The organism is Streptomyces sp. NPDC012508 (assembly GCF_042902595.1).
GTDB lineage: Bacteria > Actinomycetota > Actinomycetes > Streptomycetales > Streptomycetaceae > Streptomyces.
This window is the reverse complement of sequence record NZ_JBIBEO010000001.1, coordinates 1102910-1158809: the sequence shown is the minus strand read 5'-3', so window position 1 is coordinate 1158809 and position 55900 is coordinate 1102910. Positions and strand designations below refer to the sequence as shown.

Annotated in this window: 52 protein-coding genes and 2 pseudogenes (2 of these 54 cut by a window edge); 35 read left to right on the top strand and 19 right to left on the bottom strand. The window is 71.4% G+C overall.

Annotation, left to right across the window (positions count from 1 at the left end; all coding sequences use genetic code 11):
* A protein-coding gene (locus ACFY8U_RS05010) for a cytochrome P450 (protein ID WP_389565691.1) crosses the window boundary here: on the top strand, nucleotides 1-923 show its 3' portion. Its footprint begins 256 nt before the window's first position; only the last 923 of its 1179 coding nucleotides appear in the window; the start codon falls outside the window, past its left edge; it ends in the stop codon at nucleotides 921-923.
* Nucleotides 924-927: 4 nt separating this feature from the next.
* Nucleotides 928-1356 carry a PaaI family thioesterase gene (locus tag ACFY8U_RS05005; protein ID WP_389565688.1) on the top strand — a complete coding sequence of 143 codons (429 nt, stop codon included), beginning with the start codon at nucleotides 928-930 and terminating at the stop codon, nucleotides 1354-1356.
* Nucleotides 1357-1440: 84 nt separating this feature from the next.
* Here ACFY8U_RS05005 and ACFY8U_RS05000 read toward each other — a convergent pair whose 3' ends face one another.
* Nucleotides 1441-2445 (bottom strand): Gfo/Idh/MocA family oxidoreductase, encoded by a 1005-nt coding sequence (locus tag ACFY8U_RS05000; RefSeq protein ID WP_389565685.1) that lies wholly within the window; start codon nucleotides 2443-2445, stop codon nucleotides 1441-1443.
* 146 nt (nucleotides 2446-2591) lie between these two features.
* Between ACFY8U_RS05000 and ACFY8U_RS04995 the strand changes: the two genes are divergently transcribed.
* The 6 genes from ACFY8U_RS04995 to ACFY8U_RS04970 all read left to right on the top strand — a co-directional run bounded on the left by ACFY8U_RS04995 (nucleotide 2592) and on the right by ACFY8U_RS04970 (nucleotide 8063).
* Nucleotides 2592-3311 carry a GntR family transcriptional regulator gene (locus tag ACFY8U_RS04995; protein WP_389566178.1) on the top strand — a complete coding sequence of 240 codons (720 nt, stop codon included), beginning with the start codon at nucleotides 2592-2594 and terminating at the stop codon, nucleotides 3309-3311.
* Nucleotides 3312-3386: 75 nt separating this feature from the next.
* Entirely contained in the window at nucleotides 3387-4406 is a 1020-nt protein-coding gene (locus tag ACFY8U_RS04990; protein WP_389565683.1) for a sugar ABC transporter substrate-binding protein, read from the top strand.
* Nucleotides 4403-5458 carry an ABC transporter permease gene (locus ACFY8U_RS04985; RefSeq protein WP_361646343.1) on the top strand — a complete coding sequence of 352 codons (1056 nt, stop codon included), beginning with the start codon at nucleotides 4403-4405 and terminating at the stop codon, nucleotides 5456-5458. Before ACFY8U_RS04990 ends, ACFY8U_RS04985 begins: the two co-directional genes overlap by 4 nt.
* Nucleotides 5455-6276, top strand: a complete 822-nt coding sequence (locus tag ACFY8U_RS04980; protein ID WP_389565680.1) for an ATP-binding cassette domain-containing protein — start codon at nucleotides 5455-5457, stop codon at nucleotides 6274-6276. Before ACFY8U_RS04985 ends, ACFY8U_RS04980 begins: the two co-directional genes overlap by 4 nt.
* A gap of 36 nt (nucleotides 6277-6312) precedes the next feature.
* Complete coding sequence (locus ACFY8U_RS04975; protein WP_389565678.1) at nucleotides 6313-7491, top strand: ROK family glucokinase; 1179 nt, start codon at nucleotides 6313-6315, stop codon at nucleotides 7489-7491.
* Nucleotides 7488-8063: a hypothetical protein gene (locus ACFY8U_RS04970; protein ID WP_389565676.1), complete on the top strand. Its 576-nt coding sequence runs from the start codon at nucleotides 7488-7490 to the stop codon at nucleotides 8061-8063. The genes ACFY8U_RS04975 and ACFY8U_RS04970 overlap by 4 nt, the downstream gene beginning before the upstream one ends.
* A gap of 186 nt (nucleotides 8064-8249) precedes the next feature.
* On the opposite strand, the gene ACFY8U_RS04965 is transcribed toward ACFY8U_RS04970, so the two are convergent.
* The 3 genes from ACFY8U_RS04965 to ACFY8U_RS04955 form a co-directional block, all read right to left on the bottom strand.
* Nucleotides 8250-8465 carry a ferredoxin gene (locus ACFY8U_RS04965; RefSeq protein WP_361594401.1) on the bottom strand — a complete coding sequence of 72 codons (216 nt, stop codon included), beginning with the start codon at nucleotides 8463-8465 and terminating at the stop codon, nucleotides 8250-8252.
* 4 nt (nucleotides 8466-8469) lie between these two features.
* On the bottom strand, nucleotides 8470-9687 hold the full coding sequence (locus ACFY8U_RS04960) for a cytochrome P450 (RefSeq protein WP_389565674.1): 1218 nt from the start codon (nucleotides 9685-9687) through the stop codon (nucleotides 8470-8472).
* A gap of 392 nt (nucleotides 9688-10079) precedes the next feature.
* The gene (locus ACFY8U_RS04955; protein WP_389565671.1) at nucleotides 10080-10643 is read right to left on the bottom strand and encodes a hypothetical protein; all 564 of its coding nucleotides are present in this window, start codon (nucleotides 10641-10643) and stop codon (nucleotides 10080-10082) included.
* Between the two features lie 222 nt (nucleotides 10644-10865).
* Here ACFY8U_RS04955 and ACFY8U_RS04950 point away from each other — a divergent pair, with 222 nt between their 5' ends.
* The gene (locus ACFY8U_RS04950; RefSeq protein WP_389565668.1) at nucleotides 10866-11120 is read left to right on the top strand and encodes a DUF6479 family protein; all 255 of its coding nucleotides are present in this window, start codon (nucleotides 10866-10868) and stop codon (nucleotides 11118-11120) included.
* Between the two features lie 174 nt (nucleotides 11121-11294).
* Nucleotides 11295-11405: pseudogene (locus tag ACFY8U_RS04945) on the top strand (DUF6766 family protein); the annotation flags it as partial.
* A gap of 37 nt (nucleotides 11406-11442) precedes the next feature.
* On the opposite strand, the gene ACFY8U_RS04940 reads toward ACFY8U_RS04945, so the two are convergent.
* Nucleotides 11443-12006: a hemerythrin domain-containing protein gene (locus ACFY8U_RS04940; RefSeq protein WP_389565665.1), complete on the bottom strand. Its 564-nt coding sequence runs from the start codon at nucleotides 12004-12006 to the stop codon at nucleotides 11443-11445.
* Between the two features lie 317 nt (nucleotides 12007-12323).
* Between ACFY8U_RS04940 and ACFY8U_RS04935 the strand changes: the two genes are divergently transcribed.
* Together ACFY8U_RS04935 and ACFY8U_RS04930 are read left to right on the top strand one after the other, a co-directional pair.
* Nucleotides 12324-12638 (top strand): hypothetical protein, encoded by a 315-nt coding sequence (locus tag ACFY8U_RS04935; RefSeq protein WP_361443272.1) that lies wholly within the window; start codon nucleotides 12324-12326, stop codon nucleotides 12636-12638.
* A 599-nt stretch (nucleotides 12639-13237) separates the two neighbouring features.
* On the top strand, nucleotides 13238-14323 hold the full coding sequence (locus ACFY8U_RS04930) for a hypothetical protein (protein ID WP_389565663.1): 1086 nt from the start codon (nucleotides 13238-13240) through the stop codon (nucleotides 14321-14323).
* A gap of 109 nt (nucleotides 14324-14432) precedes the next feature.
* Here ACFY8U_RS04930 and ACFY8U_RS04925 read toward each other — a convergent pair whose 3' ends face one another.
* Genes ACFY8U_RS04925 through ACFY8U_RS04905 form a run of 5 tightly spaced genes read right to left on the bottom strand, consistent with a single transcriptional unit; the run spans nucleotide 14433 to nucleotide 18705 of the window.
* Nucleotides 14433-15863 carry a cytochrome P450 gene (locus ACFY8U_RS04925; protein ID WP_389565661.1) on the bottom strand — a complete coding sequence of 477 codons (1431 nt, stop codon included), beginning with the start codon at nucleotides 15861-15863 and terminating at the stop codon, nucleotides 14433-14435.
* Complete coding sequence (locus ACFY8U_RS04920) at nucleotides 15860-16483, bottom strand: ATP/GTP-binding protein (RefSeq protein ID WP_389565659.1); 624 nt, start codon at nucleotides 16481-16483, stop codon at nucleotides 15860-15862. The genes ACFY8U_RS04925 and ACFY8U_RS04920 overlap by 4 nt, the downstream gene beginning before the upstream one ends.
* Nucleotides 16464-16820 (bottom strand): DUF742 domain-containing protein, encoded by a 357-nt coding sequence (locus tag ACFY8U_RS04915; protein ID WP_361443260.1) that lies wholly within the window; start codon nucleotides 16818-16820, stop codon nucleotides 16464-16466. The genes ACFY8U_RS04920 and ACFY8U_RS04915 overlap by 20 nt, the downstream gene beginning before the upstream one ends.
* Nucleotides 16817-17206 (bottom strand): roadblock/LC7 domain-containing protein, encoded by a 390-nt coding sequence (locus tag ACFY8U_RS04910; protein ID WP_260230769.1) that lies wholly within the window; start codon nucleotides 17204-17206, stop codon nucleotides 16817-16819. The genes ACFY8U_RS04915 and ACFY8U_RS04910 overlap by 4 nt, the downstream gene beginning before the upstream one ends.
* Before the next feature lie 20 nt (nucleotides 17207-17226).
* A complete protein-coding gene (locus ACFY8U_RS04905) occupies nucleotides 17227-18705 on the bottom strand; it encodes a sensor histidine kinase (RefSeq protein WP_389565657.1) in 1479 nt (492 codons plus the stop codon).
* Between the two features lie 833 nt (nucleotides 18706-19538).
* Here ACFY8U_RS04905 and ACFY8U_RS04900 point away from each other — a divergent pair.
* From ACFY8U_RS04900 to ACFY8U_RS04870, 7 genes are all read left to right on the top strand, one after another.
* Nucleotides 19539-21215: an FAD-dependent oxidoreductase gene (locus ACFY8U_RS04900; RefSeq protein ID WP_389565655.1), complete on the top strand. Its 1677-nt coding sequence runs from the start codon at nucleotides 19539-19541 to the stop codon at nucleotides 21213-21215.
* A gap of 16 nt (nucleotides 21216-21231) precedes the next feature.
* A complete protein-coding gene (locus ACFY8U_RS04895) occupies nucleotides 21232-22776 on the top strand; it encodes an ATP-binding protein (RefSeq protein ID WP_389565652.1) in 1545 nt (514 codons plus the stop codon).
* Nucleotides 22773-23126 carry a UBP-type zinc finger domain-containing protein gene (locus tag ACFY8U_RS04890; protein ID WP_389565649.1) on the top strand — a complete coding sequence of 118 codons (354 nt, stop codon included), beginning with the start codon at nucleotides 22773-22775 and terminating at the stop codon, nucleotides 23124-23126. Before ACFY8U_RS04895 ends, ACFY8U_RS04890 begins: the two co-directional genes overlap by 4 nt.
* Before the next feature lie 413 nt (nucleotides 23127-23539).
* On the top strand, nucleotides 23540-24907 hold the full coding sequence (locus tag ACFY8U_RS04885) for a ricin-type beta-trefoil lectin domain protein (protein ID WP_389565646.1): 1368 nt from the start codon (nucleotides 23540-23542) through the stop codon (nucleotides 24905-24907).
* Between the two features lie 56 nt (nucleotides 24908-24963).
* Nucleotides 24964-27261: an RICIN domain-containing protein gene (locus ACFY8U_RS04880; RefSeq protein ID WP_389565644.1), complete on the top strand. Its 2298-nt coding sequence runs from the start codon at nucleotides 24964-24966 to the stop codon at nucleotides 27259-27261.
* Nucleotides 27262-27290: 29 nt separating this feature from the next.
* On the top strand, nucleotides 27291-28532 hold the full coding sequence (locus ACFY8U_RS04875) for a ThuA domain-containing protein (RefSeq protein WP_389566175.1): 1242 nt from the start codon (nucleotides 27291-27293) through the stop codon (nucleotides 28530-28532).
* Nucleotides 28533-28678: 146 nt separating this feature from the next.
* Nucleotides 28679-31474: a BTAD domain-containing putative transcriptional regulator gene (locus ACFY8U_RS04870; protein WP_389565641.1), complete on the top strand. Its 2796-nt coding sequence runs from the start codon at nucleotides 28679-28681 to the stop codon at nucleotides 31472-31474.
* 114 nt (nucleotides 31475-31588) lie between these two features.
* On the opposite strand, the gene ACFY8U_RS04865 is transcribed toward ACFY8U_RS04870, so the two are convergent.
* Nucleotides 31589-31927: a hypothetical protein gene (locus ACFY8U_RS04865; protein ID WP_361594444.1), complete on the bottom strand. Its 339-nt coding sequence runs from the start codon at nucleotides 31925-31927 to the stop codon at nucleotides 31589-31591.
* A 139-nt stretch (nucleotides 31928-32066) separates the two neighbouring features.
* On the bottom strand, nucleotides 32067-32783 hold the full coding sequence (locus ACFY8U_RS04860; protein WP_389565638.1) for a hypothetical protein: 717 nt from the start codon (nucleotides 32781-32783) through the stop codon (nucleotides 32067-32069).
* A gap of 150 nt (nucleotides 32784-32933) precedes the next feature.
* Between ACFY8U_RS04860 and ACFY8U_RS04855 the strand changes: the two genes are divergently transcribed.
* The 5 genes and pseudogenes from ACFY8U_RS04855 to ACFY8U_RS04835 all read left to right on the top strand — a co-directional run.
* On the top strand, nucleotides 32934-34202 hold the full coding sequence (locus ACFY8U_RS04855) for an alpha/beta fold hydrolase (protein ID WP_389565636.1): 1269 nt from the start codon (nucleotides 32934-32936) through the stop codon (nucleotides 34200-34202).
* Between the two features lie 55 nt (nucleotides 34203-34257).
* Complete coding sequence (locus ACFY8U_RS04850) at nucleotides 34258-34875, top strand: MBL fold metallo-hydrolase (RefSeq protein WP_361595028.1); 618 nt, start codon at nucleotides 34258-34260, stop codon at nucleotides 34873-34875.
* Nucleotides 34876-34941: 66 nt separating this feature from the next.
* On the top strand, nucleotides 34942-35721 hold the full coding sequence (locus ACFY8U_RS04845) for an exodeoxyribonuclease III (RefSeq protein ID WP_361594450.1): 780 nt from the start codon (nucleotides 34942-34944) through the stop codon (nucleotides 35719-35721).
* A gap of 207 nt (nucleotides 35722-35928) precedes the next feature.
* Nucleotides 35929-36363, top strand: coding sequence for a DUF6278 family protein (locus tag ACFY8U_RS04840; protein WP_361594452.1), 435 nt, complete (start codon nucleotides 35929-35931; stop codon nucleotides 36361-36363).
* Nucleotides 36364-36565: 202 nt separating this feature from the next.
* Nucleotides 36566-36820: pseudogene (locus tag ACFY8U_RS04835) on the top strand (ABC transporter substrate-binding protein); the annotation flags it as partial.
* Nucleotides 36821-36944: 124 nt separating this feature from the next.
* Here the strand turns inward: ACFY8U_RS04835 and ACFY8U_RS04830 are convergent.
* Nucleotides 36945-38498, bottom strand: a complete 1554-nt coding sequence (locus ACFY8U_RS04830) for an alpha/beta fold hydrolase (protein WP_389565632.1) — start codon at nucleotides 38496-38498, stop codon at nucleotides 36945-36947.
* Nucleotides 38499-38621: 123 nt separating this feature from the next.
* Nucleotides 38622-39794, bottom strand: a complete 1173-nt coding sequence (locus tag ACFY8U_RS04825) for an Ig-like domain-containing protein (protein ID WP_389565629.1) — start codon at nucleotides 39792-39794, stop codon at nucleotides 38622-38624.
* A 184-nt stretch (nucleotides 39795-39978) separates the two neighbouring features.
* Here ACFY8U_RS04825 and ACFY8U_RS04820 point away from each other — a divergent pair, with 184 nt between their 5' ends.
* Nucleotides 39979-40596 carry a hypothetical protein gene (locus tag ACFY8U_RS04820; RefSeq protein ID WP_389565627.1) on the top strand — a complete coding sequence of 206 codons (618 nt, stop codon included), beginning with the start codon at nucleotides 39979-39981 and terminating at the stop codon, nucleotides 40594-40596.
* Nucleotides 40597-40645: 49 nt separating this feature from the next.
* Nucleotides 40646-41881, top strand: a complete 1236-nt coding sequence (locus tag ACFY8U_RS04815) for a cytochrome P450 (protein ID WP_389565624.1) — start codon at nucleotides 40646-40648, stop codon at nucleotides 41879-41881.
* On the opposite strand, the gene ACFY8U_RS04810 is transcribed toward ACFY8U_RS04815, so the two are convergent.
* Nucleotides 41853-42593 (bottom strand): hypothetical protein, encoded by a 741-nt coding sequence (locus tag ACFY8U_RS04810; RefSeq protein ID WP_389565622.1) that lies wholly within the window; start codon nucleotides 42591-42593, stop codon nucleotides 41853-41855. The two genes, ACFY8U_RS04815 and ACFY8U_RS04810, sit on opposite strands and share 29 nt — an antisense overlap.
* A 104-nt stretch (nucleotides 42594-42697) precedes the next feature.
* Here ACFY8U_RS04810 and ggt point away from each other — a divergent pair, with 104 nt between their 5' ends.
* A complete protein-coding gene (gene ggt, locus ACFY8U_RS04805) occupies nucleotides 42698-44503 on the top strand; it encodes a gamma-glutamyltransferase (RefSeq protein ID WP_389565620.1) in 1806 nt (601 codons plus the stop codon).
* Between the two features lie 112 nt (nucleotides 44504-44615).
* Here the strand turns inward: ggt and map are convergent, their stop codons facing one another.
* Complete coding sequence (gene map, locus ACFY8U_RS04800; protein WP_389566173.1) at nucleotides 44616-45395, bottom strand: type I methionyl aminopeptidase; 780 nt, start codon at nucleotides 45393-45395, stop codon at nucleotides 44616-44618.
* A gap of 20 nt (nucleotides 45396-45415) precedes the next feature.
* Between map and ACFY8U_RS04795 the strand changes: the two genes are divergently transcribed.
* Entirely contained in the window at nucleotides 45416-45667 is a 252-nt protein-coding gene (locus ACFY8U_RS04795) for a helix-turn-helix transcriptional regulator (protein WP_361594468.1), read from the top strand.
* Between the two features lie 22 nt (nucleotides 45668-45689).
* Here the strand turns inward: ACFY8U_RS04795 and ACFY8U_RS04790 are convergent, their stop codons facing one another.
* Complete coding sequence (locus ACFY8U_RS04790) at nucleotides 45690-46346, bottom strand: NAD(P)-dependent oxidoreductase (RefSeq protein ID WP_389565618.1); 657 nt, start codon at nucleotides 46344-46346, stop codon at nucleotides 45690-45692.
* A 61-nt stretch (nucleotides 46347-46407) separates the two neighbouring features.
* On the opposite strand from ACFY8U_RS04790, the gene ACFY8U_RS04785 reads away from it, so the two are divergent.
* From ACFY8U_RS04785 to ACFY8U_RS04755, 7 genes are all read left to right on the top strand, one after another.
* A complete protein-coding gene (locus tag ACFY8U_RS04785; protein WP_389565615.1) occupies nucleotides 46408-46845 on the top strand; it encodes a winged helix-turn-helix transcriptional regulator in 438 nt (145 codons plus the stop codon).
* A gap of 10 nt (nucleotides 46846-46855) precedes the next feature.
* Complete coding sequence (locus ACFY8U_RS04780) at nucleotides 46856-47236, top strand: PPOX class F420-dependent oxidoreductase (RefSeq protein ID WP_361757556.1); 381 nt, start codon at nucleotides 46856-46858, stop codon at nucleotides 47234-47236.
* Nucleotides 47237-47357: 121 nt separating this feature from the next.
* Nucleotides 47358-48695, top strand: a complete 1338-nt coding sequence (locus ACFY8U_RS04775) for a UL36 very large tegument protein (protein WP_389565613.1) — start codon at nucleotides 47358-47360, stop codon at nucleotides 48693-48695.
* A gap of 221 nt (nucleotides 48696-48916) precedes the next feature.
* Nucleotides 48917-49759, top strand: a complete 843-nt coding sequence (locus tag ACFY8U_RS04770) for a nitrilase-related carbon-nitrogen hydrolase (protein ID WP_361594476.1) — start codon at nucleotides 48917-48919, stop codon at nucleotides 49757-49759.
* Nucleotides 49756-51036, top strand: coding sequence for an aspartate aminotransferase family protein (locus tag ACFY8U_RS04765; RefSeq protein WP_389565611.1), 1281 nt, complete (start codon nucleotides 49756-49758; stop codon nucleotides 51034-51036). The genes ACFY8U_RS04770 and ACFY8U_RS04765 overlap by 4 nt, the downstream gene beginning before the upstream one ends.
* A 28-nt stretch (nucleotides 51037-51064) precedes the next feature.
* Entirely contained in the window at nucleotides 51065-52468 is a 1404-nt protein-coding gene (gene hydA, locus ACFY8U_RS04760; RefSeq protein ID WP_389565608.1) for a dihydropyrimidinase, read from the top strand.
* Nucleotides 52469-52525: 57 nt separating this feature from the next.
* A complete protein-coding gene (locus tag ACFY8U_RS04755; RefSeq protein ID WP_389565605.1) occupies nucleotides 52526-53542 on the top strand; it encodes a TIGR03842 family LLM class F420-dependent oxidoreductase in 1017 nt (338 codons plus the stop codon).
* 70 nt (nucleotides 53543-53612) lie between these two features.
* Here ACFY8U_RS04755 and ACFY8U_RS04750 read toward each other — a convergent pair whose 3' ends face one another.
* Together ACFY8U_RS04750 and ACFY8U_RS04745 are read right to left on the bottom strand one after the other, a co-directional pair.
* Nucleotides 53613-55286, bottom strand: a complete 1674-nt coding sequence (locus tag ACFY8U_RS04750) for an acyl-CoA dehydrogenase family protein (protein ID WP_389565602.1) — start codon at nucleotides 55284-55286, stop codon at nucleotides 53613-53615.
* A gap of 138 nt (nucleotides 55287-55424) precedes the next feature.
* Nucleotides 55425-55900, bottom strand: partial view of a TetR/AcrR family transcriptional regulator gene (locus tag ACFY8U_RS04745; RefSeq protein WP_389565599.1) — the 3' portion only. The gene runs 142 nt beyond the window's last position; only the last 476 of its 618 coding nucleotides appear in the window; its start codon lies off the right edge, out of view — the gene reads right to left on this strand; the stop codon is at nucleotides 55425-55427.

Sequence of the window (55900 nt, the reverse complement as noted above, 5' to 3'; positions counted from 1 at the left end):
CGGACCACACCCGGCTGCGCAAGCTCGTGACCCGCGAGTTCACCGGCCGGCGGGTCGAGGCCCTGCGTCCCCGAGTCCAGGAGATCGCCGACGAGCTCGCCGACGCGATGGCACCGGCCGGCCGCGCGGACCTCGTGGACTCCTTCGCGTTCCCGCTGCCCATCACCGTCATCTGCGAGCTCCTCGGTGTCCCGGCCGCCGACCGCGACTCCTTCCGCCGCTGGTCGAACGAGCTGGTCGCGCCGACCGGGGGGACGCCCGAGCGGGAGGTCGTCGAGGGCTTCGGCGCCTACCTGGACGCGCTCATCGAGGACAAGCGCGCCTCACGGCCCTCGGACGACCTGCTGTCCGCCCTGATCACCACCCGCGCCGAGGACGGCGACGCGCTGTCACTGCGTGAACTGCGTGGCATGGCCTATCTGTTGCTCGTCGCCGGGCACGAGACGACCGTCGGTCTGATCACCAACACGATCCGGGCGCTGTTCGCCCACCCCGGCCAACTCGCCGATCTCCGCGCCGACTTCGGGCTGCTCGACGGCGCGGTCGAGGAAGGGCTGCGCTACGACGGGCCGGTGGAGTCCTCCACCTTCCGGATCGCCAAGGAGGCGATCACGGTGGGGGACACCGCCATCCCCGCCCTCTCGCCCGTCTTCGTCTCCCTCGCGGCCGCCGACCGCGACCCGCAGCGCTTCCCGGAACCGGACCGCTTCGACATCCGCCGCGAGCCGCGCGGCCATCTGGCCTTCGGACACGGCATCCACTACTGTCTCGGCGCGCCCCTCGCCCGCCTGGAAGGCACCATCGCGATCCGGACACTCCTGGAGCGCTTCCCGCGGCTGGAACTCGACCCCGAGGGCTCTCCGTGGGAGTGGATGCCGGGCCTGCTCGTCCGCGGTGTACGGCACCTTCCGGTCCGGTGGTGACCCGATGACCGCATCCTCCCCCCACCTCGACCTGGATCAGGCGCGGAAGGTCCTGGACGGCCAGCCGTTCAGCCGGCTCGTCGGCGCCCGGATCACCGCCTTCGGCGACGGCGGCGCCACCCTGGAGGTGGACCTCCGCGAGGAGCTCCAGCAGCAGAACGGGTTCGCCCATGGCGGGGTGCTCTCGTACGCCGCCGACAACGCGCTCACCTTCGCGGCCGGGACCGCGCTCGGGCCCGCCGTTCTGACCGCGGGCTTCTCCATCCAGTACGTCCGCCCCGCGCGCGGCCGCACGCTCGTCGCCCGAGCGAGCGTGGTCCACGCGGGGCGACGGCAGGCGGTGGTGCGATGCGATCTGCTGACCGTGGACGGCGAGGGCGCCGAGACCCTGTGCGCGGTGGCGCAGGGGACGGTGCTCTCGGCGGCCGGCTGAGGGCCCGGCGGGCTCGCTCCAGGACGGGAAGGCCCTACGACGGGATCCCGCCGGGGGCCCTGCGGCGAGATCCCGCCGAGGGCCCTACGACGGGATCTCGGCCAGGGCAACCGGCCGGTGTTCCCGCCGGGAGCGCTCGCACGCCTCGGCGATCCGGAGCGCCTCCAAGGCCTCCCGGCCGTCACAGGGGTTGGCCGCCTCGCCGCGCACCAGCCTTACGAACGCGTCCAGTTCGGCCTCGTACGCCGGCGCGAACCGGTCGATGAAGCCGGGCCACGGCTTGACCGGGGCGGGCGGCCCCCCGGCCTCCACTGAGGTGAGCGGGGTCCGGTCGTCCAGGCCCACCGCGATCTGGTCCCGCTCGCCCGCCAGCTCCATCCGTACGTCGTAACCGGCGCCGTTGCACCGGGTCGCCGTGGCCGTCGCCAGCGTGCCGTCGTCCAGGGTGAGCAGCGCGGCCGCCGTGTCGACGTCGCCCGCCTCCCGGAACATCGCCGGGCCCGCGTCCGAGCCGGTGGCGTACACCTCGACGACCTCGCGCCCGGTCACCCAGCGCAGTATGTCGAAGTCGTGCACCAGACAGTCCCGGTAGAGGCCGCCGGAGAGCGGCAGATACGCGGCGGGCGGCGGGGCCGGATCGGAGGTCGCCGCCCGTACGGTGTGCAGCCGGCCGAGCCGCCCTGTCCGTACCGCCTCACGGGCCGCCGCGTACCCGGCGTCGAAGCGGCGCATGAACCCGAGCTGGAGCTCCGTGCCCGCGGACTCGACCGCCCGCAGCGCGCCGAGCGTGCCCGGCACGTCCAGCGCGATGGGCTTCTCGCAGAAGGCCGGGAGCCCGGCGCCGGCCGCGCGGGTGATCAGCTCGGCGTGGGCGGCCGTGGCGGAGGTGATGACGACGGCGTCGAGGGCGTGGTGGTCCAGGAGGGCGTCGACGGTCGGCGCCATGTCCGCGCCGAGCGCCCCGCCGACCCGCGCCGCCCGGTCGGGGTCCGCGTCCGCCACGACCAGCGACTCGACCTCCGGGTGACGGGCGAGCACGCCCGCGTGGAAGGCCCCGATACGACCCGTTCCGATCAGTCCGATACGCATGGCCCCAAGGTGGTGCCGGACGGTCACCCTGTCAAGGATTTGTCAGGACAATCGGACTTCACCACTTCCTGTCATCATCTCCTCGGGCTACGCTCCCGTCCGTGTCCAAGCCGTCGTCGTCGTCCGCCGCCACGCCACCGCTCTCCGTGGACCGCACCAGCCCGGTACCGCTCTACTACCAGCTCGCCCGGCAGCTGGAAGCGGCCATCGAGAACGGAGCCCTGGCCCCCGGCAGCCTGCTCGGCAACGAGATCGACCTCGCCACCCGGCTCGGACTGTCCCGCCCCACGGTCCGGCAGGCCATCCAGTCCCTGGTCGACAAGGGACTCCTGGTCCGCCGGCGCGGCGTCGGCACGCAGGTCGTGCACAGCCAGGTCAGGCGCCCGCTGGAGCTCAGCAGCCTCTACGACGACCTGGAGGCCGCGGGCCAGCGCCCCGCCACCCGCGTCCTCGTCGACCGCGTCGAACCCGCCTCCGCCCGGGTCGCCGCCGCCCTCGGCGTACCGGAGGGCAGCGACGTCCGCTACGTGGAGCGGCTGCGCACGGCGCACGACGAGCCCATGGCGTACCTGCGCAACCACCTCCCGCCCGGGCTGCTCGACGTGGACTCGGAGAGTCTGGCGACGACCGGCCTCTACCGGCTGATGCGCGGCGCCGGTATCACTCTGCACAGCGCCCGGCAGACCGTCGGCGCCCGCGCCGCCACGTCCGCCGAGGCGGAGCTGCTCGCCGAGGAGGAGGGAGCACCGCTGCTCACGATGGAACGCACCACTTTCGACGACACGGGGCGGGCTGTCGAGTTCGGCTCCCACCTCTACCGGGCCTCGCGGTACTCCTTCGAGTTCCAGCTGCTGGTCCGCCCCTGACCCACTGACGACCGCGCGATCCCCATGACCGATACTGCAATGCACGCAGAAGGACACAAAGGAGGGCACGGCCTCGTGACCAGGCTTCGGACAGGAGGGGTACGCGCCGCAGTCGGCGCCGTGCTCGCGGTGGCGCTCACCGCCGCACTCGCGGGGTGCAGCAGCACCGGCGGGAAGCGCGCGGAGGACGCCCGCAAGGCGGCCGCCGCCCAGGGGAAAGCGGCCGTGAACACCCCCCGGTGGACCTTCGCCATGGTGACCCACTCGGGCGACGGCGACACCTTCTGGGACATCGTCCAGAACGGCGCCGAGCAGGCCGCCGTCAAGGACAACATCAACTTCCTCTACGCCCATAGCGACGAGGCGCAGCAGCAGGCCCAGCTCATCGACTCGTACATCGCCAAGGGCGTCGACGGCCTCATCGTCACCCTCGCGAAGCCCGACGCGATGAAGACCGCCGTCGACAAGGCGGTCAAGGCCGGCATCCCGGTGATCACCGTCAACTCCGGCTCCGAGCAGTCCAAGGCCTTCGGCGCACTCACGCACATCGGCCAGGACGAGACCGTCGCCGGCGAGGCCGTCGGCGAGGAGCTCGACAAGCGCGGGAAGAAGAAGGCCCTGTGCGTCCTGCACGAGCAGGGCAACGTCGGCCACGAGCAGCGCTGCGCCGGAGCGAAGAAGACCTTCGGCGGCGATCTGCAGAACCTGTACGTCGACGGCACCAACATGCCCGACGTCCAGGCCTCCATCGAGGCCAAGCTCCAGTCCGACCCGGCCATCGACTCGGTCGTCACCCTCGGCGCGCCGTTCGCGGACGCCGCCGTCCAGGCGAAGAAGACCGCGGGCTCCGAGGCCGAGGTCGACACCTTCGACCTCAACGCCAAGGTCGCCTCCGCGCTCGCCGCGGGCACCCTCGGCTTCGCCGTCGACCAGCAGCCCTACCTCCAGGGCTACGAGGCCGTCGACCTGCTCTGGCTGTACAAGTACAACGCCGATGTCCTCGGCGGCGGCAAGCCCGTCCTGACCGGCCCCCAGATCATCACCAAGGACGACGCCGAGGCGCTGAAGGGCTACACGGAGCGGGGCACCCGATGAGCGCGACCGCCCCGACGGGGGACGGCCTCGACCATGTCGACGAACGGCTGCTGCGCACCTCCCCGCTGAGGAAGTTCCTGGCCCGGCCCGAGCTCGGCTCCGTCGTCGGCGCCGCGGCCGTCTTCGTCTTCTTCTCGCTGGTCGCCGACAGCTTTCTGCGCGCCTCCAGCCTCGGCACGGTCCTCTACGCGGCCTCGACCATCGGGATCATGGCGGTGCCCGTCGCGCTGCTGATGATCGGCGGTGAGTTCGACCTCTCGGCCGGCGTGATGGTCACCACCTCGGCGCTGATCTCGTCGATGTTCAGCTACCAGATGACCGCGAACGTCTGGGTCGGCGTCGGCGTCTCGCTGCTCGTCACCCTGGCCATCGGAGTCTTCAACGGCTTCATGCTGACCCGCACCAGACTGCCGAGCTTCATCATCACCCTCGGCACGTTCCTCATGCTGACCGGCCTGAACCTCGGCTTCACCAAGCTGATCAGCGGCACGGTCTCCACCAAGTCGATCGCCGACATGGAAGGCTTCCCCTCCGCCCGGAAGCTCTTCGCCTCCCAGCTGACCATCGGCGGCGTGGATCTCAAGGTCACCATCCTGTGGTGGATCGGCCTGGTCGCCGTCGCCACCTGGATCCTGCTGCGCACCCGCTTCGGCAACTGGATCTTCGCCGTCGGCGGCAACGCCGACGCCGCCCGAGCGGTCGGTGTCCCGGTCTTCCGCACCAAGATCGGCCTCTACATGGGCGTGGCCTTCTGCGCCTGGATCTCCGGCCAGCACCTGCTCTTCTCCTTCGACGTCGTCCAGTCGGGAGAAGGCGTCGGCAACGAGCTGATCTACATCATCGCGGCCGTCATCGGCGGCTGTCTGATCACCGGCGGTTACGGCTCCGCCATCGGCTCGGCGGTCGGCGCGTTCATCTTCGGCATGACCAGCAAGGGCATCGTGTACGCGGAGTGGAACCCGGACTGGTTCAAGTTCTTCCTGGGAGCGATGCTCCTGCTCGCGACCCTGCTGAACGCCTGGATCCGCCGGCGTGTGGAGGCAACCAAATGACCACCCCCGAGTCCACCGCACCGGCTCCCGCCACCGGCACCGCGCTCGTCGAGCTCGACGACGTCAGCAAGTACTACGGCAACATCCGCGCCCTCGAGGGGGTCTCCCTCGAGGTCCACGCGGGTGAGATCACCTGCGTCCTCGGCGACAACGGAGCCGGCAAGTCCACCCTCATCAAGATCATCGCGGGGCTGCACCGGCACGACGCCGGCACCTTCCGCATCGAGGGCGAGGAGGTCTCCCTCGCCAACCCGCGCGAGGCCCTGGACCTGGGCATCGCCACCGTCTACCAGGACCTCGCCGTCGTCCCCCTCATGCCGGTCTGGCGGAACTTCTTCCTCGGCTCCGAGCCCACCAAGGGCGCCGGCCCCTTCAAGCGCCTCGACGTCGAGCTGATGCGCGAGACCACCCGCTCCGAGCTGCTGCGCATGGGCATCGACCTGCGCGACGTCGACCAGCCCATCGGCACCCTGTCCGGCGGTGAGCGCCAGTGCGTGGCCATCGCCCGCGCGGTGTACTTCGGCGCCAAGGTCCTGGTCCTGGACGAGCCGACCGCCGCCCTCGGCGTCAAGCAGTCCGGAGTGGTCCTGAAGTATGTGGCCGCGGCCCGTGACCAGGGCCTCGGAGTGGTCCTCATCACCCACAACCCGCACCACGCCTACCTCGTCGGGGACCGTTTCGTGCTGCTCAAGCGCGGGGTCATGGCGGGCAGCCACACCAAGGATTCGGTCACCCTGGACGAGCTGACCCGCCAGATGGCGGGCGGCAGCGAGCTCGAGGACCTGCGCCACGAGCTGGAGCGCCCCACCGCTTCGTAACGGCCCCCCGACACCGCACCTGGCAGAATCGAGCCGATGAGTACCTACCGCGACTTCGCCAACCGGGGCTCCGCACGGGCCACGGTGCTGCGGACCGTCGGCACCCGGGAACGGCGCTCCCACCTGACCGCGCCCCGGGTGCCCACCGTCGGCATCGACATCGGCGGTACGAAGGTCATGGCCGGTGTCGTCGACGCGGACGGCACGATCCTGGAGAAGCTCCGCACCGAGACGCCGGACAAGTCCAAGAGCCCCAAGGTCGTCGAGGACACCATCGTCGAGCTGGTCCTGGACCTCTCCGACCGGCACGACGTGCACGCCGTCGGCATCGGCGCGGCGGGCTGGGTCGACGCCGACCGCGCCACCGTCCTCTTCGCCCCGCACCTCGCCTGGCGCAACGAGCCGCTGCGCGACTCGCTGCAGTCCCGGCTCGCCGTCCCCGTCATGGTCGACAACGACGCCAACACGGCCGCCTGGGCCGAGTGGCGTTTCGGCGCCGGACGGGGCGAGGACCACCTCGTCATGATCACGCTCGGCACCGGCATCGGCGGCGCGATCCTGGAGGACGGGCAGGTCAAGCGCGGCAAGTACGGGGTGGCCGGCGAGTTCGGCCATATGCAGGTCGTCCCCGGCGGACACCGCTGCCCCTGCGGCAACCGCGGCTGCTGGGAGCAGTACAGCTCCGGCAACGCGCTGGTCCGCGAGGCCCGTGAGCTGGCCGCCGCCGACTCACCGGTCGCGTACAACATCATCGAGCGGGTCAAGGGCAACATCCCGGAGATCACCGGCCCGCTCATCACCGAGCTGGCCCGCGAGGGCGACGCCATGTGCGTCGAGCTCCTCCAGGACATCGGCCAGTGGCTCGGCGTCGGCATCGCCAACCTCGCCGCCGCCCTGGACCCCTCCTGCTTCGTCATCGGCGGGGGCGTCAGCGCCGCCGACGACCTGCTGATCGGCCCGGCCAGGGACGCCTTCCGGCGCCATCTCACCGGCCGCGGCTACCGCCCCGAGGCCCGGATCGCCAAGGCCCAGCTCGGCCCCGAGGCCGGCATGGTCGGCGCCGCCGACCTCGCCCGGCTCGTCGCCCGGCGCTTCCGCCGCGCCAACCGGCGCCGCGTCGAGCGGTACGAACGGTACGAGCGCTACGCGCAGGCCCTGCGCAACGGCCCCGCGGCACGCACCTCCTCCCGCACCACCCAGGACCCGCCTTCATGACCGTCCCCTCCCCGACCACCTCTCCCGAACAGAGCACGAAGATGCCGGAGGACCGGCGCCACATGATCCGCCGCCGCTGGCTGACGGCGATCATCATCGTGCTGCTCGTCGGCATCCCCGCCGGATACCTCGTGATCTCCGCCGGGCAGAGCCGCGACAGCGGCCGCGACAAGGAGCGCGAGTCCTCCGCCACCGGGCTGCGCGAGAGCTGGCCCTCGCTGATGAAGCGCCGCATCTTCGAGGTCCCGATCCCGCCGGGCAGCACGGGCGTCGCCTACTACGAGACCAGCAACTGGAAGACGAGCCGGCTGTACGTCCGCTTCACGACGAGCGCGGGACGGCTCGACGCCTTCCTGAACGAGATCGGCTCCAGCCGCTCCGAGCTGGATCCCGGCGAGGTCACGGTCAGCGAACGCGACGCCGACATCGTCGGCTGGGACTTCCCGGCGGACGGAACCTGGTCGGGCACGACCGTCAGCCGGGACAAGCCACGCCCCGACGAGGACATCACCGTCGACCTCAGCGACCCGGCGGCCCCCACGGTGTACGTGGTGTCGACCACGACACCCTGACCGCACGGTCCACCCTCCGTGCCCCTGACCGATGGCGGACCGCACACGCACGAGCCGGCCCGACGGGTGTTCCGTCGGGCCGGCGCCGTGCGAGAGCGATGTGACCAGGTCGTCCACCTACTCGTGCGACGAGACGGTGTCATGGACGACTCGCCCTTGCCCGCACCGGCACCCGGGGCGCCGTAGCTAGGCGGCGGGGGAGGAACCCTGCTCCGTGACGGTGATGACCGAGGCGGGGCAGACACCGGCGGCGACGCGGACGGCCGCGTGGTGTTCCCCCGGCGGCCGGGCGTTCAACAGCGTGACCAGGCCCTCGTCCTCGTCCTGGTCGAAGACCTGAGGGGCGGTCAGGGCGCACATTCCGGCGCCGAGGCAGCGGTCGCGGTCGACGTGGACGTCCATCGGATCAGCTCTCTTCCCACGTGACCGGCAGCCGGTGCACACCGTAGATGTTCATGTTCGTCCGCAGCGGCACCTCCTCCGCCGGCACGTCCAGACGCAGCGTGGGGAACCGCCTGAGCAGCGCGGGCAGGGCCACCGTCATCTCGACGCGGGCCAGTTGCTGTCCGAGGCACTGGTGGATGCCGTGCCCGAAGCCCAGATGCCCCGTGGCCTTTCGGTGCACGTCGAGGCGGTCGGGGTCGGGGAACCGCTCCGGGTCACGGTTGGCGGCCTCCAGCGAGAGGGTGACGCTCTCGCCCGCCCTGATGAGCCGGCCCTCCACCTCGACATCCTCCAGCGCGGACTTGATGCCGGTGTGGGCGACGGTCAGGTAGCGCATCAGCTCTTCCACGGCCTGCGGGGCGAGGTCAGGATCCGCACGCAGGGCGTCGGCCTGGGCCGGGTTGGTGAGCAGCGCGAACGTCCCGTGGGCGATCATGTTGGCGGTGGTGTCGAGCCCGGCGGCGAGCAGGAAGCCACCGACGCCGACGAGTTCCTCGTCGGTGAGGTCGGAGTCCTGGGCGAGGTCGCCGAGCAGGTCGTCCGAGGGCTCGGCGCGCTTGGCCGCGACCAACTCGGCCATGTACTCCTGGAGTCCGGTGAACGGGGCGTACTGCTCCTCGGGCGTCACGTCCCTGGACATGAGTGTGTGGGCGTGGTTCTGGAAGCGCTCGCGGTCGGCGTAGGGGACACCGAGCAGCTCGCAGATCATCAGCGCGGGCAGGGGCCGCGCGAACGCCTCGACCAGGTCGGTGCCCGGGCCGCTCCGCTCCATCGCGTCCAGGTGCTCGGCGGTGATCTCCGCGACCCGGTCGGAGAGCAGCCGCATCCGGCGGACGGTGAACTTGCCGGTCAGGAGCCGCCGGAAGCGGGTGTGCCGGGGCGCGTCCATCCCGGTCATGTCGCCGACCGGGGCGGGCGGCAGCGGGCCCTCGGGTCCGCCGGGGAAGGGGTAGTGCAACAGCTCGTACCGCGAACTGAAGCGCGGGTCGCCCATGATGGCGCGGACCATGGAGTGACCGGTGGCGAGCCAGCCGATGTGCCCGTCGGGGTACGTCATCCGGGTCAGCGGGCTCGCCTCGCGCAGCTCCGCCAGTCCTGCGGGCGGGTCGAACGGGCAGCCGGCGGCGCGCTGCGTGGGGATCGTGACGGGCTCGGTGTGGGCCGACGGTTCGTGCTGCAAGGTGTCCTCCGTGGAGACATGGCCCCTCCGGCGCCATGCATGGCGCCACGGGGTGAGCGCGACAACAGCGGTCGCTGACATGGACCGTGAACGTGCGACGGAACTGCTCGACCTGGCGGGTCGGGTCCGTGAGCACGATGGTGGCACCAATCTGGCGCCAGAGCAAGTCACTGTGGCGCCAGATCGCGCCACATGGCGTCATGGGCGCTCGGAGCTGACGCACGTGCCGGAGCGGCCGCTGGAACCGGGACGGCTGCCGACCGGCGGGGTGCTCCCGAACCTGGGCCTGACCGGCCCCGTCCGGGCGCGCCCCGGCGGGGTGCTCCCGAACCTGGGCCTGACCGGCCGCGTCGGGGTGCGCCTCGACGCGGAGCCGCCGGCCCGTGACCGCCTCAACCGGGCCGTGAGCCGGAAACCGGGTGACGTTCCTCGGCCACCGGTGGGGCCAGTTCCGCGCCGAACACCTCGGCGGAGCGGCGTCGCCGGATGTCGTCCAGGGTGCGGGACTGGGCCTCCGCGCGAGTGAGGAGCCTGTCGAGGTCCGCGGAGTCGAGACCGGAGCGGGTTTCGGCAAGTGTGCGCAGAATCCGCCAGCACGCCGCCTTGCCCTCGACGGCGAGGAGCATCGCTTCGAGCTCCACCACGTCGCTGAGCGGGGAGCGGGAGAGAAGCCTGCCGTTGAGCTTGAGCCGTCCCGCCTTCTCCCCGATCCTGCCCACGATCTCGCGCAGGGGCCTCACGGGAACGTCGAGGTCGCGCATGATCCGGCGCAGGCTCCGCCGGTCCTCCTCGATCTGGCGCGCCAAGGCGTCCAGGGCCGGCCCCGACTCCGTGTGGCGCCGCCCTTCGACGATGCGCCGGATCAGCCGTACGCCGGCCGCCGCGCCTGTGAGGTGGTCGTTCAGGTACACGGTGAGCAGCGGTCCCGACAGGGTCTCGGGCTTGTCGTCGCGCATGGCACTGCCTCCGTTCCGGGCCCTCTCCGCGCCTTCCGCACGTCCGACCTCGACGCGCGGTGCCACCGGCGTTCTCGTGACTCGGCGACTCTCCCCTTCCGGGAGGACCAAACAACCGCCGGGGCCGACGCACAGGGGGGACACCCGCCCGGCGGCGTTTGCGGACGCCGGTACGGGACAGACGCGGGGCGCAGCACCCGGACCCGTTCCAGAGAGGCGATCATGACCGTAACCACCGCCATCACAGCGACACCTGCCCTCGCCGCATCGGCAGGATCCAACGCCGTAGTCTTCGCCGTCGTCATCGGCGTGGTGGTCGTCGCACTTCTCATCGGCGCGTTCTGGTGGGGCAGCCGTCGCGTCGCGCGCCGACGTCGGCCGACCGGCGACCCCACGCAGACGAACACCACAGCCGCCCGCGACGACTCATGGACCACCCCCGAAGCCGACCGCGACCTGGGGGACTCCCGCCGCTGACGCCCGCCCACCGTCCGCCGCTGCCTGCGGCGGGTTCCCTCCTCCGGGTAGCGACACCGAGCAGCGGTGTTCCCAGGGGTTCCAGGCCAGCAGCTCCCTGACGGCGCCCCGCGTGGCGCCGTCGAGGCGGAGTTCAGCGAGCAGCTCACGGTCGAAGGGCTCCAGCCGCTCACACTGCTGGCCGTCGCCGCGATGGTCATCCTGTCCGTCTACCTCCGTCAGCCCGGATCCCCGGAATCCAAGCCGGTCGGCGCCGCGCACACGGCGACCGGCGTGGAGGGCTGACGGCCGCGGCACCGAAGCCGGGAACGTCCCGCGCGGCTCAGGCGTCCCTGCCGCGGCCGCTCATCATGGCGCGGAGCCGGTCGACGAGGCCCACCCCGGGCGCGAGCAGCGTGTTCGCCGGCGGCGTGTCCGGGGCGGAGGGGTGCGGGCGGGTCGGTGCGGTCTCCTTGGAGGCGCGCACCTTCTCGCCGAGTTCGGCGAGCGGCTCGGACGGGCACGTGGCGCGCAGCCGCGGGAACATGTCGCCCTCCTCGTCGGCCACGTGCTCCCGGATCTCCGTCATGAGCCTGCCGACCAGTGCGTCGAAGCGCGGGTCGTCGGCGTCGCAGCTCTCCAGCTCCTTCATGATCCGCTCTGCCGCGGCGTGATCCTCGAGCTCCTTGTCCGCGAGGGCGTCCCCGTCGGGGAGATGCTCGCGTACGGCCGGGTAGAGGTACGCCTCCTCGGCGACGGAGTGCCGGACCAGCTCGATGGTGACCTTGTCCGCGGCGACCTTCCTGCGGGAGTCCCCGGAGGGAAGGCTCTCGATCTCCCGGAAGAGATCCTCGACCTCCTGGTGGTCGGTGGTCAGCTCGCTGATGACGTCACCGCCGTGTCCCATGGTGCCCTCCTCGGTCGAAGTGGTGTGCGTGAGGCTGCAGGTCATCTCGTCTCGAACCGGGTGATACGGCCGTTCCGGTGGTGGTCGCGACCCCGAACGCCGGATGGCCACCCGTGCCCGCAGACATCCCTCTGTCCCCGCTCGCCGCGGCGACCACACACCGGCTGACTCGCGCCTTCCCCGCCGGCGGCGGCGCACTCCAGCGCGGTCCGGTGAAGGCGCAGGCTCGCCAGGCCGTCACGCTCGCCGCCTGGCTGGGTATGCGATGCGGGCAACGCCTTCACCGGGTCGGCGCCCCTTCCTCCTACGCTCGGCACATGACCGAGAACGAGATTCAGCTCAAGGCCATCGCGGCACTCACGGCTCTGCGCGGCGGTGTAGGCACGGACTACGTCTCCGACCTGCTCGGCGAGGTGATCCCGACGCAATTCCTCGTCCCGGCCACCGAGGACGCGGCGGAGGTGAGCCTGGCCGTGCTGAGCCAGCTCTCCGAACCACTGAGCGCCCTCATCAACGGCTTCGTCCTGGCCTTCGAGACCGTCGCCGACGCGTACGACCGGACAGCCCCCGAGGCACCCACCGACGCGATCCTCCAGGCACTCGCCCTGGACATCGCGCGCGACTCCGACTGATTCGCCTCGTCCTTGCGCCGTCGCCCCACAGCAGAGCCGGGTCTTTGGCCTCGTGGACGCAGAGCGCACCGGGGCGCGGAGGTTGGCTGGGGTGCGTGGCCGGCGGTCGTCGGCCACGCGGTCCGGCCGGTCGGGCACCGCCCCGTGCTCCGACTGTGCCCTCCGTCTCTTCGATGTGGAGGTGGCGCGCGGCTGGCGGGATTTGGTCGATCATGGCCTGCTTTGGGATCGAATTTGAGCCAATTCCGAACAGAGGGATCGTTTCTTTCTGTACAAACCTGCTCTGATCGTGGCCGAGGAGGGCCGCCCGGGGTTGTCGGCCGACCTCGCTGGGAAGGTTTGGAGCGCCAATTGACCGGAAACCGCCCGTCGCCCGTCGTCATGGCGGTAGCAGCTCGTCAGGCTCCGGCACCCGGCCGGCCGGCCGACACGACTCTCGAATGTGCAGCGCGTCCACGTCCTCGCCTGTTGCGGTGGGTGCCACCACACGCCCACTGACATGTCGTCAACTCCCCTCATCCGGAGCTGTCTTCGCTGGGCGGCCGGTTCGCGCTCGTGGTCCGCACACCGATGTGCGCCGAAAGGGAGGTAGGGATCCCATGACAGTGCAGGACATCGAACTTCCCCTCCTGCGGATGCCGTTCCCGGTGCGGGTGAACCCGTACCTGCCGGCCCTGCGCGAGGAGGCCGAGACGTGGGCGCGCGAGACGGGGATGCTGGCCGGCGGCGACGTACCCACGGCCCGCCGGCCGATCTGGACCCGGTCCCAGTTCCACGCCATGGCCGTCGACCAGCTGACCGCCTGGACGCTGCCCGACGCCTCGCTCGCCGGCCTCCGGCTCAACCACCGGTTCAACCTCTGGGCGCTGGCCTGGGACGACTACTTCGCCGCCGCCTTCAAACAGACGGGCGACCTCGTCGGCGCGCAGGTGTTCACCGTCCGTCTCCACGCCTTCCTGCCGCAGGAGCCGGGCGCCTGGCTGCCGGAACCGGTCAACGCCGTCGAACGGGGTCTGGCCGACCTCCAGCACCACCTGTTCCCGCCGAGCCTCGCGCACTGGCGGCCGGCGCTCAACGGGGCCCTTGCGCGCTACATCGACGCGGGAGTCCAGGAACTGGCCAACAGCCTCACCGGCCGCGTCCCGGACCTCATCGAGTACGCCCAGTTCCGCCGCGAGAGCTTCGCCGCGTACACCGCCCCGTACTCCGTCGAACTCTCCACCGGCGCGCGGATCCCCGAGCGGATCCGGCGCAGCCGGACCGTCTGCGCCCTGCTCGACGCGTTCATGGACTACATGGGCCTCGCGAACGACATCGCCTCCTACCAGCGGGAAGTCCATGACGAGCACGACGTCAACAATCTCGTCGTCGTCCTCGGAACCTCCCTGGGCATCAACGTCCAGGAGGCGATGGACGCCGCCGCCGATCTGGTGACGGCGCGGCTGCGCCATTTCGAGCACCTCGTCCGGAGCGAACTGCCGCCGCTCGTCCAGCGAGCCGGACTGGACCACGGCGAACAGACGGAGCTGGAGGCGTGGCTCGGCGGAGCCCGCAGCTTCCTGTCCGGTCTCCACGCCTGGTACACCGGCGCACCCCGCTACGCCCCCATGGGCGGCTCCATACCGGAGCAACGGACACCCACCTCCCCCACGCCTGCCCTGGAGAGGTGCTTCCCGGCGTCATGAGGGAGGGCCTGGGCGGTACGGGCACGAGGCGCCCGCCCCCGCCTCCGCAGGGGCTGCCGGCTCACGCTGTCCGGCAGCCCCTCGGCCGTGGGCTCCGCTCCGACCCGCCCTACGAGGACCGGCTCATCCGCAGCAACCGCCTCAGCCGGGTCCGCCACGAGGCGCGAGGTGCGGATTCCGGCCACCGGGGTGCCGAGGGCATGGCACTGCTCGGCGGCGGCGGTACCGGCAGAGGCGCCGACACTTCGCGGATCTCCGGAACGCGCGAGGCGAACTTCACGGGCAGCGCCGTCAGATGCCGGGACCAGGTGGAGGAACGCCAGGTGAGCTCGGACTCGCGGACGGCCAGGCTGATGTCGGGCAGCCGTGTGAGCAGGATGTCGATGCCCGTGTCGGCGATGACACGGCCAATGTCCTGACCGGGGCACTCATGGGCACCGGCGCTGAAGGACAGGTGGGCGCGGTTGTGGTGCACCCGGGTCGAGGGATCCCGGCGGACTGCCTGATCGACGTTGCCGGCGGCCAGGCCGAGCAGCAGCATGTCGCCCGCCTTGATCTCCTGCCCTCCGAGCGAGGTGTCACCCGTGGCCCAGCGGCCCGGGCACACCATCAACGGCGGCTCGTCCCACAGCACTTGCTCCACGGCTTCGGGCAGGGTCATCTGACCGCCGGCCAGCGACCCGCGGAACCGTGGGTCGGTGACCGTCATCCGCAGCACGTTGGCCATGAGATTGGCGGTCGTCTCGTAGCCCGCGAGCAGGATGAGGCGCAGGTGGTGCTGTACCTCCTCGTCGCTGAGGCCGGCCGGGTGCGCCATCAGTACGGACGCGATGTCCTGCCCGGGCAGGACCCGCTTGGCGGCGACGAGCTGCTCGAGGGTCTCCAGCACGTAGGCGTTGCTGGCGAGCGACGTCTCGGTGGCCTTGAAGAGGTCCCGGGCGGCATGGACGAGCTTGGGAGCGTCCTCGTCCCGCATCCCGAGCAGGTGCGTGAGCACGAGCATGGGCAGCGGCTCGGCGAACTCGCCGACCAGCTCCGTCCTGCCCTTCTGGCAGAACTCGTCGATGAGCTGGTGCGCGAAGCGGGTGATGTGGCGGCGGACTCCGCGCAGGTCGAACTGGTTGAGGCCGGCCGTGACCGCGCCCCGCAGGCGCTGGTGCTCCTCACCGTCCGCGCACACGCAGTCGGGTCGCCAGCCGATCATCGGCACGAGCGGCGAGGTCTCGGCGTCGATCTCGCCGCTCGTCCAGCCGTGCCAAGTGCGGGGGTCACGGGAGAACTGGGTGGAGCGGGTGGCCACATCGCGGTTCTCGAGGTACCCCAGGACGAGCCAGGCGCGTACGTCCCCTTCGAGCAGGACGGGCGCCACCGGACCGTGGGCGGCACGCAGCTTCTCGTACAGGCCCATGGGGTCGTTCACGGCATCGGGACCGTGGAGCCGGGTCACGCCCTCGGCTCCCGTGGCGGTGTGGGCGGGGCAGCCCGGGGGCGGGACGAGCCCCGGTTCCGTCGTGGTGTGGTCGGTGGGCGGGACAGTCATACGGACTCCTGGGCGGCGGCGAGGGTGCACAGGTAGCCCATCAGCGAGAGCAGGGCGTCGCGGCTGGACGACCGCTCGCGTGCGTCACAGGTGATGATGGGCACGGATTCGTTGAGGGCCAGCGCGGTGCGCAGTTCGGCCACCGGATGGTGTGGCGCCTCGGGGAAGGTGTTGACAGCCACGATGAAGGGCACGCGGCGGTCTTCCAGACGGGTGATGATCTCGAAACAGACTTCGATCCTCCGGGTGTCGACGAGGACCACAGCGCCGAGCGCGCCCTCGAAGATGCCGTTCCACAGGAACCAGAAACGCTCCTGGCCCGGCGTTCCGAAGAGGTAGAGGATCAGCTCCTCGTTGATGCTGATCCGGCCGAAGTCCATGGCGACGGTGGTGGTGTTCTTGCCCTCCGCGCCGGGGTTGTTGTCGATCCCGACGCCGGCCTGGGTCATGGTCTCTTCGGTGGTCAGAGGCGAGATCTCGCTCACCGCCCGGACCATGGTCGTCTTGCCGACGCCGAAGCCGCCGACGATCACGACCTTGACGCCCCTGGCGCCGTGCGGCAGAAGCACATCCGTGCCGCGGGGGCCGGCGGCGGGTGCGTCAGAGATTACGTAGTCCATGGATCACCGCCTCCAGAAGGCCGAGTTCGGGGACCGCAGCGACAGGAACAGGGGCGATGGCCTCGACCCGCCCGTCCTCGACGAGCCGGGAGAGCAACGCCGTGAGGACACTGAACGGAAGACTCAGATACGCGGATATCTCGGCCACCGACAGCGGGTACTGGCACATGGCGAGAATCGCCGCCTGCTCGGGCTGCATGGCGGGTTCGGGTGCGGACCTCGATGTGATGAGGGTGACCAGGTTGAACGCCTTGGCCGAGGAACCCGAGCCACCGGAGATGACGTAAAGCGGAACGGGACTGCCTTCGTCCCATGGATCCTGGTGCTCTGATGTCACATCGCCTGCCCGACGTCATCCCGTGGCGGGCTGGTCATGTGCTGGCCGATCCGGAGCACGAGCGTACGCATGCGGTCGCCCAGCAGGCCCGCGTCCACCTCCTCGTCGGCCAGCACCGCGAGGTAGGCCCCGGGTCCCGCCGCCATGAGGGAGAAGTATCCGCCGTCGACTTCGATCCCGACCATGCGCGTCGAGCCGTCTCCGTGCGGGAACTTCTGCGCGATGGCCTTCGCCAGGCTCTGCATGCCCGAACAGGCAGCGGCGATCGCGTCAGCGGTGTCGGTCTCCGTGTTCGCTTGACCGATGCACAGACCGTCCGACGACAGCACGACCACGTGTCGCACGTACGGGACGCTGGCCGCGAGCTCCTTGAGCATCCAGTCCATGTTGGGCAGTGGCGTCACGGTTACTCATCCTCATCTGATGGCTCGCTGGTCGGGATGGACGGGTCGGTGCCGGATCTCTTCTCGCCGCTGAACGCCTCCCACATCAGGCCGGGCTGCCGGGCAGCGCCGGCCCTTCCGGAGGAGGCCGGAGCGGCGGGGGGCTGGGGGGTCGTACGGACGACGGGTGTCGGGACGGGCGACTCCCGCCGCCGCTGCGGCAGCCCGTTGACGGTCTGCTTGACCTCGCCGGAATCCCCTGCGGTCTCGCGCGTCATCATCGGCCTCGGCACGATCGGCGCGCCCGTACGATGCGGCGCGATCGGTCCGCCCGTCCGCTTCGGCGCGAACTGTTGGAGTCTCTGCGGAGGTTGTTCGACCGTGGTGATCAAACGGCGCGGTACGAGCACGACCGCCCGTACTCCTCCGTAGGCGGAGGGGCGCAGGTCGACGTCGAGGCCGTGCTCGCGGGCCAGCCGCGCGACGACGGGCAGGCCGAGCTGGGTCGCCTCGCCGAGGTCGGCCAGATCCAGGCCTGTCGCCGCCTGTGCCATCACGCGGTCGATGCGGTGGCGGACCTCTTCGGTGAGTCCGACACCACGGTCCTCGATCTCGATGGCGATACCGGACGGCACCTCGCTCGCGCTCACCTCGACGGGTGTGTGGGGCGGCGAGAAGGTCGTGGCGTTGTCGAGCAGCTCGGCGAGCAGGTGGATCAGCGGCTCGGCTCCCTGGCCGATCACCGCCACCTCCGTCACCGACTGCAGCCGCACGCGGGGATAGTCCACGATGCGGGACATGGCTCCCCGCAGGACGTCGTAGAGGGGGATCGCCTTCGACCACTGGCGGCCGGGCCGGGCATCACCCAGCACCGCGACACTGGCGGCGAGGCGCCCGATCAGGGCGTTGCGGTGGTCGATGGCCTGGAGGCCGTGGGAGACCACGAGATCCGTGCCGTGCAGGATCTGCATGTCGTGGAGGTCCTTGGCCAGCTGGTGCACGATGGCCTGGACCCGTCGCGCGATGGCCACCATCGCCTGCTGCGAGGAGTCCCGGGTGTGCTCCTCGGCCTCCACCGCCTCCAGGAGTGTCCGCAGAGCCGCGCGGAGCGCGTCGGCGAACTCGCTGTCGATGTGGTCCCCGAACGTGACGGCCTGCAGGATCTCCGAGGCGGGGTCCCCCTTCTGGAGCCGGGCGACGGCTGCGGGGAGGAGCTGTTCGGCGAGCCATACCGTGGTGGCCCGCTGATCGGAGAGGCGACCGAGCAGGGCGGCTTCGCGTTGCGCGTAGTACTGCTGGAGATCGGCGGTCGCCCGTGCGTGCCAGGCGTCCTCCGCCGAGCGCGCGCGGCGCGCCGTCTCAGCCGAGGTGAGCGCCGTCAGGACGACGGCGACGAGGCCGCACCAGAGGACCGGTGTGCGTATCTGCGCGGGGACGAAGATCAGCGCTATGCCGCAGGCTCCGGCCAGAACACTGGGAGGGATGAGCCATGCCGGAGCCATTGCACGTGGCAGGCCTCCAGGGGTTGAAGCTGTACGAACCATCGAGGGTCCCTAAACAGTCTGGAATGAGTGGACTGGGGGTGGTGCGGCGCGCCGGCGGGAACGGTCGGGGCGTCGTGCGGCCGGGCACATGTGCTGTCATGGGTGCCCCCGACGGGTCGGTACGAGATCGCATCGGTGCTCTCGCCTCCCTACGGCCAGGCTCCATCCGTCCGCGACACAACGCACGGTGACCCGTTGTGAGCGCAGCGCAACACGCAGGGGAGAATAGTCAGTTCGGGTACGCCATGTGACCTTGCTGGAACGGGAACCTCCGCGTTGACCGACCTGGGCCCACAATTGATCGACCGCTGCAATGACACGCACCGCAAACGCACGGTATTGACCGCATCCGACGGCCTGTTGGGCACGACTCCCCGCTCCGTCGCCCGTCGCCGGCCACTGGGGGACGTGCGCGCCGGGAGATCACCGGCTCGGGGGCCCGCTCCGGACATGTGCTCTCGTCATCGGCCGGATCGCGCGGAATCGGTAGTCATGGTTCAGGCGTGCCGGGCGCAGGGTGCGACAGGCCGCCACGCGTGGCGGCACCGGCCGGGAGCCCTGTCGTGACGGTCAACAGTCGCCCTCTCCGGCTCACCCGTTCAGACTAGGGAGGCCTTCCCCGTTGACGGAGCGGGGCCTTCCGCGGTCGTGCCGGAGATCGCCTCCCAGGTCACCTGGGGCGCACGGGCACCGTCTGTCGGAGCGTTCCCGTGCGGGGGAACATACGATGGACGGGAGCCGGCGGGCAGCTCGGTCGTGCCGGCTGTCCCGTGCAGGCAGGGCGGAGGAGCATGGCACCGGCCACCGACGCAGCGCGGACCGTCATCCTGACGGTGGACGACGACCCGGGGGTCTCCCGTGCCATCGCCCGCGACCTGCGGCGCCGCTACGGCGGCGGGTACCGGATCGTACGCGCCGAGTCCGGCGATTCCGCGCTGGAGGCGCTGCGCGAGCTGAAGCTGCGGGGCGATCTGGTGGCCGTGATCCTCGCCGACTACCGCATGCCGCAGATGAACGGCATCGAGTTCCTCGAACAGGCCCTCGGCGTGTACCCGGGGGCCCGCCGCGTCCTGCTGACCGCCTACGCCGACACCAACGCGGCCATCGACGCGATCAACATCGTCGATCTCGATCACTATCTGCTCAAGCCCTGGGACCCGCCGGAGGAGAAGCTTTACCCGGTCCTGGACGATCTCCTCACCGCCTGGCGCTCCAGCGACTACCGGCCGGTGCCCGAGACCAAGATGGTCGGCCACCGCTGGTCGGCACACTCCTCGCGCGTACGGGAGTTCCTGGCCCGCAACCAGGTGCCGTACCGCTGGTACGCGTCCGACGAGCCGGAAGGGCAGCGGCTCCTCGAAGCGGCCGGTGCCGACGGCCATCGGCTGCCCCTCGTCCTGACGCCGGACGGAGCGGTGCTGATCGAGCCGGAGGCGCCGGAGCTGGCCGCCCACGTGGGGCTCGCGACCACGCCGGCCGCCGATTTCTACGATCTCGTCGTCATCGGCGGCGGCCCGGCCGGGCTCGGCGCCGCGGTGTACGGCGCGTCCGAAGGGCTGCGGACCGTACTGGTCGAGCGTTCGGCGACCGGCGGACAGGCCGGTCAGAGTTCCCGCATCGAGAACTACCTGGGCTTCCCGGACGGCGTCTCCGGCGCGCAGCTCACCGATCGCGCCCGCCGCCAGGCGACCCGCTTCGGTGCCGAGATCCTCACCGCGCGCGAGGTCACGGGGCTGGAAGCCGGCGGCACGGCGCGCGTCGTGCGCTTCTCCGACGGCTCGGCGGTCGCCGCGCACAGCGTCGTCCTGGCGACCGGTGTGTCCTACCGGCAGCTCCGGGCGCCGGGCTGCGACGAACTGACCGGCCGCGGGGTGTACTACGGCTCCTCCCTCACCGAGGCGTCCGCCTGCGAGGGCCAGGACGTGTACATCGTGGGCGGCGCGAACTCCGCCGGGCAGGCGGCGGTGTTCCTGGCGCGCGGCGCGAAGTCGGTGACGCTCCTCGTGCGGGGGGAGTCCCTGACGGCGTCGATGTCGTACTACCTGGTGCAGCAGATCGAGGAGGCGCCGAACATCACCGTGCGGGCCCGGACCGTCGTGGAGTCCGCCCACGGTGAGGACCACCTGGAGCGGCTGACCCTGCGGGACGCCGTGACCGGCGAGGACGAGGTGGTCGACGCCCAGTGGATGTTCGTCTTCATCGGCGCCGCCCCGCTGACCGACTGGCTCGACGGCACGGTGCTGCGCGACGAGCACGGCTTCATCCTGGCCGGACCCGACCTCACGCCGGACGGGCGGCCACCGGCCGAGTGGGAACTGGACCGGCCGCCGTACCACTTGGAGACCAGTGTGCCCGGTGTGTTCGTGGCGGGCGACGCACGCGCCCAGTCCGCGAAACGCGTCGCGTCCGCCGTCGGAGAGGGAGCCATGGCCGTGATGCTCGTCCACCGGTATCTGGAGCAGTCATGAGCGATCGGGAGCGGTCATGAGCGCGCCGGCCATGCCCTGCGACCCGCACGAGATCGGCTCGCTGTTCCTGTTCGAGAAGCTCACCCCGGAGCAGCTCGGCCGGCTGTGCGCCGAGGGGCGGGTGGAGCGGTTCGAGCCCGGCCCGGTGTACACCGAGGGTGAGCCGGCCACCTGCTTCTACGTGATGATCGAGGGCACCGTCGTGCTGTACCGCCGGGTCGGCGGCGACGACGTGGAGGTCAGCCGCACGTCGCAGCGCGGCGTGTACGCGGGGGCCATGCAGGCGTACCTGGGCGACCGGGTGCCGCAGACGTACAACAACTCCATGCGGGTCACCGAGCCCACCCGGTTCTTCGTGCTGCCCGCGCAGTCGTTCGCGGACATCATGCAGGAGTGGTTCCCGATGGCGGCGCACCTGCTGGAGGGGCTCTTCTTCGGCTCCAAGAACACGCAGCGCGCCGTCGGACAGCGAGAACGCCTGCTGGCGCTCGGATCGTTGTCCGCCGGACTCACCCACGAGCTCAACAACCCGGCCGCGGCCGCCGTACGCGCCACCGCGGCACTGCGTGAGCGGGTCGGCAAGATGCGGCACAAACTGGCGATCATCGCCAGGGGCCCGTACTCCCGGGAGGCGCTCGCCTCGCTCATCGAGATCCAGGAACGCACCGCCGAACGTGTGGCCAAGGCACCGGTGCTGAGCCCTCTGGAGGCGTCCGACCGGGAGGACGAGCTCGCCGACTGGCTCGACGACCACGGCATCCCGGAGGGCTGGCGGATCGCGCCGACCTTCGTCCAGGCCGGCCTCGACACGGACTGGCTGGAGCAGGTCGCGGCGACCGTGGCCGAGGACATCCTGCCGGGGGCCGTCGGCTGGCTCAACTACACGGTGGAGACAGAGCTGTTGATGGACGAGATCGACGACTCCACCAACCGGATCTCCCATCTGGTGGACGCGGCCAAGCAGTACGCGCAGCTCGATAGGGCCGCGCACCGCGAGGTGGACGTCCACGAACTCCTCGACAGCACGCTGCTGATGCTGTCCGGGAAGATCGGTCCCCGGGTGCGTGTGGTCAAGGAGTACGACCGTTCCCTCCCCGAGGTTCCCGCCTACCCGGCGGAGCTCAACCAGGTGTGGACCAACCTCATCGACAACGCGGTGGCCGCGATCGCGAGCACCGGCGGCGACGGTGACGGCGACGGCACGCTGACGGTCCGCACGGCCCGGGAGGGCGACCGGCTGCTCGTGGAGTTCCGCGACACCGGCCCCGGGGTCCCCGACGACATCCGCAGCCGGATCTTCGACCCCTTCTTCACCACCAAGCCGGTCGGCGAAGGCACCGGTCTCGGCCTCGACATCTCCTGGCGGATCGTCGTCAACAAGCACCACGGCAGCCTTCAGGTCGAGTCCGTCCCGGGCGACACCCGGTTCCAGGTGCTGTTGCCGCTGACCGCCGCCCCCGAGAGCGGTACCGAGAGCGACACAGAGAGCGGTACCGAGACCGCGGCCGAGACCATGACAGGGTCCATGACCGGGACCACGATCGCCGAGGAGCCCACATGACCGAGATCGAGGGAATCGACCCGAGCACCCCGCCCAGCGGCACCGGCTGCGCGGAGTGCGACGCGGGGGGCGGCTGGTGGTTCCACCTGCGGCGCTGCGCCCAGTGCGGCCACATCGGCTGTTGCGACTCCTCACCGGCCCAGCACGCCACCGCCCACTGGAAGTCCACCGGGCATCCCTTGGTGCAGAGCTTCGAGCCGGGCGAGGAGTGGTACTGGAACTACGCCACCGACGACCTGTACAAGTCCGGCCCCGCCCTGGCCCCTCCTGACGGCCACCCGGCCGACCAGGCGGCCCCTGGACCGGCCGACCGCGTCCCGCAGAACTGGCAGAACCTGCTCCACTCCTGAGCAGCGCCGGGAGGCCTCCGGCTCAGGACGCCCCTGAACCCCGTGCGGCGTGTCCGCGCGGGGTTCAGTGCTGTGCGCTGCCTCCCCACAAGGTGCCCGCCGGGCGTCCGGTAATCAACAACCACGCACACATGTCGTCAAGACTTCACGTCAACAGCCCGCGAATCCCAACTCCCGCCTCAGGGAGGCGCGTTGTGCGTTCAACGTCTGAATGCGCCGAGTCTTGACGTGCCTGGTTCAGACCTTTACATTCGCCGATCAGAAAGTGGGATGACGTTCACGTTCTTGAACTGCGGTGTGGATCACCGCCCTTCGGCTCCGCGGCACCACCCCTCCACCCGGCCGATCGGCACCGGCCGCGGGGCCCGGATGTGTCCCACCGACGAGCCACCCCCCACCCGAGAGGACCCCCCATGCACCGGATCCGCCTGCCACTCACCGTGGCGGCACTCGCACTCGCCGCCGGTGGTGTCACCGTCGCCACCGACGCCCCCGCCGAAGCAGCCGCCGGTACGATCACCGGGATCGGCGGCAAGTGCGTCGACGTGGCGGGCGCGAGCAACGCGAACGGCACCCCCGTCCAGCTCTACGACTGCAACAGCACCGCCGCCCAGAACTGGGACGTCGGCGCCGACGGCACCGTCAAGGCCCTCGGCAAGTGCCTGGACGTGACTTCGGGCGGAACGGCGAGCGGGACGACGGTGCAGCTCTGGGACTGCAACGGCTCCGCCGCCCAGCGCTGGACGGTGACCGCGGCCCGCGACATCGTCAACCCGCAGGCGGACAAGTGCCTGGACGCCACGGGCAACAGCTCGGCCAACGGCACCCGGCTGCAGGTCTGGACGTGCACCGGTGCGGCCAACCAGAAGTGGACGGCTCCTCCGGCCGGCGGCACCGGACCGGCCCCCGGGGGGAACATGGCCGTCGCGCCGTACCTGTACAACGGCTGGGGCAGCCCTCCCAGCCCGACGACGGTCATGAACGCCACCGGCGTGAAGTGGTTCACGCTCGCCTTCGTCCTCAGCAACGGCTACTGCAACCCCCAGTGGGACGGCAGCCGCCCCCTCGCCGGAGGCGTCGACCAGCAGACGGTCAACACCGTCCGGGCGGCCGGCGGCGACGTCATACCCTCCTTCGGCGGATGGAGCGGCAACAAGCTGGAGAGCTCCTGCGCCAGCGCCGGTGAGCTCGCCGCCGCCTACCAGAAGGTCATCAACGCGTACGGTCTCAAGGCCATCGACATCGATATCGAGGCCGCGGCCTACGACAGCCCCACCGTCCAGCAGCGCACGGTGGACGCCCTGAAGACCGTCAAGGCGAACAACCCCGGCCTGAAGGTGTACATCACCTTCGGCACCGGCCAGAACGGCCCCGACACCAGCCTCGTCAACCGCGCCGCCGCGGCCGGTCTCGCGGTCGACAGCTGGACCATCATGCCGTTCAACTTCGGCGGCAACGGACAGAACATGGGCACCCTGTCGGTCCGCGCGGCCGAGGGACTCAAGACCGCGGTGAAGAACGCGTACGGCTACAGCGACGACCAGGCCTACCGCCACACCGGCATCTCCTCGATGAACGGCGTCACGGACGTGGGGGAGACCATCACCCAGGCCGACTTCCGCACCATCCTCGCGTACGCGCAGCAGCGCCACCTGGCCCGACTGACCTTCTGGTCCGTCAACCGCGACCGGCCCTGCACCGGCGGCGGCGCCGACACCTGCTCCGGCATCGGCCAGCAGGCGTGGGAGTTCACCAGGATCCTCGCGGCCTACAACGGCTGACCGACGGCCGCGGCTCTTCCCGTACGTCTTCCTTCCCTCCCCCCCCAAGGAGTCCCATGCCCGCCCTTCCGCGGAACGCCGGACCCCGGCGCCCCGCCCGCGCCCGCCCGCGTCCCCACCGCCTCGGAGCGGCCCTGGCCGCCGGCGCGGTGTTCTGCTCGGCCCTCGTCGCCCTCTCGCCCGGCTCCGCCGCGGCGGTCCCGACGGACGTCCCCACGGGATCCACAGCCAAATCCACGGCCAAATCCCCGGCCGTGGCCGCGGCGGAGGTCCCCACCGGCACGGTCACCGTCGTCAACTCCGGCAGCGGCAAGTGCCTCGACGCCCGCGCCGCCGCGACCGTCAACGGCACCGCCGTCCAGCAGTACGCGTGCAACGGCACCACGGCGCAGCAGTGGACCGTCGCGCCGACCTCGGACGGCCACGTCAGGATCGGCAGCCGCGCCGACTCCGCCCAGGTCGTCGACGTCAGCGACGTCTCCACCGCCGACAACGCCGCCGTCCATCTGTGGACCTACGGCGGCGGTCTCAACCAGCAGTGGCGGGCCGTGGACGAAGGAGGCGGAGACTTCCGCCTCGTCAACCGCAACAGCGGGAAGTGCCTCGACGTCCCCGCGGCGTCCACGGCCGACAGCGTGCAGCTCGTCCAGTACACCTGCAACGGCACGGCCGCCCAGCGCTTCCGGATCACCCCCGTCGGCACCGCTCCGGGCGACGTCGACCTCGGCCCGAATGTCGTCGTCCTCGATCCGTCGATGCCCTCCGCGACCATCCAGGGACGCCTGAACACGATCTTCCAGCGCCAGGAGACCAACCAGTTCGGGTCGGAGCGGTACGCCGTCCTGTTCAAGCCGGGCACGTACAACAACGATGTCAACGTCGGCTTCTACACCCAGGTCCTCGGGCTCGGCCAGTCGCCCGACTCCGTGACGATCAACGGCGCCGTGCACGTGGAGGCCGACTGGTTCCCGCCGCAGAACGCGACCCACAACTTCTGGCGCGGCGCGGAGAACCTCTCCGTCAACCCCACCGGCGGCACCGACCGCTGGGCCGTGTCCCAGGCCTCGGCGTACCGCCGGATGCATGTGCGCGGCAACCTGGAACTCAGCGACGGCGGCTGGTCCAGCGGCGGCTTCATGGCCGACTCCAAGATCGACGGACAGGTGCGCTCCGGCACGCAGCAGCAGTGGCTGACGCGCAACGCGCAGCTGGGCTCCTGGACGGGGTCGAACTGGAACATGGTGTTCGTCGGGAGCCAGGGCGTTCCCGGCACGAGCTTCCCCAACCCTCCGTACACGACCGTGGACCGTTCCCCGGTCGTACGGGAGAAGCCCTTCCTCACGGTGGACGCGGCCGGCGCCTACAAGGTCGTCGTGCCCCCTACGCGCAACGACTCCACGGGCACCAGCTGGGCGGCCGGGGGTCCGCCCGCCGGAACCCAGCTCGGCATGGACCGCTTCCACGTCGTGAAGCCGGGCGCGACCGCGGCCCAGATGAACGCCGCCCTCGCCGCCGGCAAGGACCTGCTGGTCACCCCCGGGGTGTACCACCTGAACCAGACCCTGCGGATCACCCGCCCGGACACCGTGGTCCTCGGCCTCGGCCTCGCCACCTTCGTCCCCGACAACGGCATCACCGCCATGACCGTCGCCGATGTCGACGGGGTGAAGATCGCGGGCGTGCTCTTCGACGCCGGTACCGTCAACTCGCCGACGCTGCTCGAGCTCGGGCCCGCCGGATCGTCCGCCTCCCACGCGGCGAACCCGACCTCGCTCCACGACGTGTACTTCCGGGTCGGCGGCGCGGCCGTCGGCAAGGCGACCACCAGCCTGGTCGTGAACAGCGACCATGTCATCGGCGACCACCTGTGGGTGTGGCGCGCGGACCACGGCACGGGCGTCGGCTGGAACACGAACACCGCGGACACCGGCCTTGTCGTGAACGGCGACGACGTCACGATGTACGGCCTGTTCGTCGAGCACTACCAGAAGCACCAGACCGTCTGGAACGGCAACCGGGGCCGCACGTACTTCTACCAGAACGAGATGCCGTACGACCCGCCCAACCAGGCCGCCTGGATGAACGGCACGACCCAGGGCTACGCCGCCTACAAGGTCGCCGACTCCGTCACCAGCCACCAGGCCTACGGACTCGGCAGCTACTGCTTCTTCAACGTCAACCCGGGCGTCGCCGCCGAGCACGCCATCGAGGCCCCCAACCGTCCCGACGTCCGCTTCCGGAACATGGTGACCGTCTCGCTCGGCGGGACCGGCACGATCCGGCACATCGTCAACGACCGCGGTGGCCCGTCCAACTCCTCCACCGACGTCGCGAACCTGGTGAGCTACCCGTGAACCGACTCCTGCTCCGACTCCTCGGCCTCATGGCGCTCGTCCTCGGCGTGGGCAGCGCCCCCGCCCAGGCGGCGCCGGCCGCACCGGACTTCCGCGTGATCGCGTTCTACAACGGCACCTGGGACGCGGCCCACATCGACTTCGTCAAGGAGGCCAACGACTGGTTCCCGCGTACCGCCGCCGCCCGGAACTTCGGCTACACGGCGACCACCGACTGGAACCTGCTCGCCAACGGCGGCGTGGACGCGTACGACGTCGTCGTCTTCCTCGACGACGCCCCGCAGAGCGCCGCCCAGCGCGCCGGCTTCGAGCGGTACATGCGCGGCGGCGGCGCGTGGCTCGGCTTCCATGTCGCGGCGTTCACGACGAACGCCTCCGGCTGGAACTGGTACTACAACCAGTTCCTCGGCAGCGGGAACTTCCGCTCCAACACCTGGGGTCCGACCACCGCCGTCATGCGCACCGAGAACGCCGCCCACCCCGCGGTGGCCGGCCTGCCCACGACGTGGACCTCGGCCGTCAGCGAGTGGTACAGCTGGTCGAACAACCTGCGGTCCAACCCGTCCATCAAGGTGCTCGCCTCGGTCGACCCGGTCAGCTTCCCGCTGGGTACCGACCCGAACCAGTCCTGGTACAGCGGCGACTACCCCCTCGTGTGGACCAACACGCAGTACCGCATGCTGTACGCCAACTTCGGCCACAACGCCATGAACTACAGCAACAACACCCGCCTGTCCTCCACCTTCGCCAGCCCCACGCAGAACCGACTGCTGCTCGACAGCCTCACGTGGCTCGCGGGCACCGGACCCACGACCCCGCCGGGCCCCTTCCCGGGAGACTCCTGGTACACGCTGGCGTCCCAGGCGAACGGCCTGTGTGTCGACGCCCGCGCGGCGGGGACGGCCAACGGCACGGCCGTCCAGCAGTACACCTGCAACGGCACCCAGGCCCAGCAGTTCCGCTTCACCCCGACGACGGACGGCTACACCCGCATCGGGGTCCGCAACGCTCCGCAACAGGTCGTCGACGTCGCCGAACGGTCGACCGCCGACGGTGCGCCGCTGCAGCTCTGGTCCTACGCGGGCGGCACGAACCAGCAGTGGCTGCCGGTGAGCGAACCCTCCGGCACCTACCACTTCGTCGCCCGCCACAGCGGCAAGTGCCTGACCGCCGGCGCCACCACGACGACCGGCGTCCAACTGGTCCAACGGCCCTGTGACAACAGTCCGTCACAGAGCTTCCTCCCCACGGCGACGGACGGGGGCCGATGAAGCCGTAGTCCGGCCAGGACGGCGGACTCCACGTCCGGCATCCCGTTTTCGGTCAACCACGCCCAAAAGGGCAGCGGTCGGCGAACCGCCGCATCAGAGTGGTCTGAAGCGATCACCGGCGAAGCGGCTTTCGGAAACGGGATGCGGTGAGGACACAGTTCGCGGTACTCGGCGAGATCGAAGCGCACGTGGGCGGCAGGCCCGTCCACCTCGGGCATCTGCGGCAGCGGTCCGTACTGGCCGCGCTGCTCGTGGACGCCAACCGAACCGTCTCGATCGACCGGCTCGGAGACCGGATCTGGGGTGACCGGCCACCCCAGCGCTGGCGCCCCACGCTCTACAGCTATATCTCCCGCCTGCGCCAGGCCCTGGAGTCGGCCGACGGTGACGAAGTCCGCATCCGCCGTGAACCCAGTGGCTACCAACTCACCAGTGTCACCTCGGCAGTGGACCTGCACCGGTTCCGCGACCTCGTCGCACAGGCCCGTCGGACCCAGGACGACGACAGCGCGGCCTCCCTGCTCGACCAAGCCCTCCACCTCTGGCGCGGACCGGCCTTCAGCACCCTGGACACACCCTGGTTCACCGCACTGCGCGAAACCCTCCACCACGAACGCTTCACCGCCGAACTCGACCGCAACGACATCGCCCTCCGCCACGGTCACCACGCGCACCTTCTGGCCGACCTCACCACACACGCCACGGCGCACCCCCTCGACGAACGTGTGGCCGGCCAGCTCATGCTCGCCCTCCACCACTCCGGACGCCCGGCCGACGCCCTACGGCACTACCAGGACACCCGCCGCACCCTCGCCGAAGAGCTGGGCATCGATCCGGGCAGGCCGCTGCAGGAGTTGCACCAGCGCATCCTCGCCGCCGACGCCTCCCTCGCCGTCCCGGCCCGAGCCTCCACCGGCCCCGGCTCCCCGGTGCCACGTCAACTGCCGGCCCCGCCAGCTCTGTTCGCAGGACGCGACGAGGAGCTGGGACAGCTCACCACGTCCCTGGCGGACGGGCCGGACGGCACGTTGGCGATCACGGTGATCTGCGGTCCAGGAGGGGTCGGCAAGAGCTGGCTGGCCGCTCAATGGGCCAACCGGAACACACAGCGGTTCCCTGACGGGCAGCTGTACATCAACCTGCACGGCTTCGACCCCCGTACGCCGCCCGTGCCCCCGGACACGGCCCTGCGGGGGTTTCTGGAAGCCCTGGGCGTCGCCCGCGACCGCGTGCCCACCGACCCCGGGGCCCAGGCCGCCCTGTACCGGAGCCTCCTGGCGGACCGGCGGATGCTGATCCTTCTGGACGATGTCCGGGACGCCGAACAAGTGCGCCCGCTGCTGCCCGGAAGTCCCTCCTGCGCCGTCCTCGTCACCAGCCGCAACCGTCTGTCCGCCCTGATGGCGGCACACGGCGCCCGCCTTCTGCCGGTCGACGTCCTCAGCCCGGCAGAGGCGCACGCGCTGCTGGTAGGCCGCCTGGGCGCCGAGCGCACCACCACCGAGCCCGCAGCCGTCGCCGCTCTCGTGGAGCACTGCGCCGGACTGCCGCTCGCCCTCGGCATCGTGGCCGCCCGCGCCGCCATGCACCCCGACTTCCCGCTCGCCGTCCTCGCCGAGGAACTCGTCCGGGCGGCCGACCGCCTCACCGCACTCGATCCCGGTGACCTGACGGTGAACGTGCGCGCGGTCTTCGCCGCCTCCCACCGGGCCCTCACCCCTGCCGCCGGCCGCCTGTTCTCCCTCCTGGGCCTGGCGCAGGGTCCGGACCTCGGCCTGGCGGCAGCCGCCGGCCTGGCAGGACTCCCCCCGACCCGGACACGGGTGCTGCTGGCCGAGCTGGAAGGCGCGCACCTCCTACGGCAGCACCGTCCGGGGCGGTACCGGATGCACGACCTCGTCCGTCTGTACGCGGCCGAGCTCGCCGACGCCATCCCCTCCGAGGAGTCCGCGTCCGCCCAGGTCCGGCTGCTGGACCACTACCTTCACAGCGCCTTCGCCGCCAACCTTCTGCTGGACGGCCCGTACACACCCTTCCGGCCCGAGCCGGAGGCTCCAGCCGCCGGCAGCAGCCCCGTCACACCGGACGACACCGCGGCGGCGCTCCGGTGGTTCCACGACGAGCACGACTGCCTGCTGGCCGCGCAGTCACATGCCGCTGCCCTCGGGCGCCACCGGGTCGTGTGGCAGTTGGCGTGGACGCTCATCTCCTACCACCTGGGCAGGCATCGTCTGCAGGAGTACGTCACGGTGTGGCAAGCCGCCCTGGCCGCAGCCGAGTACGACGGCGACGACGCCAGGACGCTCGCCCACTGGCGCCTCGGATTCGCCGACGCCCGCGCCGGCGACCACGCGCAGGCGCTCGACCATCTGCGCCACGCCCTCACCCTGGCCGAGCGCAGCGGCAACATCGCCGGGCGGGCGCACATCTACCGCACGCTGGGACGGGTCTGGGAGGAGCAGGGAGACAACGCGCGCGCTCTCGACCACGCGAAGCACGCCCTGCGCCTCTACCAGGAGGTGAACCATCCTCTCTGGCAGGCGAACCAGCTCAACGCGGTCGGCTGGATGCACGCGCAGCTGGGGCTGTACGCGGAAGCCCGCACCCACTGCGAGGAGGCCCTCGGTCTGTTCCGCGTCCAGGGCCTCCCGGCTCACGGCGCTTCGACCCTGGACAGCCTGGGCTACATCGCCCACCACACAGGCCGGTACCGTGACGCCCTCGACCACTACGGGCAGGCCCTGGAGCTGTTCCGAGAGGTCGGCGACACCGCCAACGAGGCCGACACCCTCGTCAACGCGGGTGACACCCATCGAGCCCTTCACCAGTACGCGGACGTGCGCATCGCCTGGCAGCGGGCTCTCGAGCTGTACCGGTCCCAGGACCGCGCAGCCGAGGCCGAGGACGTGCGCGACCGCCTGGAGGCGCTCGGAGACGAGTAGGACGAGGGGGATACCCCCGCGGGCACGGGGCGAGGGTGCCGGGCGGCCGCTCCCCCCCCGCGCCCGCCCGGCATCCCGGCCCCCCCCCGGGCTGCCCCTCCCGCCCGTCGCCGGTCAGAACCAGGCGCTGCACCCGCTGTTGCAGACCCGGACGTGGAACTTGGCGACGTCGCTGAAGCCTCCGCTGGTGCTCCCGCCGCGCGAGGTGACGGTCTGCACATTGCCGTCGTAGTAGGCCTGCGCGTACACGCGGGAGGAGGCACCGCTCACGGAGAAGTCGCCGTAGTACAGCCCGCCGCCCTGCGAGTAGTAGTGCTTGCACACGTAGGCGGAGCCGCCGCCGGGGGCGCTCATGGTCTTGCAGCCGCCGGCGGCGTTGGCCGTCCCCGGTACGGCCATGAGACCGACGGCCGCGGCAGAGGCGGCCAGCAGTACGGAAAGCGATCGCTTCATGGAGGTTTCCCTTCTCGACGCCGTTGCACACGGCGGGCGAGGGCCGTGCGCCTTCGCCGGAAACCACACTGGCTGCGGGTCCGTGGGGGAACCTTGCCCCGCTCTTGAATGTGCTGGTGGGCGGCTGTTCCCCGTGGCGTCAGCGGCGGGCAGCGGTCATCGGGAGGTAGTGGTAGGCGACCCGCGCGTCGGTGTCGGTGTCGACCAATTCGACCATGACCGGGGTGCTGCCGGTCGGACCGGCCGCTGGTGCGCTGAGTCGGTAGCGCTCGGTTCGTACGGCATCGCGTGCCAGCGGAGTGCCGCCCTTCAGCCCCGGGTAGTACATGGCGTCGTTGGCCATACGCAGGGCGACCTGGCGCCAGACCCCGGTGACCGGGTCCCGGCGCTCCAGCACGAAGTCGGGGCCGGTCGCGGCGGTGTCCCCGGGCTCCCCGAGCAGAAGCTCCATCTGGAATGCGAGCAGCAGGTGCCGGTAGGCATGGGTGTTGCCGTTGCGGAGCGTGACCGTGAACTCCTGGGCGGCCCCTCCGCGGACCAGGCGCAGAGCACCGCCCTTGGCGGACACGGACAGCCCGAGGTGGGTCGGGACCGGGGGCTTCGGGCTGCGGCTCGGAGTCGTGGCGGTCGTAGGCGATGCGGTGGCCGACGGGCTCGCCGTGCGGGTCGCGGTGGCCGAGGCACCGACCGACGGGGACGGCGACGCCGAGGCGGAGACGGTGGCTGGAGGAGCCGGAGCGGCCGGAACGGAGGACGCGGAAGGATCGGGTGCGGAGGCGGCGGGGGTCTTCCCGTTGCATCCGGCGAGGACGGGCAGCAGTAGCGCGGTGGCCACGAGCGCGCGTCTGACATTCATGGAGGCGGTCCTTCCGGAATCAGTTGACCTGGAAGATATCCGTATCGCGCGAGGGTCGGTTCGAGCAGCCGCTGCGGGTTCTCCGGCCCGGAGTGCAGAAGGTTCGACCCGGCGCTGGGGGAGACGGCGCGAGATGAGAGGGTCTGGCGGGTGAGTGAGACACCGACGAACACCCTGCAATACCGCATCGACGGCCCCGACGACGCCCCCGTTCTGGTGATCGGACCCTCCCTCGGCACCACCTGGCACATGTGGGATCGGCAGATACCCGAGCTCACCCGTCAGTGGCGCATCGTCCGTTTCGACCTGCCGGGGCACGGCGGGGCACCCGCCCGGCCCTTCACCTCCGTCGCCGAGCTCGGCGACCGGCTGCTGGCCACCCTCGACGAGCTGGGCGTGCAGCGCTTCGGCTACGTGGGCTGCTCCATCGGCGGCGCCGTCGGCCTGGACCTCGCGCTGCGGGCGCCCCACCGGGTCGCCTCGCTCGCCCTGGTCGCCGCCTCGCCCCGGTTCGGCAGCGCCGACGAGTTCCGCCAGCGCGGCGTGATCGTCCGCACCCATGGCCTCGAACCCATGGCCCGTACGGCACCCGAGCAGTGGTTCACCCCCGCCTTCCGCGCGGCGCAGCCGGCGATCGTCGAGTGGGCCGTACAGATGGTCCGCACCACCGACCCCGGCTGCTACATCGGCGCCTGCGAGGCGCTCGCCGTCTTCGACGTACGGGAGGCCCTCGGCCGCATCGGCGTCCCCGCCCTCGTGCTCGTCGGCTCCGACGACCAGGTCACCGGCCCAGCCGAGGCCCGCACGCTGGTCGCCGGGATCGCCGACGCCCGGCTCGCCGTCGTCCCCGGCGCCTCCCATCTCGCCCCCGTCGAGCAGCCCGCCGCCGTCACGGAGCTGCTCACCAGCCACTTCGCCGGGATCGTGCACGACACGCAGAGCGCCGTGCCCGCCCTCGCGATGCCGCCCGTCTCCGCCCCCGTCCAGCCCGTCGCCGAGATCGCGCCCGCCGAGCCGGCGGGCGAGCTCGCGGAAGCCGGGCGGCCCGACCCGTACGACCAGGGCATCAAGCTCCGCCGCGAGATCCTCGGCGACGCCCATGTGGACGAGGCGCTGACCGACGAGTACGGCGCCGACCTCCAGGCCCTCGTCACCCGCTACGCCTGGGGCGAGGTGTGGAGCCGGGAAGGCCTCGACCGCCGTACGCGCAGCTGTGTCACCCTCACCGCCCTGATCGCCGGCGGCCACCTGGACGCGCTCGCCGATCACACCAGGGCCGCCCTGCGCAACGGGCTGACGCCCGGCGAGCTCCGTGAGGTCGTCCTCCAGACCGCCGTCTACTGCGGGCTGCCCGCCGCCGAGAGCGCCCTGCGCGTCGTCGGCAGGGTGATCAAGGAGGAGACGACGCCTCAGGCGTAGGCTGACCTGGCCGGTACGGCCCGTCGTGAGGGGGAGTCCTGTGAAGCTGACGAAGATGTCGCACGCCTGCGTCCGTCTCGAGAAGGACGGGCGGACGCTCGTCATCGACCCGGGCGCGTTCAGCGAAGAGGACTCCGCCGTCGACGCCGACGTCCTGCTCGTGACCCACGAGCATCCCGACCACTTCGACGAGGGCCGGCTGCGGGCCGGCCTGGAGTCCAACCCGGCGGCCGAGATCTGGACGCTGCGGAGCGTCGCGGAGAAGCTCTCGGCCGCCTTCCCGGGCCGGGTCCACACCGTCGGCAACGGCGACACCTTCACCGCGGCCGGCTTCGACCTCCAGGTCCACGGCGAGCTGCACGCCGTGATCCACCCCGACATCCCCCGGATCACCAATGTCGGCTTCCTCGTGGACGGCGCGGTCTTCCACCCGGGCGATGCGCTGACCGTCCCCGACCACCCGGTGGACACGCTGATGCTCCCGGTGATGGCCCCCTGGAACAAGATCTCCGAGGTCATCGACTACGTACGGGAGGTCAAGCCGCGCCGCGCCTTCGACATCCACGACGCCCTGCTCACCGACCTCGCCCGGCCGATCTACGACAGGCAGATCGGGGCGCTCGGGGGCACGGACCACGGCCGGCTGACCCCAGGGGACTCCACCGAGCTGTGATCCACCGGGGGCGCGGGAACGCAGCGGGAACGGTGGCTGTCGGACCCCGCCGTTAGGCTTGCGCTCATGCGCATCGCGACCTGGAACGTCAATTCGATCACCGCCCGCCTGCCTCGACTCCTGGCCTGGCTGGAGAGCACCGGCACGGACGTGCTGTGCGTCCAGGAGACCAAGTGCACCGCCGAGCAGTTCCCCACCGACGAGCTGCGTGAGCTGGGGTACGAGTCGGTGGTCAACGCCACCGGCCGGTGGAACGGCGTGGCCCTGCTCTCCAAGGTCGGCCTGGAGGACGTCGTCATGGGCCTGCCCGGCGGGCCGGCCTACGAGGAGCTGGAGGAGCCCCGTGCCATCTCCGCGACCTGCGGACCGGTCCGGGTCTGGTCGGTGTACGTGCCGAACGGCCGCGAGGTCGTCCACGAGCACTACGCGTACAAGCTCCGCTGGCTGGAGGCGCTCCAGGCGGCCGTCGCCGAGGACGCCGCGTCCGCGCGCCCCTTCGCCGTCCTCGGCGACTACAACATCGCGCCGACCGACGACGACGTCTGGGACCGGGCGGCCTTCGAGGGCCTCACGCACGTCACCGCCCCGGAGCGGGCCGCGCTGGCCGGCCTGCGCGAGACGGGCCTCACGGACGTGGTCCCGCGCCCGCTCAAGTACGACCACCCCTTCACGTACTGGGACTACCGCCAGCTCTGCTTCCCGAAGAACCGGGGCATGCGCATCGACCTGGTGTACGGCAACAAGCCGTTCGCCGACGCGGTCAAGGACAGCTACGTCGACCGCGAGGAGCGCAAGGGCAAGGGCGCGTCCGACCACGCCCCGGTCGTCGTCGACCTGGACCTCTAGCCGACCGGGACGTCCACCGGGCCAGGACGGCCACCGGGCCGGGACCGCCACCGGACCAGGACCGCCACCGGACCAGGACGGCCGGTCGACCGTGATGGCCGACCATGACGCCCCGACGTCACGGCCTGTCGCCGGGGCGCCGCCCGACGCGGATGATCTCCGCGCGCCGGGTGGTGCCACGGGAGGGTGAAATGCGACGCTGTTCGGATGAACATCCCGTTCCTGGACAACTGGCGCAAGCGGCATGAGGCCGAGCACCCCCTGGCCGCGGCCTTCGACCGCGACCCCGAGGGCGTGGGTGAGCTGCTCGCCGAGTGCGAGCTGCTGCGCGCCCGGGTCCAGGACGCCGGGGTGACCCTCGACGACACCCCGCGCTCGCTCGCCGCCCTCGACCAGCTCCCGCCGCGCTGGCGCGACGACCCGGAGGAGCTGCCCTGGCTGGGCAACGACGCCGGGCTCTATCTGGGCACCGTCATCGTGCGGAACGTGCCGGGTGCCGGATGGCAGGTGTGGCCCGGCGGACAGCCGGTGGTGCGGCTGGCCTCGGGCCGCGAGATCAACGTGGTCGAGGCCGGGCTCGACTGGGCCATGACCGGATCGCCCCAGCTCTCGCAGGTGTACGGGGAAGCCGCCGAGTTCTGAGCCTCCCCGCCACGGCGCTCCCACGCGCCGCCACGCCGGCCACCCCCTTGCAGTAAATACGGCTTATGCCGCTTTTATGCGTGTCGAGTGTGAAGTCCCTTTTCGGGCTGGATAGTTTGCGCTGACCTCGACACAGCCGAGAAGGGGGCAGGGGAGCGTATGGCGGTCGCCGATCCGTTGATCGAGCTTCGTGACGTCAACGGCGGGCGAGTCGCTCCTCGTATGCATCGACGAGAACGACATCCACGGGCCGCAGGACCTCGACGGCCGGCGCGTCTGCTCGGCCGCCGGATCGACCCCGTACCAGCGGATGGAGAAGGACTATCCGAAGGCGGACCTCGTCGCCCACGACACGTACTCCGTCTGCGTCGACAACCTGCTCACCTGCCAGGTCGACGCGGTCACCACCGACGACACGATCCTCATGGGCTACGCGGCCAAACTTGCCGGCGAACTCACAGGCCGTCGACACGCTCCGGCCGAACCAGGGACGCTGCTGCCGGGTAGGGGCCCCTCCGAGGGGCCTCGGCCGCCGCGCAGCAGCGCGCAGGGAGCCAAGCCCGCCCGGCAGCAGCCGGTGATCACTCCGCCCGCAGCGGGACCGACACGTACGAGGGGTCGGTCTCCGGGGAGGAGAAGGTCAGCTGCGCGCCGGTCGGGTTGTGCTCGATGTAGAGCGGGTCGACGGTGTCGACGACCAGGGCGAGACGGTGTCCGGCGGGCACGTCGTAGGCCGTGGAGAACAACTCCAGGTCGACACCGAACGGTGTGCCGGGCGTCTTGCCGTGGAAGGTGTACGGCGCGTTGCTGACCAGCTTGCCGAGGCCGAGCGGGCCCACGTCGTAGAGGTACGCGACGAGGGTGCCGCTCTCCTTGGTGGAGGTGACCGTGGTGTGCACCTTGGCCGTGCCGCGCACCTTCTGGGGCGTGCCGTACCGCTCGGACTGCCACACGCCGGCGAAGGCGCGGGGGAGGAGGGGGACCGAGGCCACGGGCGGGGTCTTGAGCAGCTGGTCCAGGAGGTTGGAGAGCAGCACGATCCCGCCGTTGGCGCCGGAGTCCACGTTCGCCCAGATCCGCTGGGTGCCGCCGAGCGCGAACTTCCGCTCGTTCGCGCCGACCGACTTCCAGTCCGGATAGCCCTCGTAGCCGCCGGTGGAACGGGACTTGAGCCGGACGGGCTGCTCGCGGTCGATGCCGTTGTCGGTGCCCTTGAGGTAGCGGTCGAACCAGCGGTGGGCGCTGGTCCAGGTGTCGTTGGGCAGGCCGAGCAGACCGGTGGCCTCGGCGGTGGCGTGGTCGCCGGGGCGGAACTCCAGGCGCTTGGGGCCCTGGAGCTTCTCGTAGAAGGAGGCGTACTGGTTGGGCGGGAAGATCGTGTCGCCCCAGGCGTTGCCGAGCATGATCGCGGCGCCGTTGGCGTTGATCCGGTCGAGGTAGGTGACCGCGGAGCGCTTCCTGCCCCACTCGATCATCTCCCCCTCCTTGGCGAGGTTCGAGGAGAGGAAGTCGCCCAGGATCCGCTGGAGTTCGGGGCCGGGCCGGCCGGTGAGGTAACCCGCTCCGCCGAGCAGCCCGGCGGCCTGGACGTGCTGGGTGCGGCCGCTGTAGATGGACTCGATGAGGTCGGCCCAGCCGCTGAGGGCCGCGACGGCCTTGATCCGCTCGTCGTGCGCGGCAGCGAGGAGGCTGATGCCGGCGCCGTAACTCACGCCCGCCATGCCGACCTTCGACGGGTCGGCGGGGGTGTGGGCGAGGGCCCAGTCGATGACCTTGGAGGCGTCTGCGACGTCCTTCGGCCCCGCGGTCTCGATCTCGCCGCCGGACTGCCAGAAGCCGCGCGAGTTGTAACTCACCACGACATAGCCGGAGTCGGCGAGCTTCTTGGCCTGCGCCAGATACTCGACCTGGGGCATGGCCCAGCTGGTGGGGAGCACGATCACGGGGTAGCGGGCCGAGCCGTCGGCACCGGCGGGGGTGACGACATTGGCCTTGAGGACGGTGCCGCCTTCGCCGGCGATGTCGACGAAGCGGACGGACGTGCCGGACTCCGCGGCGTGGGCGGCGGGGGCGAGCCCGAGGGCCGTCCCGGCCACCAAAGCGGCCGAGACGGCGAAGACGAGAGGTGTACGCACGGGTCACTCCTCACTCGTGTCACTGGTGGGGACAGTGCAAAGTGACCCGACGGTAACCGGCCAGGCTTACCTGGGGTAACCGGTCGGTAAGTTACGCGAGGGTAACGATTGTTGAACGTGAGATCAGCGCAGGGCGCTCTTGGACTGCCACTCGGCCCAGGAGAGGTTCCACTCGCCGTAGCCGTTGTTCAGCGCCTGCGTCCCCTTCGCGTCCGAGCCGGTGATCTCGAAGGGGTCGCCGACCTGCACCGCTTCGTACACACTGCGCGCGTTGGCGTCGCTCATTCCGATGCAGCCCGAGCTCTTGTTCGCGCTGCCGAAGTACGCGGCGTTCCACGGTGCCGCGTGCGCGTACATCCCCGACCAGGTGAGGCGCATCGAGTAGTCGACCATCTTGTCGTAGGCGTCACCGAGGCCGACGGTCTCGGAGCGCATGTTGATGGTGCCCTCCTTGGACATCAGGACGGTCTTCCCGCGCCAGGAAGCCTTCTCGCCGCCCGGCGTACCGGCCGACATCGGCACGTTCTTGACGGTCTGCCCGTCGCGCAGCAGCGTCAGCCGGTGGTTGTCGAGATCCACCTTGACCAGCTGGTTCCGGCCGATCGAGAACGTGGTCGTGTAGTCACGGACGAACCAGCCGCCGGCGCCGGAGTCGATCCCGCTCAGCGTGGCGTCCAGAGTGACCTTCGTTCCGGACTTCCAGTACTCCTTCGGCCGCCAGTCGACCCGGTCCTTGCCGGACCAGTCCTGCATCCAGCCCCAGGAGCCCTCGGTGTCGTTCGAGGTGGTGACCTTGAGGTGCTTCTCCACGTCCGCCTTGTTCTTCACCGGGTGGTCGAAGACGATCGAGAGCGGCTGGGCGATGCCGACGGTGGTGTTCTTCCCCGGGGCCAGGGTCAGCTTGTTCACCTTGTCGGGGGCGGCGGTGGTGAACGCGGCCTTCGCGCTGCCCCCGGCGGCGTCCCGCGCCTCGACGGCGTACGCGGTCCCGGGCGTGACCTTCCGGGACGAGGTCCAGCTCTTCCCGTCCGCCGACACCTTCCCCTCCAGCCGCGCGCCCTTGGAGTCGGTGACGCTCACCTCCTCGAGCCGCTCACCCTCGGCGAGGGTGACGGTCACCGGCTCGCCGGCCCGCGCCCGGTCGCCGGTCAGGTTCACCGAGATCCGCGTCTTCGGCGCGGCCTGCTTGTCATCTCCTCCTGGGCCGCCCGCTCCACCCGATCCGCCGGAACACGCACAGAGCCCCAGGGTCAGGGCGGCGGTGACGAGCAGGGCGGGCACGGGTATGCGGTTCACAGGGACGACCTCCGGTGGTGATCTCTTACGCGGGGAGAGAGTGCCGGCGGCCGGAATCGGTTCCGCATACATGCACTATTTCGCCGATGTCGGATGTGACATGGGCGACCCTGCCTCCCGGCGGTGGGCCGCGGGCCTGCATGATGGGCTCCGCCCACCACCCCTCGACCACGTGATCGGCGCCATGACCTCCTCCTCCCACGGCTCGGCAGTGCCGGGACTCACTCCGTACCAACAGAAGCTGCGGGACCGGATTCTGGCCGCCCCTCAGGTCGCCGCGCCCGCGCCGTGGCGGCCCGTCTTCGACACGTGCGCGGCCGTCGGAGGGCTCGTCGGGATCGGGTTCGGGGTGGACCCGGAGAGCGGGGAGGACCTCGTGATGGTCGTCTCCCACGCCGGGCACGGGCTGTTCGACGCCACCACCGGCGAGCGGATCGCCCGGGACCCTCATCCCGAGCCCGAGGAGGGTGAGTTCCCCGACGGGCCCGACCTCTCCTGCCCGGGGCTCGGGCCGCTCGCCGGCACGCGGGTGCGGATCGCCGGGCTGTACGGAGGAGGGCTGCACTCCACCGCCTCCGGCGGCTGGCACGTCGAGGTCGTCGGTCCCGACTGGCCGAACGAACGGGTCCTGCTGAGCGCCGACGGAGGCATGCCCCACTCCGGCCCGCACGGCGAGAAGTGGTGGCACGTCTTCCACTCCACCTGGTCGGAACTGCGCGCCGTCGGCTTCTCGCCCTCCGGGCGGACGCTGGCCGTCGCGACCAGCAGTGACCTGACCCTGTGGAGCCGCTCCGAGGCGTGACGCCCCGGGGATCTGGAATTCCGGCGGCGGCCGCCCCAAGCTATGGGGCGTGGACAGCGACAGCGACGTACCCGACGTCTTCGACCCGCGGATCTACGCCGACGGGATCCCGCACAAGGCCTTCCGGGTCCTGCGCGACCACCGGCCCGTCGCCTGGCAGGAGGAGTACGCAGTCCTCGGCTGGCCCGCCGGACCCGGGTTCTGGGCCGTGACGCGCCACGCCGACGTCGTACGGGTGCTCAAGGACTCCGCCGACTACTCCTCACATCTCGGCGCCACCCAGATCCGGGACCCCGACCCTGCCGATCTGCCGTTCATCCGTCGGATGATGCTCAACCAGGACCCTCCCCACCACGGCCGGCTGCGGCGGCTCGTCAGCCGCGCCTTCACGCCCGGGCGGATCGAGCGGTTCGCCGGGACCGCGCGGGCGCGCGCCCGCGAGTTGCTGAAAGCCGCTGTCGACGCCGGCCCGGAGGTCGATCTCGTCCACACCGTTACCGACGACTACGCGCTGCTCAACCTGACCGACCTGCTCGGTGTGCCCGCGAGCGACCGGGGCCTGCTCCTCGCCTGGACCGAGCGGGTCATCGCCTACCAGGATCCCGACGAGCCGCCCGTCCTCGACGACCGGGGGCAGCCCGTCAATCCCCGGTCACCCGCCATGCTCGCCGAGATGTTCGGCTACGCGCAGGAGCTCGCCGCGTACAAGCGGAGGAACCCCGCCGACGACATCATGACCACCCTCGCCACCTCCGAACTCCTCCCCGCCGAGCTGGAGATGTTCTTCTTCCTGCTGACCGTCGCCGGCAACGACACCGTCCGCAGTGCCGCCCCCGGCGGACTGCTCGCCCTCGCCGAACACCCGGACGAACGGCGGCGGCTCTGGAGCGGCGAGGCCGGCGTCGAGCGGGCCGTCGAGGAGCTGCTGCGGTGGCACCCGCCCGTGCTCACGTTCCGCCGCACCGCCGCCCGCGACACCGAACTCGCCGGCCGGCCCATCGCCGCAGGGGACAAGGTCGTCGTCTTCCACGCCTCCGCCCATCACGACGAGCGCGTCTTCACCGACCCCCACCGCCTCGACCTGGACCGGTCGCCGAACCCGCACGTCTCCTTCGGCGAAGGCCCGCACGTCTGCCTCGGCGCCCACTTCGCCCGGCTTCAGCTCCGCGTCCTCCACGAGGAGGTACGCGACACCCTGGACGACCTCGCGCTCACCGCGCCGCCCCGGCGACTGGTCTCCAACTTCATCAACGGCGTCAAGACCCTGCCGGTTCGGGTGCGGTAGCGGGGGCGCCGGTGCGGGCGGCCCGCGTGACATCGGCGACCAGCTCCACCACATCGGGGCCGTACGCATCGGAGTTGACGACCTTGAGGAGAAGCACGAAGGGTCCGGAGCCGTACTTCCGTGCCAACTTCTCGTGGTTCCGGGCCAGATGACGTGCGGCCGCCTGGTTGGACACCGCGGCCTGCCCGCAGAAGAGGAAGACCGGCCGTCCCCCGTCGCCCCCGGTGAGACGCGCGAGGACCACATACTCGGTGGCGCCGTTCACGAGCCGGTACTCCTCGCCCCCGACCGTGAACATGCCGCGGTCCGCAGCCGGTTCCTGCTCCGCGTTCATCGTCAGGCCGGGCAGCAGGGACGAGAGATGCGCCGCCATCCGGCGGTTCGAGTACGGTCCGCCCACGCAGAACTCCGCGCGATCCCCGAGACCCTGCCGGGCCTCGTCGTGCTGCACTATCTCCGGCCGCGCCCCGCAGTCCTTGATCAGGGCGGACAGTTCGATCAGGGCCGACACGTCGACGTTGTGCACCGTCCGGTCGCTCCCCGCCTTGCGGTTCACCACCAGCAGACACGCGGAACCGTCGGCCAGGCCGAAGAACGCCTGCTTGCGCCGGAGCTTGCGGCGCCAGAGGTACGTCCGGGCCAGCCAGCCCAGTGAGGCGCTGACCCCGGTCGCCAGGACCCCCAGCACGACATTGCGCAGGTCTTCATTCATGGGGGCGCATGCTAGCGGCACGGCGCACCGCTGTTCGAGGCGGTCCTGACGAGAAGGCGGGACGGAAGTTACGCTGCGCGGACGGTCGTTGACTGGAGGTACAAGTGCGACGCTCCACCGCTCGGAAGGTCTCTCTGCTCGCCGTCGCCGCGACGGTGCTCTCGGTGGGGGCCGCGGCGCCACCGGCCGGCTCCGCGCCACCCCCGCACCCGGTGAAGGAACCCGTCGCCGTCGGGTACGGCGGAGCCGTCGCCAGCGTCGATGCCGACGCCTCCGCCGTCGGCATCGAGGTGCTCCGCAAGGGCGGCAACGCCGTCGACGCGGCGGTCGCCGTGGCCGCGGCCCTCGGTGTCACCGAGCCGTACTCCGCGGGCATCGGCGGAGGCGGATACTTCGTCCACTACGACGCGAGGACCCGGACCGTCCGCACCATCGACGGCCGCGAGACAGCCCCCGCCTCGGCGGACAGGAACCTGTTCGTGGAGAACGGCGCACCCATCCCCTTCGAGGAGGGCATGACCAGCGGCCGGGGCGTCGGCACCCCCGGCACCCCCGCCACCTGGGAGGCCGCGCTCGACGCCTGGGGCACCAAGCCGCTGCGCACCCTCCTCGAACCGGCCGAGCGTCTCGCCCGTGACGGCTTCACCGTCGACGCCACCTTCCGCGCCCAGACGGCCTCGAACGAGGCCCGCTTCCGGGACTTCCCGGCCTCCTCGGATCTCTTCCTGCCGGGCGGCGGACTCCCGGTCGTCGGGTCGACGTTCAAGAACCCCGATCTGGCCCGTACGTACGACAAGCTGGGCCGTGAGGGCGTCGGCGCGCTCTACCGGGGGCCTTTGGCGCGGGACATCGTGAACACCGTCCGGAAGCCTCCGGTGCGGGACGGAGCCACGCGTGTGGTCCGCTCCGGGGATCTGACGGAGCGTGACCTCGCCGCGTACGAGACCGAGCGGCGCCGGCCCACGAAGGTCTCCTACCGCGGCCTCGACGTCTACGGCATGGCCCCCTCCTCGTCCGGGGGAACGAGCGTCGGCGAGGCGCTCAACATCCTGGAGCGCACCGACCTCTCCGCCGCCTCGCGGGCCGGGTATCTGCACCGCTTCATCGAGGCGAGCCGGATCGCCTTCGCCGACCGGGGCCGCTGGGTCGGCGACCCGGCCTTCGAGGACGTGCCCACACGGGAGCTGCTCTCGCAGCGGTACGCCGACTCCCGGGAGTGCCTGATCCGCGACGACGCCGTGCTCACCAGCCCGCTCGCGCCCGGTGACCCGCGTAATCCGGCGGCGTGCGCGACCGGTGGGACGGCCGCGCCGACCACGTACGAGGGCGAGAACACCACGCACCTCACGGTGGCCGACAAGTGGGGCAATGTCGTCGCGTACACGCTGACCATCGAGTCGACGGGCGGCAGCGGTATCACCGTCCCCGGCCGCGGCTTCCTGCTGAACAACGAGCTGACCGACTTCTCCTTCGCCCCGGCGAACCCGGCCGTCCACGACCCGAACCTCCCCGGCCCCGGGAAGCGGCCCCGCTCCTCGATGTCCCCGACGATCGTCCTCGACCGGCACGACCGGCCGGTGCTCGCGCTCGGCTCCCCGGGCGGGGCGACCATCATCACCACCGTGCTCCAGACGCTGACCGGTGTCGTGGACCGGGACCTGCCGCTCGTCGAGGCCATCGCGGCCCCGCGCGCCAGCCAGCGCAACCAGTCGACGACGGAGCTGGAACCGGGCCTGTGGAACAGCCCGCTGCGCGCCGAACTCGAAGCCATCGGCCACGGCTTCCGGCAGAACCCCGAGATCGGCGCGGCGACGGGCGTCCAGCGGCTGCCGGACGGGCGCTGGGTCGCCGCGGCGGAGAAGGAGCGGCGCGGCGGCGGCTCGGCGATGGTGGTGCGGCCGGTGGGCTAGGGCCAGGGGGTCCGTAGGGACAGGGCAAGCGGGGTCCGTACGGAGAGGGGCGGGGGGGTCCGTACGGAGAGGGGCGGGGCTCCCCGTACGGGAGGCCCCGCCGTCGTCGCCCCTACAAGGCCGTCAGGATCCGGGGGCCGTCGTCCGTGATCGCCACCGTGTGCTCGGCGTGGGCGGCACGGGAGCCGTCGAGCGTACGGATCGTCCAGCCGTCCCGCGCCGTGTAGTGGTCGTCCCCGCCGCCGCCGATCAGCATCGGTTCGATCGCGAGGACCATGCCGTGCCGCAGCGGCATGCCCCGGCCCCGGCGTCCCTCGTTGGGTACGCCGGGGTCCTCGTGCATGGCCCGGCCGATGCCATGGCCGCCGAAACCGTCGGGGATGCCGTAACCCGCGCTCCGGCAGACCCGGCCGATCGCGTGGGCGATGTCGCCGATCCGGTTGCCGACGACGGCCGCGCCGATGCCCGCCTCCAGCGCGGCGTGGGCCGTGTCGACCAGCCGGGTGTCCTCGGGGCGCGCCCGGCCCACGGTGAAGCTGACGGCGGAGTCGCCCGCCCAGCCGCCGAGGAGTGCCCCGCAGTCGACGGAAACCAGGTCCCCGTCCGAGAGGCGGTCGTCGCCCGGGATGCCGTGCACGATCGCGTCGTTGACCGACACGCACACGACCGCGGGGAACGGCACCGGCGCCCAGTCGGGGCGGTAGTCCAGGAACGGCGACCCGGCTCCGGCCGCCGCGAGGACCTCCCGGGCCGCCCGGTCCAGCTCCTTCCCCGTGACCCCGGGCGCCGCCTTCTTCCGTACGGCCGCCAGCGCCTCGGCGACCACCCGCCCCGCGTCGCGCATGGCCCGCAGGGATTCCTCTGTCTTGATCTCCACCATGCCAATTACTATACCGGTATTAGTATGGCGGCATGGTGCGCACACCCCTGACCCCCGAAGAGCGCGAGCGCGGCGAGCGGCTCGGCCGCATCCTGCGCGAGGCGCGCGGAGACCGCTCGATGGTCGAGATCGCCGCGACGGCCGGACTCTCCGCCGAGACCCTCCGCAAGATCGAGACCGGCCGGGCCCCGACGCCGGCCTTCTTCACGGTCGCGGCGCTGGCGGGCGTCCTCGGCCTCTCGATGGACGAACTCGTCACCCGGTGCGCCCTGGCGCCTGTCTGACGGCGCCCGACGCCGCGTCGTCTCAGGCCGAGACGGCGAGCTGGACGCGGCTGTGGCGCGGCCGCTCGATCTCGTCGACGATCGCCGACGCGAGGTCCGCGTGGGCGATCCGCCCCGACCCGTCGAGCACCGTGCCCACCGCCGTCCGGTACGCGCCGGTCACCTCGGCCTCCGCGTTCAGGTCCAGCGGCGGGACGACCATCAGCCAGTCGAGCTCAGGCCCCGCCGCGCCCGCGAGCAGCTCGAACTCCGCCACGTGTCCCTGGGCGAACGCCCGCCACTCGGCGGGGAATTCGGGCGCGTCCATCAGTCGGACTCCGGGCGAGGTCTCCAGCGTCGTCGCGATGCCCAGGGTCAGCAGCCGGCGGACCCCCGCCTCGCCGAGACCGGTGAGCAGGGCCTTCGCCGCCGCCGTGAAGTACTGCTCCGAGGGAAGATCGAGGCGGGCCGAGGCGTTGACCGCCGCGTCGTGGCCCGTGGCGAGGGTGGCCACCGACACCGGATCCGTGACGTCTCCCCGTACGACCGTGACAGAACCGCCACCCAGATCCTGGTACTTGGCGGGCTCGCGCACCACTGCGGTCACCCGGTGGCCCCGGGCCGCGGCCCGTGTCACGACGGCGCGGCCGACCCGTCCGCCCGCCCCGAAAACGATGATGTTCTTCGTGTCTTGGCTCATGGGCAGACCGTAGGACGGGGGTGCCTGGTTACTTCAAAGGTACTGGGCTAGCTTCGGACGCATGAACGAGTACGTGACCGGACGCATGACCGACGCCACGGCGGGAGCCGCGGCAGTGGCCTCGGCCGGGCAGGAGCCCCTCGCGCCCGATCTGTTCGACGATCCGGCGTGCGCCGACCACGCGCAGCCCTTCCGCGTCGGCGACAAGTGGACCGGCATGGTGCTCCGCTGCCTGGAGGACGGCCGGCCGCGCCGCTTCTCCGAGCTGCGCGTCCCGCTCCACTGGATCACCCCCAAGGTGCTCACCGAGACCCTGCGTGCCATGGAGCGCAACGGCTTCCTCACCCGGACCGTCCACGACGAGAACCCGCCACGCGTCGAGTACGCGCTGACCGCCCTCGGCCATTCGCTCATCGGACCGCTCGACACCGCCTGCGACTGGGCCCGCGCCCACGTCCCGGAGGTCACCGCGGCCCGGGTGGCCTACGGGCGACGTTAGTCTCGACGGCATGATTCCCGAGGAGCTGCGGCGCGGCCGCTACGTCAGTCTGACCACCTTCCGCCGGAACGGCACGGGCGTCGCGACCCCCGTCTGGTACGCGGTCGAGGGCGACGAGCTGTACGCCTGGACCCGTACCGACTCCTGGAAGGTGAAGCGGCTGCGGAACGACCCGCGGACCGTGGTCGCCGTCTGCGACCTGCGCGGGAACGTCGAGGAGGGCGCGGTGCGCCTGGAGGGCCAGGGCCGGCTCCTGGAGGGCGAGGAGCTGCGGCGGGTGCGGAAGCTGCTCTCGCGCAAGTACACCTGGCAGTTCTGGCTCGTCGACTGGCCCGCCATGATCGCCCGGCTGGGCAAGCGGCCGCACACCGGGATAGCGGTGCGGTTCTGACCCGTTCGCCACCCGAGCGGGCACCGGACGAAAACAGTCCGTAGCCGTCCCGTAACACGACTGAGGTCGAATACCCCCGGACCGGAAGGGCCCAGTCGAGTGCGCGGGCGGTGCGGACGATATGACGGTATATCAACTCCCGGCGGAGGTCGGTGCGTTCGCGCGCTACCTCAGAGGTCTGGCGGCGAGCCTGGTGCCGGGCGAAGGGTGGTATGGCGTCTTCGCGAGCCGCGACCCCGAGGGCCTGCGGGCCTGCCTCGACGGTACGGAGATCCTGCCCTGGGACGTCGTCGAGTCACTGCTCCAGGACCTGGGCGAGTCGCCCCTCGGGCCGCAGGCCGCCCGGGCGAAAGCCCTGCACGGCGCGGCGGCCGCGGCCCATGACCGGCGGCCGGGCGGGGCGGAGGTGCTCCGCGGGCGCCTGGAGGCGATGGAGCGCGAGCGGCGGTACGCCGAGACCCGCGGCCAGGAACTCGACGCGGCACTGAGGGGGGCGCAGGGCGGCGGGCCGGACGCCGACCGGATCGGCGGCGAACTGGCCTGGGCCCGGGACGACCACGCGCGGGCGACCGCCCGGATCGCGGACCTCACCGCGCGCCTCGCGGCGCTCGCCGACGACCGGCGGCCGACGCCCACTGCCCCCGGTCCCGCGTCCGGGTCCACCCCTGCCCCCGGTCCTGCGTCCGCGTCCGCGTCCGCCGCTGGGTCCGCGCCCGCTCCCGCCCCCTCGCCCGCGCCCCGGCGGAAGCCGCGCGGCGCTCGGTACGCCTGGCTCGGCGGGGACGGGGAGGGCGAGGAGGCGGTACCGGCCCCCGTATCCGTACCCGATCTGCCGACGGCGGGCGCGGCGCCCCGCGGAGCCCGCTTCGGCGGAGCCGAGGCGCCTCCCGCCCCCGCTCCCCGTCCGGCTGCGGGCGAGGTCGCCGAGGATGCGGCACGCGCGGCCGGGAACGCGGTCTACGCGCTCCAGCGGCTGCGCTCCCAGGGCCGCAGCGGCGAGGCCCACGCGCTGCTCTGCGAGGCCGTCGCCGGGCCTCCGGCCTGGCTCCCGGCGCTCGCCGCGGAGCTGCACCGGGCGGGCCTCGGCCCCGACTGGTCCACGCTCCTGTGGGAGGCGGCCCTGCTGCCGCCGGAACGCCTCGCCGCCGTCGCCGGGGCGCTCGCCGACGCGGGCCGGTCCGAGGACTGCGAGCGGCTGCTGCGGCAGGGAGTCTCCCGCCCGGTCGGCGAACTGGCGGGCGCGTGCGCCGCGCTGCACGCCGAGGGTCACCATCGCGAGGCCCACGCCCTGCTCACGGCCTTCCTCCGGGTCCGAACGCCCGAGGACGCCGCCCGTCTCGCCGCCGCCGACCCGCACGGTCTGATCCCCCAACTCCGTGCCGCTGCCGCCGCGATCTCCGCCGCCCTCGAACGTGATCTGCTCCACGCCCTGCGGGTGGCACGTCTGGCGGGCGTCTGACCGGATCCGCGCAGCCCGCGCGACCGGTGACAACTGCCCGTACGCCAATCCGATCGTGTCGGTGCGTGTCCGACATGGACCACTTGGGTATGAAACATGATCGACTCCGGCGGTTCACGGCGGTGGTCTTGCTCCGGGGTGTGACGGGGCTTACGTTCTCCTCCTACGCACCGCGTCTACGTGCGTAGAGGCTCTCTGACGCCGTGCCGAAGGAGCAGCTCATGACCGACGTCGTACGCGCCGCACTCGTCCAGGCGACCTGGACCGGCGACACCGAATCCATGATCGCCAAGCATGAGGAGCACGCCCGTGAGGCGGCCCGGCAGGGCGCCAAGGTCATCGGGTTCCAGGAGGTCTTCAACGCCCCCTACTTCTGCCAGGTTCAGGAACCCGAGCACTACCGCTGGGCCGAACCCGTCCCCGACGGGCCCACCGTCAACCGGATGCGGGAGCTCGCCCGGGAGACCGGGATGGTGATCGTCGTGCCGGTCTTCGAGGTCGAGGGCGCCGGCTTCTACTACAACACCGCCGCCGTCATCGACGCCGACGGCTCCTACCTCGGCAAGTACCGCAAGCACCACATCCCCCAGGTCAAGGGCTTCTGGGAGAAGTACTACTTCCGCCCCGGCAACCTCGGCTGGCCGGTCTTCGACACCGCCGTCGGCAAGGTCGGCGTCTACATCTGCTACGACCGCCACTTCCCCGAGGGCTGGCGCCAACTCGGACTCAACGGCGCCCAATTGGTGTACAACCCGTCGGCCACGCACCGAGGCCTCTCGTCCTATCTCTGGCAGCTCGAACAGCCGGCCGCAGCTGTCGCCAACGAGTACTTCGTCGCCGCCATCAACCGCGTCGGCATCGAGGAGTACGGCGACAACGACTTCTACGGCACCAGCTACTTCGTCGACCCCCGCGGCCAGTTCGTCGGCGAGGCCGCCTCGGACAAGACGGAGGAACTCGTCGTCCGCGACCTCGACTTCCGTCTCATCGAGGAGGTCCGGCAGCAGTGGGCCTTCTACCGCGACCGCCGACCCGACGCCTACGACGGGCTGGTGCAGCCGTGACCGGCCTCTACGACCGCCATCGCGCCGTGATCCCCGACTGGGTCGCCCTCTACTACAAGGACCCCATCGAGATCACCCACGGCGAGGGCCGCCACGTCTGGGACGCCGAGGGCACCCGGTACCTCGACTTCTTCGGCGGCATCCTCACCACCATGACCGCCCACGCCGTGCCCGAGGTCACCAAGGCCGTCGCCGAGCAGGCCGGCCGGATCATCCACTCCTCCACGCTCTACCTCAACCGCCCCATGGTGGAGCTCGCCGAGCGGATCGCCGGCCTCTCCGGCATCCCCGACGCCCGCGTCTTCTTCACCACCTCCGGCACCGAGGCCAACGACACGGCACTGCTGCTCGCCACCGCGTACCGCCGCTCCAACCAGCTCCTCGCGATGCGCAACAGCTACCACGGCCGGTCCTTCTCCACGGTCGGCATCACCGGCAACCGCGCCTGGTCCCCGACGAGCCTCTCCCCGCTCCAGACGCTGTACGTGCACGGCGGCGTCCGCACCCGCGGGCCGTACGCGCAGTACACCGACGAGCGCTTCCTCGAGGCGTGCGTGGCCGACCTGGAGGACCTGCTCGGCCACACGCGGGACGTCGCCGCGCTCATCGCCGAACCCATCCAGGGCGTCGGCGGCTTCACCTCCCCGCCCGACGGGCTCTACGCCGCCTTCCGCCGCGTCCTCGACCGGCACGGCATCCTCTGGATCTCCGACGAGGTGCAGACCGGCTGGGGCCGCACCGGCGACCACTTCTGGGGCTGGCAGGCGCACGGCCAGGCAGGTCCGCCCGACATCCTCACCTTCGCCAAGGGCATCGGCAACGGCATGTCGGTGGGCGGAGTCGTCGCCCGCGCCGAGATCATGAACTGTCTCGACGCCAACTCGATCTCCACCTTCGGCGGCTCGCCGGTCACCATGGCCGCGGGCCTCGCCAACCTCGCGTATCTCCTCGAACACGACCTCCAGGGCAACGCCCGGCGCGTGGGCGGCCTGCTCATCGAGCGGCTGCGGGCCGTCGGCGCCGGTATCGACGCCGTGCGGGAGGTCCGCGGCCGCGGTCTGATGATCGGCATCGAACTCACCCGGCCGGGCACCGACGAGGCCGACCCGGCGGCCGCCGCGGCCGTCCTGGAGTCCGCCCGCGAGAACGGGCTGCTCATCGGCAAGGGCGGCGGCCACAACACCAGCTCGCTGCGGATCGCCCCACCGCTCTCGCTGACCGTCGCCGAGGCCGAAGAGGGCGCGGACATCCTCGAACAGGCCCTCCGTTCCCTGTAGTTCACCGTATCCAGCCAGGGGGACACCCGTGAGCACCCGAACCCTCATCCGCGGCGGCCTCGTCGTCACCGCTGCCGACGAGATCCACGCAGACGTCCTGATCGAGGACGGCCGGATCGCCGCGCTCGCCGCGCACGGCTCTGACGCGGCCGCCGGCTGGACCGCCGACCGCACCATCGACGCCACCGACCGCTACGTCATCCCGGGCGGCGTCGACGCGCACACCCACATGGAGCTGCCCTTCGGCGGCACCTTCGCCTCCGACACCTTCGAGACCGGCACCCGGGCCGCCGCCTGGGGCGGCACGACCACCATCGTCGACTTCGCCGTACAGAGCGTCGGCCGCTCCCTGCGCGAAGGGCTCGACGCCTGGTACGCCAAGGCCGACGGACAGTGCGCCATCGACTACGGCTTCCACATGATCATGTCGGACGTGAACGAGTCGACGCTCAAGGAGATGGACCGGCTCGTCCAGGAAGGTGTCAGCTCGTTCAAGCTGTTCATGGCGTACCCGGGGGTCTTCTACTCGGACGACGGGCAGATCCTGCGCGCGATGCAGCGCGCCGCCGACGACGGCGGGCTCATCATGATGCACGCCGAGAACGGCATCGCGATCGACGTCCTGGTCGAACAGGCCCTGGCCCGTGGCGAGACCGACCCCCGCTACCACGGCGAGGTCCGCAAGGTCCTCCTGGAGGCCGAGGCCACCCACCGGGCGATCCAGCTCGCCCGGGTCGCCGGGGCGCCGCTGTACGTGGTCCACGTCTCGGCGGAGGAGGCGGTCGCGGAGCTGGCGGCGGCCCGGGACAAGGGGCTTCCGGTCTTCGGCGAGACCTGCCCCCAGTACCTCTTCCTCTCCACCGACAACCTCGCCGAGCCGGACTTCGAGGGCGCCAAGTACGTCTGCTCGACGCCGCTGCGGCCCAAGGAGCACCAGGCGGCGCTGTGGCGCGGGCTGCGCACCAACGACCTCCAGGTGGTCTCCACCGACCACTGCCCCTTCTGCTTCGTCGGCCAGAAGGAGCTGGGCCGAGGGGACTTCTCGAAGATCCCCAACGGCCTCCCGGGCGTGGAGAACCGCATGGACCTGCTCCACCAGGCCGTCGTCGACGGACACATCAGCCGCCGTCGCTGGATCGAGATCGCCTGCGCCACCCCGGCCCGGATGTTCGGCCTGTACCCGCAGAAGGGCACGATCGCCCCGGGCGCGGACGCCGACGTCGTGATCTACGACCCGCACACCGTCCAGACGCTGTCGGCCGAGACCCACCACATGAACGTCGACTACTCGGCGTACGAGGGAAGGACCGTCACCGGCCAGGTCGAGACCGTCCTCTCGCGCGGCGAACTCGTCATCGACCAGCGGAAGTTCACCGGCCGCGCCGGACACGGCGCCTTCACCCCGCGATCCACCTGCCAGTACCTGAACTAGCGATCACCCGGACCGGCGACCATCTGAACCGGTCAGTACCTGAACGAGGAGAACGACGTGGACTTCGGACTCGTCCTGCAGACCGACCCGCCCGGCTCCGAGGTCGTCGGCCTGATGCGCCGGGCGGAGCGCAACGGCTTCCGTTACGGCTGGACCTTCGACTCCGCCGTGCTCTGGCAGGAGCCGTTCGTCATCTACAGCCGCATCCTGGAACACACGACGAAGCTGCACGTCGGCCCGATGGTCACCAACCCGGGCACCCGGACCTGGGAGGTGACCGCCTCCACCTTCGCCACCCTCAACGAGATGTACGGCAACCGCACCGTCTGCGGGATCGGCCGCGGCGACTCGGCGATGCGCGTCGCCGGACGCAAGCCGAACACCCTGGCCCGGCTCGGCGAGGCCATCGACGTCATCCGTGACCTCGCCGAGGGCCGCGAGGCGGTCGTGGACGGCAACCCGATCCGGATCCCCTGGGTACGGAACGGGAAACTGCCGGTCTGGATGGCCGCGTACGGCCCGAGGGCGCTGGCGCTCGCCGGGCAGAAGGCGGACGGCTTCATCCTCCAGCTCGCCGACGAGTTCCTGACGGAGTGGATGGTCAAGGCGGTCCGCAAGGCGGCCGAGGACGCCGGGCGCGACCCCGAGGCGCTCACGATCTGCATCGCCGCCCCCGCGTACGTCACCACCGACGACTCACCCGGCGCCCTGGCCCACGCACGCGACCAGTGCCGCTGGTTCGGCGGCATGGTCGGCAACCACGTCGCCGACCTGGTCGCCAAGTACGGCGAGCACTCCGGAATGGTCCCGGACGCGCTCACCGCGTACATCAAGGACCGGCACGGCTACGACTACAGCCACCACGGCCGCGCCGGAAACCCCTCCACGGACTTCGTCCCGGACGAGATCGTCGACCGCTTCTGCCTCCTGGGCCCGGCCGAGGCGCACATCGAGAAACTGAGGAGGCTCCGGGAACTGGGCGTCGACCAGTTCGCCGTCTACAACATGCACGACGCGCGTGAGCGGACCATCGACGCGTACGGCTCCGACATCATCCCGGTCCTCAACCCCTAGGGGGTGTCCGGCGGGGGTGCGGCCCATGCCTACGAGAGCCGCCCCCCTCTCGCGCCCGACCCGCCCCGGGTCACCCCAGTCCGGCCGGGAGCCGTTCGAGGATGGTGGCGAGGTCCGTGCCCGTCGGCAGCGTGCCGAAGGCCAGGCCCCGGTCGCCCGCCAGCCTGGAGGCGCAGAAGGCGTCCGCCACCGGTCCGGGAGCGTGCCGTACGAGCAGGGAGCCCTGAAGGACAAGGGCGAGACGCTCCACCAGACGCCGGGCGCGGAACTCGGCGTCCTCCGGCCGTGCCAGCTCGCCCAGCACCTCCCGCCACGCCGCGTCCAGCCGGGCGTCCCCGCCCGCCGCCGACTCCACCTCGGCGCGGAAGGCCTCCAGGGACTCCGGTTCACGGAGCAGCGCGCGCAGCACGTCGAGCGCGTTGACGTTGCCCGAGCCCTCCCAGATGCCGTTGAGCGGGGCCTCCCGGTACAGCCGGGGCATGCCGGACGCCTCGTCGTAGCCGTTGCCGCCCAGGCACTCCAGGGCCTCGGCGACCGCCGCCGGCTGGCGCTTGCACACCCAGTACTTGCCGACCGCCGTCGCCAGGCGGAGGAACGCCCGCTCGCCGGCGTCGCCACGGTGGGCCCGGTCGGTCGCGCCCGCGACCCGCAGCGCGAGCGTGGTGGCGGCCTCCGACTCCAGGGCCAGGTCGGCGAGCACATTGCGCATCAGCGGCTGGTCGACGAGCTTCGCGCCGAACACCGAGCGGTGGCGGGCGTGGTGGGCGGCCTGGGCGAGCGCGGCGCGCGTGCCCGAGGCGGAGCCGAGGATGCAGTCCAGGCGGGTCATGGTGACCATGTCGATGATGGTCCGCACGCCCTTGCCCTCGGCACCGACCAGCCAGGCCACGGTGTCGTCGAACTCGGGCTCGCTGCTGGCGTTGGAGCGGTTGCCGAGCTTGTCCTTCAGCCGCTGGATCCGGAAGGTGTTGCGGCTGCCGTCGGGCAGTACGCGCGGGACGAGGAAGCAGGACAGACCGCCCGGGGCCTGCGCGAGGACGAGGAAGAGGTCGTTCATCGGGGCGCTGGTGAACCACTTGTGCCCGCGCAGCCGCCAACTGCCGTCGGCCGCCGGTACGGCCGTCGTGGTGTTGGCGCGGACGTCGGTGCCGCCCTGCTTCTCGGTCATGCCCATCCCGGCGAGAAGACCGCGCTTGGTGCCGGGCGCCTTCAGCACCGGGTCGTACACCCGGCTGGTCAGCAGCGGCTCGTACTCCTTGGCCAGTTCGGGGGCGTTGCGCAGCGCGGGCACCACGGCGTACGTCATCGACACCGGACAGCCGTGTCCCGCCTCGGCGGAGCTCCACACCATGAAGCCCGCCGCGCGCGCCACATGGACGCCGGGCCTCTCGTCCGCCCAGGGCGCGCCGGCCAGACCCTCGCCGATCGCGACGTCCATCAGGGAGTGGTACGCGGGGTGGAAGTCGACCTCGTCGACGCGGTGGCCGTAGCGGTCGTGGGTACGCAGCACGGGCTCGTGGCGGTTGGCCTCCTCGGCCCAGCGCTGGACCTCCTCGCTGCCGGTGCGGCGGCCGATCCGGTGCAGGTCGTCGAGGTACCACTCGGCGCCCTCACGGCGTACGCCCTCCAGCAGGACCGGGTCCTCGGCGACGTCGTGGCCGACGAGCGGCGGAGCCTGGTTGGTCACCTCGTGGGTGCGGGCGGTCGGGTTGCTGACCGGCCGGGTGTCCTCGGTGGTGGTCATGGGCGTGTCCTCCGGAGTCGTGGGGAAGAGCGGGCGCGGGGGAAGGCGGTGGGGTGCCGGTACGGGCGCCGGGGGGAGGTGGTCGGGTGGTGCCGGTACGGGCGGGGGGAGGTGGCCGGGTGGTGCTGGTACGGGCGGTCAGTTCGCCGGCGCTCGGTCGGCGCCCAGGCAGCGCAGGGACATCGCGGTGAGTTCGGCGATCAGTTGCTCGGCAGAGCTCCCGCCGGGTGCGCCGAGGGGGTCCACCAGGACCTCACCGATGGCCCCGGTCAGGGCGGCGGCGGTGACCTGGGCGTCCTGGGGCGGCAGCAGCCCCGCGGCCACCCCCTCGCTCACGACCTCGGCGAACAGCGTCCGGTACCGGCGCCGGAACTCAAGGCGCTCCGCACCGACGGCGGGCTCGGCGGGCGCGGCCAGCAGGGCGTAGGCCAGGCCGCGGCGTTCGAAGGAGCGCCGGGCGAACACCTCCACGCCGTGGGTGAGCCGCTCGACGGGGTCGCCCGGGCCGCGCAGCACCTCGCCGAGCACCTCGACCTCACGGCCTGAGGCGCGCCGGAAGACCTCGACGGCCAGCGCGGCCTTCGACGGGAAGTGCTGGTACACCGAGCCGGCCG

Bases quoted from the DNA above. Each gene is read 5' to 3' on its own strand.
- ACFY8U_RS04940 (WP_389565665.1), bottom strand. From the start codon at position 12,006: ATGGGACACGGCGGTGACGTCATCAGCGAGCTGACCACCGACCACCAG.
- ACFY8U_RS04750 (WP_389565602.1), bottom strand. From the start codon at position 55,286: ATGACCACCACCGAGGACACCCGGCCGGTCAGCAACCCGACCGCCCGC.
- ACFY8U_RS04875 (WP_389566175.1), top strand. From the start codon at position 27,291: ATGGCGCTCGTCCTCGGCGTGGGCAGCGCCCCCGCCCAGGCGGCGCCG.
- ACFY8U_RS04780 (WP_361757556.1), top strand. From the start codon at position 46,856: ATGATTCCCGAGGAGCTGCGGCGCGGCCGCTACGTCAGTCTGACCACC.
- ACFY8U_RS04950 (WP_389565668.1), top strand. From the start codon at position 10,866: ATGACCGTAACCACCGCCATCACAGCGACACCTGCCCTCGCCGCATCG.
- ACFY8U_RS04890 (WP_389565649.1), top strand. From the start codon at position 22,773: ATGACCGAGATCGAGGGAATCGACCCGAGCACCCCGCCCAGCGGCACC.
- ACFY8U_RS05000 (WP_389565685.1), bottom strand. From the start codon at position 2,445: ATGCGTATCGGACTGATCGGAACGGGTCGTATCGGGGCCTTCCACGCG.
- ACFY8U_RS04910 (WP_260230769.1), bottom strand. From the start codon at position 17,206: ATGGACTGGATGCTCAAGGAGCTCGCGGCCAGCGTCCCGTACGTGCGA.
- ACFY8U_RS04840 (WP_361594452.1), top strand. From the start codon at position 35,929: ATGAACATCCCGTTCCTGGACAACTGGCGCAAGCGGCATGAGGCCGAG.
- ACFY8U_RS04775 (WP_389565613.1), top strand. From the start codon at position 47,358: ATGACGGTATATCAACTCCCGGCGGAGGTCGGTGCGTTCGCGCGCTAC.
- ACFY8U_RS04885 (WP_389565646.1), top strand. From the start codon at position 23,540: ATGCACCGGATCCGCCTGCCACTCACCGTGGCGGCACTCGCACTCGCC.
- ACFY8U_RS04900 (WP_389565655.1), top strand. From the start codon at position 19,539: ATGGCACCGGCCACCGACGCAGCGCGGACCGTCATCCTGACGGTGGAC.
- ACFY8U_RS04935 (WP_361443272.1), top strand. From the start codon at position 12,324: ATGACCGAGAACGAGATTCAGCTCAAGGCCATCGCGGCACTCACGGCT.
- ACFY8U_RS04975 (WP_389565678.1), top strand. From the start codon at position 6,313: ATGAGTACCTACCGCGACTTCGCCAACCGGGGCTCCGCACGGGCCACG.
- ACFY8U_RS04795 (WP_361594468.1), top strand. From the start codon at position 45,416: ATGGTGCGCACACCCCTGACCCCCGAAGAGCGCGAGCGCGGCGAGCGG.
- ACFY8U_RS04920 (WP_389565659.1), bottom strand. From the start codon at position 16,483: ATGGACTACGTAATCTCTGACGCACCCGCCGCCGGCCCCCGCGGCACG.
- ACFY8U_RS04985 (WP_361646343.1), top strand. From the start codon at position 4,403: ATGAGCGCGACCGCCCCGACGGGGGACGGCCTCGACCATGTCGACGAA.
- ACFY8U_RS04980 (WP_389565680.1), top strand. From the start codon at position 5,455: ATGACCACCCCCGAGTCCACCGCACCGGCTCCCGCCACCGGCACCGCG.
- ACFY8U_RS04790 (WP_389565618.1), bottom strand. From the start codon at position 46,346: ATGAGCCAAGACACGAAGAACATCATCGTTTTCGGGGCGGGCGGACGG.
- ACFY8U_RS04810 (WP_389565622.1), bottom strand. From the start codon at position 42,593: ATGAATGAAGACCTGCGCAATGTCGTGCTGGGGGTCCTGGCGACCGGG.
- ACFY8U_RS04925 (WP_389565661.1), bottom strand. From the start codon at position 15,863: ATGACTGTCCCGCCCACCGACCACACCACGACGGAACCGGGGCTCGTC.
- ACFY8U_RS04850 (WP_361595028.1), top strand. From the start codon at position 34,258: ATGTCGCACGCCTGCGTCCGTCTCGAGAAGGACGGGCGGACGCTCGTC.
- ACFY8U_RS04860 (WP_389565638.1), bottom strand. From the start codon at position 32,783: ATGAATGTCAGACGCGCGCTCGTGGCCACCGCGCTACTGCTGCCCGTC.
- ACFY8U_RS05005 (WP_389565688.1), top strand. From the start codon at position 928: ATGACCGCATCCTCCCCCCACCTCGACCTGGATCAGGCGCGGAAGGTC.
- ACFY8U_RS04905 (WP_389565657.1), bottom strand. From the start codon at position 18,705: ATGGCTCCGGCATGGCTCATCCCTCCCAGTGTTCTGGCCGGAGCCTGC.
- ACFY8U_RS04955 (WP_389565671.1), bottom strand. From the start codon at position 10,643: ATGCGCGACGACAAGCCCGAGACCCTGTCGGGACCGCTGCTCACCGTG.
- ACFY8U_RS04785 (WP_389565615.1), top strand. From the start codon at position 46,408: ATGAACGAGTACGTGACCGGACGCATGACCGACGCCACGGCGGGAGCC.
- ACFY8U_RS04880 (WP_389565644.1), top strand. From the start codon at position 24,964: ATGCCCGCCCTTCCGCGGAACGCCGGACCCCGGCGCCCCGCCCGCGCC.
- ACFY8U_RS04965 (WP_361594401.1), bottom strand. From the start codon at position 8,465: ATGGACGTCCACGTCGACCGCGACCGCTGCCTCGGCGCCGGAATGTGC.
- ACFY8U_RS04930 (WP_389565663.1), top strand. From the start codon at position 13,238: ATGACAGTGCAGGACATCGAACTTCCCCTCCTGCGGATGCCGTTCCCG.
- ACFY8U_RS04845 (WP_361594450.1), top strand. From the start codon at position 34,942: ATGCGCATCGCGACCTGGAACGTCAATTCGATCACCGCCCGCCTGCCT.
- ACFY8U_RS04970 (WP_389565676.1), top strand. From the start codon at position 7,488: ATGACCGTCCCCTCCCCGACCACCTCTCCCGAACAGAGCACGAAGATG.
- ACFY8U_RS04770 (WP_361594476.1), top strand. From the start codon at position 48,917: ATGACCGACGTCGTACGCGCCGCACTCGTCCAGGCGACCTGGACCGGC.
- ACFY8U_RS04895 (WP_389565652.1), top strand. From the start codon at position 21,232: ATGAGCGCGCCGGCCATGCCCTGCGACCCGCACGAGATCGGCTCGCTG.
- ACFY8U_RS04820 (WP_389565627.1), top strand. From the start codon at position 39,979: ATGACCTCCTCCTCCCACGGCTCGGCAGTGCCGGGACTCACTCCGTAC.
- ACFY8U_RS04865 (WP_361594444.1), bottom strand. From the start codon at position 31,927: ATGAAGCGATCGCTTTCCGTACTGCTGGCCGCCTCTGCCGCGGCCGTC.